The following is a 56530-nucleotide window of genomic DNA, read 5'->3' as shown; positions in this document are numbered from 1 at the left end:
GCCGGAGGATCGCCTGCGCATGGGGCTCGTGCCTGCATTCCCCGCCTTCGAGAGCGCCATCCTCGGCTTCAGTGACGAGCCGCAGCTGGGGAAGGGACCGATCCTCGATCACGACCGCCTCGTCGCGGATCTGGCGAAGAAGATGGAGCAATACGATGTGCGCCCGCCCGCGCCGCGTCTGAAGACATCGAACTTCTCCGGCGGCAACCAGCAAAAGATTGTTCTGGCACGCGAGATCGAGCGCAATCCGAAAGTGCTTCTCGTCGGCCAGCCCACGCGCGGCGTCGATATCGGCGCCATCGAGTTCATCCATCGCCGTCTCATCGCGCTGCGTGATGCGGGTGTCGGCATCCTGCTGGTATCGGTAGAGCTCGACGAGATCATGCATCTGTCCGACCGCATCCTCACCATGTGCGGCGGCAAGATCACCGGCGAGCGCAAGGCATCGCAGACCAACGAGCAGGAACTCGGCCTGCTCATGGCCGGCGTGACGGACGAGGCCGCCTGATGCAACCGCGTTTGACCCTCGTTACGCTGGGTGTCGCCGACCTGGCAAAATCCCGCGCCTTCTACGAAGCTTGGGGCTGGACTGCATCGTCTGCAAGCCAGCCGAGCGTCGTATTCTTCCAAGCGAACGGATTGGCGCTGGGTTTGTTCGGGCGTTCCGCTCTCGCCGAAGACGCGCATGTGGAAGACAAGCCCACCGGCTTTGCCGCCATCACGCTCGCTTACAACGCGCGCTCCAAGCAGGAAGCCGACGAGGTTTATGCCCTCGCGATCGCAGCCGGCGCGCGCGCCGTGAAGCCGCTGCAGGACGTGTTCTGGGGCGGCTATTCAGGCTATTTCGCCGATCCCGACGGGCACCTCTGGGAGGTGGCCTGGAATCCCTTCTTCCCACTCGACGAACAGGGTCACCTGTTCCTGCCGGATAGTTCGACGTGAGTGCTCCTATCGAAATGCCCAAATGGGCCGACACGATTCTCGTGCCCGCAATCTCCGTCGTGGCGGCGTTCCTGATCGCAGGCCTCGTGGTGCTCAGCATCGGCGAGAACCCGCTGACAGCCACGCGCTATCTGCTGCAGGGCAGCCTCGGAACGGGCGAGGGCTTAGGCTTCACCCTGTTCTACGCCACCGACTTCATCTTCGTCGGATTGGCCGTGGCGGTGGCCTATCACGCGGGCCTGTTCAACATCGGTGGTGAAGGTCAGGCGACGCTCGCTGGCCTCGGCACCGCGCTCGCGCTCAACAATCTCACCTTCCTGCCGGGCTTTCTGCTCATTCCCGTCGGCATTCTCGCAGCCGCCGCCTTCGGCGCCGCATGGGCCGCGATCCCTGGCTACCTGCAGGCCAAGCGCGGCAGCCATATCGTGATCACCACGATCATGTTCAACTGGCTTGCGAGCGTTCTCATCGTCTACCTGCTGGTGAACGTGCTGCGCGAGCCGCAATCCATGAATCCGGAAACGCGTGCCTTCCCCGAGGCTGCGCAAATCCCCTTCATGCACGATGTGTTCGCCTGGTTCGGCATCACGATCCCGTCGTCGCAGCTCAACCTCACCTTCGTGCTGGCGCTGATCTCGTCCTATCTGATCTGGCTCCTCATCTACCGCTCGCGTCTCGGCTATGCGATCCGCGTCGTCGGCTCCAACCCGACTGCTGCGGTCTATGCGGGCATCTCGCCTGCGCGCATCATTATCATCGCCATGGTGCTGTCCGGCGCGCTCGCGGGCGGCCTCGCGGTGAACGAGCTGATGGGCTACCAGCACCGCCTGCTTTTGGAGTTCACGGCGGGTTACGGCTTCGTCGGCATCGCGGTCGCGCTCATGGGGCGCGCGCATCCCGTCGGCATCATCCTCGCCTCGCTCCTGTTCGGCATTCTCTATCAGGGCGGCGCGGAGCTTGCCTTTGAACAACCCGCCATCACCCGCGACATGGTGGTGGTGATCGGCGGCATCATCATTCTGTTTGCTGGCGCTCTCGACGGCCTCTTCCGCCGTCTCGTGGCGCATCTGTTGTCGCGTCCTAAGCTGGCGGGAGCATGAGCATGGATCTCGGTATTCTCGTCACGGTTTTCGACTCGGCGCTGCGTCTCTCCATTCCGCTGCTGGCCGCGTGTCTTGCGGGCCTCTGGTCCGAGCGCTCAGGCGTTGTCGATATCGGTCTCGAAGGCAAGATGCTGGTGGCGGCGTTTGCCGGAGCTGCCGGCGCTTATGTGTTCGGCTCCGCATGGATCGGGCTTGGCTTCGGCATTTTCGCTTCCGTGGCGTTCGCGCTCATTCACGGCTTCGCCTCCATCAGCCAGCGCGGCAACCAGATCGTGTCGGGTGTTGCCATCAACATGCTGGCGGCGGGCCTTACCGCCATCGTCGGCAATGCCTGGTACGGGCAGGGCGGACGCACGCCGCCGCTGGAAGGCGATCAGCGTTTCGACGATTTCCTGTTCGGTCATTCGGCGCTTGTCTTCGTGGTGCTCCTGGCCGTGCCGCTGACTTGGTTCATTCTCGGCCGCACGCGCTTCGGCCTTCGCCTGCGCGCCGTCGGCGAGAACCCGGCAGCTGTCGATACAGCGGGCATCTCGGTGACGGGCCTGCGCTATTCCGCCGTCATCATCGGCGGCGTTCTTTGCGGCCTTGGCGGCGTTTATCTCTCCGTCGCACAGGCCGCGGGCTTCCTGCCCAATATGACGACGGGGCGCGGCTTCATCGCGCTCGCAGCACTCATCTTCGCCAAGTGGCGCGCATGGCCCGCGCTCGGCGCCTGCTTCCTCTTCGGCCTTCTCGATGCCATCGCCAACCAGCTGCAGGGCTTCTCGTTCCCCGGCATCGGCGAGGTTCCGGTGCAGGCCATTCAGGCGCTGCCCTATCTCATGACGGTGATCCTGCTCGCCGGCGTCATCGGCAAGGCCATTCCGCCACGCGCGGCCGGCGTGCCCTATGTGAAGGAGCGTTGAGATGGCTTCTCTCGATACGTTGTTCGAAGCGGCCAAGACGATTCAGGCCAAGGCCTATGCGCCTTATTCGCGCTTCAAGGTCGGTGCCGCCATCGCGGCGCCCGATGGGCGCATCTTCACCGGATGCAATGTGGAGAACGCGGCTTATCCCGTTGGCGCCTGCGCGGAAGGGGGAGCGATCTCCGCCATGATCGCAGGCGGCGCAAATCGCATCACAGAAATCGTGGTGATGGGCGAGGGCGATCTGCTCTGCACGCCCTGCGGCGGTTGCCGTCAGCGCATCCGCGAATTCGCCTCGCCCGATACCAAAATTCACGTCGCGGGCCCTGAAGGCATCCGCAAGAGCTTTACCCTAGAAGAGTTGCTGCCCTTCTCGTTTGGGCCGGACAACCTGACGGACAGATAAGAGACGAACATGCAACAGAACGTTCAACAGGCCGCCGAATTCGTGCGCGCTCGCGGCTTCGATGGCCGCTTCGATGCCGCCTTCGTGCTCGGTACCGGCCTCGGCACTCTAGTCGATGAGCTGAGCGATGCGGTGAGCCTCGCTTACGCCGACATCCCGCATTTCCCGAAGAGCGGCGTCTCCGGCCATGCGGGCAAGCTCGTTGCGGGCACCCTTGAAGGAAAGCGCGTACTGCTGTTCCAGGGCCGCGCGCATTATTATGAGACAGGCGATGCGGGCGCGATGCGCCTGCCCGTCGCCTTTGTGAAGGAGCTCGGCATTCCGGTGCTGGTGGCCACCAATGCGGCAGGTTCCGTGCGCGCCTCGATCCGCCCCGGCAGCCTTGTGGCGATCAACGATCACCTCAATCTTTCCGGCGCGAACCCGCTGTTGCGCGATCACACTGAAGGCCGGTTCGTCTCTCTCACCGATGCCTACGATCCCGCCTTGCGCGAGGTATTGCAGCGCGCGGCAAAGAAGAGTGGCATCGATCTGCCTGAAGGCGTCTATGCCTGGCTCTCGGGCCCGAGCTTCGAAACGCCCGCCGAAATCAAGATGGTGCAGGTGCTCGGCGGTGATCTCGTGGGCATGTCCACCGTGCCGGAGGTGATCCTCGCGCGCTATTACGGGCTGCGGGTTGCTGCAATCTCGGTGGTGACCAACCTCGCTGCGGGCATCGAAGGCGCTTCGCCCTCGCACCAGGAAACCAAGGACACGGCGGCGGAAGCCTCCGAGAAGTTCAAGCGTCTTATCCGTTCCTTCGTCGCGGAGCTTTGATACCATGTCTGACGCATCAATCGCCCAGCGGGCGCTGCGCTGCCTCGATCTCACCGACCTCAACGACAACTGCACCGATCAGGCCATCGATGCGCTGTGCAAGAAAGCGCTCGATCCGCGCGGTCCCGTGGCTGCTGTCTGCGTGTGGCCGCAATTCGTGAAGCGCGCGCAGGAAAACCTGAAGGGCTCGCCTGTTCGCATCGCAACGGTGGTGAACTTCCCCGCTGGCGGTGAAGATGTGGATCGCGTGGTCGACGACACGAAGGAAGCGCTTTCCGACGGTGCGAACGAGATCGATCTCGTGCTGCCCTATAGCGCCGTTCGTCGTGGCGACCTGACTATCGCAATCGAGATGGTGGAAGCCGTGCGCGACCTCGTCGATCATGGCCGGCTTCTGAAAGTCATTCTCGAGACCGGCGAACTGAAGGACGCGCAACTGATCGCGGCGGCAAGCCGCCTGTCGATCGAAGCAGGCGCTGACTTCATCAAGACATCGACCGGCAAGTCTCCTGTTTCCGCCACGCCGGAAGCAGCCGAGATCATGCTCAACGCCATCAAGGCCTCCGGACGCAATCTGGGTCTCAAGCCTTCGGGCGGCATCCGCACGGTGGCTGATGCAAAACTCTATCTTGAACTCGCAGACCGCATCATGGGTGCAGGCTGGGCCACGCCACAGACCTTTCGCATCGGCGCGAGCAGCGTCTACGACACGCTGATCGCCGCCATCGAAGGACGGGAAGGCCAAGCGGCCACCGGAGCATATTGAACAATGACGCTTCTTCCTCAGGAAATCATCCGCCGCAAGCGCGACGGCGCAACGCTCAACGCTGAAGAGATCCACCACTTCATCCAAGGCCTCACCTCGGGCCATGTCTCCGAAGGTCAGGCGGCATCATTCGCCATGGCGATCTTCTTTCGCGGTCTCTCCGTGCCGGAGCGCGTGGCGCTGACGCAGGCCATGATGAACTCGGGCGAAGTGCTGAAATGGGATCTGCCGGGCCCCGTGCTCGACAAGCACTCCACCGGCGGCGTGGGCGATACGGTGAGCCTCGCGCTCGGCCCGGCAGTCGCAGCCTGCGGTGGCTACGTGCCGATGATTTCCGGTCGCGGCCTCGGCCATACGGGCGGCACGCTCGACAAGTTCGATTCCATTCCGGGCTATGTCACGCAGCCCGATATCGATACCTTCCGCTGTGTGACGCGCGACGTCGGCTGCGCCATTATCGGCCAGACGGCGGATCTCGCTCCTGCCGACAAGCGCCTTTACGCCATCCGTGACGTGACGGCGACGGTGGAATCCATCGATCTCATCACAGCCTCCATTCTCTCGAAGAAACTGTCCGCAGGCCTCCATGGCCTCGTGATGGACGTGAAGTTCGGCTCCGGCGCATTCATGGACAACGCGAAGGATGCGCGCGCTCTCGCTGAGAGCCTTGTGCTCGTCGCCAATGGCGCGGGCCTGCCGACGAGCGCATTGCTCACCGACATGAACCAGTCGCTCGCCTCCGCTGCGGGCAACGCCGTCGAGATGGCCTATGCGGTGGATTACCTGACAGGCCGCAAGCGCGAGAAGCGCTTCCACGAGGTGACGGTGGAACTGTCTGCCGAGATGCTTGTGCTCGGCAGGATCGCCGCCGACATCAAGGACGCGCGCGAAAAAATCGAGAACGCGATTTCTTCGGGCAAGGCAGCGGAAGTCTTCCAGCGCATGGTGAGCGCACTCGGCGGGCCTTCCGACTTCCTGGAGAACCACGGCAAGCATCTGCAGGCGGCCCCGGTGGTTCGTGCGATCCATGCGGAGCGCTCCGGCATCGTGCAGAGCGTCGCCACGCGCGATGTGGGCGTTGCTGTCGTGGCGCTTGGCGGCGGCCGCACGCGTCCGCAGGATCCCATCGATCACGCGGTCGGTCTCACGCAGCTTGCCGAGATCGGCGAGACGGTCGATGCCAACCGCCCGCTCGCCATCGTCCACGCACGCAGCGAAGAGGCTGCGCAGGCAGCCGAGCGTATGGTGCGCGCGGCTTATGCGCTCGGCGACGCCAAGGCGACGTCCGGTGCGATGATCCTCGAACGCATCGGAGCGAAATCGTGAGTCTTCTCGTCGCCGTTACCTGGGAAACGCAGCCCTGGGTGGAACGCTTCACGCGTCATCTGCCGGGCCGCGAGATCGTGGTGCTCGGCGAGGAATTCGACAGAAGCAAAATCCGCTACGTGGCGACCTGGGGCCCGAAGCCGGGGAGCCTCGACAACCTGCCGAACCTGCAGGCGATCTTCTCGCTCGGCGCAGGTGTCGATCATCTGATGGGCTATCCCGATCTTCCCGCTGCGCCCATCGTGCGCGTGGCGCAGGACGATCTCACCCACCGCATGAGCGAATACATGGTGATGCATTCACTCATGTATCTGCGCGATCATGCGCGCTTCTCGGAAGCGCAACGCGCCAAGCGTTGGGAGCCGGATCGCTCGCCGCCGATCGCCTCTGACGTGCGCGTCGGCATCATGGGCTTCGGCGTACTGGGGCAGGATGCTGCCGCAAAACTCAAGATGATGGGCTTCGATGTAGCAGGCTGGAGCCGCACGTCGAAGAGCGTGGAAGGCTTCAAGGTTTATTCCGGCGACAACGGGCTTGATGAGTTTCTTGCCCGCACGGACATTCTCATCGCACTTATCCCGCTCACGCCCGATACGCGCGGCATTCTCAACCGCAGTTTGTTCAAGAAGCTCGCGCAGGACGGCAGGCTGGGCGGCCCGGTGCTGATCAATGCGGGTCGCGGAGGCTTGCAGGTGGAGAGCGATATTCTCACCTGCCTCGACGATGGAACGCTGAAGGCCGCAACTCTCGACGTGTTCGAGAAGGAGCCGCTGCCGGAATCCTCTCCGCTCTGGGCGCATCCGCGCGTCACCATCACGCCGCACAATGCAGCCGTGAGCGAGCCGGAGGCGACGGCGCGCTACATCGCGCAGCAGATCCTCCGCCACGAGGCGGGAGAGTCGTTCGAGAACATGGTGGATCGGGCGCGGGGCTATTAACCGAAGCGCTTGATCGAACTGATCGGGCCGTAGCTCGTGCGGCGGATGCGCTCTTCCGCAACCGAGAGCGGCTCGATCATCACGGTCATGCTGTGGCCGGTGGCGTGGATGAAGTTCGTTGCATCCATCATCAGGCCCACATGGCCTTTCCAGAACACCAGATCGCCGCGCTTGAGGCCGCTGAGATCTGGCTTCACCTCAATGACGGTGCCGAGCTCGCGTTCCTGCATGTCGCTGTCGCGCGGCGCCTTGATGCCCGCTGCATTCAGCACGGTTTGCGCCAAACCTGAACAGTCGATGCCAAGGCTCGTCTTGCCGCCCCAGAGATAGGGCGTGTGCAGGAAGCGCTCGGCAACGCTCACGTAATCCGTCTCGCGCGCATCGATGCTTGCCAGATGCGGGGCATAGAGCCAGCCGCCATCCGCCATCTTTGCGTAATCGCCTTCGGTGCCGATGATCGCGACCTTCGAGTTCATGGTCAGAAGGTCGATGTGCGGGAGCTTCAGGTTGGGGCCGGGATAGATGAAGGTGCGGATCGCCGCGACCTTGTGCGTCGCCTTCGGTCCTGGGTCGCCCAGAACGACGCTCGGCAGGTAGCCTACATAGCCGTCGTCCTGCAACTGCACCCAGGCCCAGCCCTCGTGCTCGTCATAGACGGTGACAGATTCGCCGAAGATCGCCTGCGTATCCACGGGCGCCTCCCGGGAAGGATGACGGTGCAGGGGAGAGAAGGTGGCGATGACGCGCTTCACCGTCCCAGTCGTAAAGCGCTCGGCCTCGACTTGCCCGCGAAGCTTCTCGTCCGCCAGATCGGCACGGACGGGGGTGATGCGGCGGTCGAAACTCATCGGGGCAGCTCCTTGGCACGGGCGGTAATGGTGTCTCCTAGCCGTTCCACGGCCAAAGCGCCAGCGACCGTACGCTGGATGATCACATTGCGCCGATCCGCCTCATCGCGGCGGCGGGAGACGAGGTCGAGCTTGCCCAGCGTGTCGAGGGCGCGGGTGATGACGGGCTTCGTCACCTTGAGCTTGGCGGCGAGCCCGCGCACCGTATGAGGCGGCGGCTCCAGATAGATCGTGAGCAGAATGGCGATCTGCCGGGAGGAGAGGTCTCCGCCTTGATGCACGAGCTCGAGATGGACATCGTGCCAAAGCGTGAGGGATTGCAGAGCGCGCAGCTCGATGGACATGAGGCATCCGTTCGTTACGGACCCGGATTATTCGGGCCCACAACGAACGATGCAACCTGTCTTTGCCGCTATCCTTTACGAAGCGTAGCGCTTCTTCAGGAGGGCATACATCAGGCGCGCGGCCTGCACTTCGCCACCTTCCGGACGGCCGGGGCGGGTGGAGTTGTTCCAGGCGAAGATGTCGAAATGCACATAGGCCTTGGCGTCGGAGACGAAGCGGCGCAGGAACAGAGCTGCGGTGACGGAGCCAGCCATCGGCCCGCCCGTGTTGTTCATGTCCGCATATTTCGAGTCAAGCTGGCTCATATAGGGAGACCAAAGCGGCATGCGCCACACGGGGTCGTTCACCTCCATGCCGGTGCGGGCGATGTCGAGGGCGAGCTCGTCATCATCCGTGAAGAAGGGCGGCAGCTCCGGGCCGAGAGCCACGCGGGCGGCGCCGGTGAGCGTGGCGAAATCGACGATGAGATCCGGCTTCTCCTCGTCCGCGAGCGCCAGTGCGTCGCCGAGGATGAGGCGGCCTTCCGCATCCGTGTTGCCGATCTCCACCGTGATGCCTTTGCGGCTGTTGAGAATGTCGCCAGGGCGGAAGGCGTTGCTCGAGATCGAGTTCTCGACGGCGGGGATGAGCACGCGCAGGCGCACGGGAAGCTTCGCACCCATAATCATGTCGGCGAGCGCGAGTGTTGCGGCGGCGCCGCCCATGTCCTTGCGCATCATCAGCATGGAGGAAGCAGGCTTGATGTCGAGGCCACCGGTGTCGAAGGCGACACCCTTACCGACGAGCGTGATGCGCGGAGCATTGGCATTGCCCCAGGTGAAGTCGATGAGGCGCGGCGGCGTGGCGGAGGCGCGACCGACCGCATGGATCATCGGAAAATTCTGCTTCAGCAGATCGTCGCCGACGATGCTGGTGAACTTCGCGCCATGCGCCTCGGCGACCTGGCGCGCAGCCGCCTCGATGCCGTCGGGGCCGAGATCGCTCGTCGGAATGTTGACGAGATCGCGGCTGCGGAAAACCGCATTAGCGATGCGCGTCACTTCCTCCGCATCGACGCCTTTTGGCGTGACGAGGCGGACGGATTTCTCAGCGCGTTTGCGATAGCGGGTGAAGCCATAAGAAGCGAGAATCCAGGAGAGCGTTGCAAGCGCTGCATCGGGCACATCGTTTTCGAAACGATAAATGCCATCGGGCAGGATCGTTGCGAGCTTGCCGACGGCGAAGGGATCACGCTGCTTGGCATTCTCGTCCGCAAGGCCGAAGGCGACGCCGAAGAGATTGCCGTCCGCATCGGGCAGCAGGCAATGGCTGCCCACCTTGCCTTCGAAGCCTTGCGCCCTCGCAAAGCCTTGAGCCGTCTTCGGCAGCTTTTCGGAAATGCTGCTCCAGGTGCTCTCCGTCACGAGCCAGATCGGAAGCGAGTTTTCGGAGGACGTGGCGAGAAGCGCATGAGGCATTGATTTTGACCTGAGTGGAGAGTGAGCGTTCAGCTCTGGGAATGTTGGCGCACGATCCGCGCCAGCCCGGCAAGCAGGGCTTGCTGAGGAATTTTCAGTTCCGTCTTGATGCCGTGTCGTGCAAGCGCGTGAACATAAAGATCCGCGCGTTCCTGACTGGCGAGAATGGTGACGGTGTCCGGGCGTCCGAATTGCGCGAGCGCGCCGTTGATCTCGTCGCCCGTGAGAAGGCCTGAGAGATAGGGTGCGAGCAGATTGCTCGCCATGCGTCCGGACACGACGGCGGCGCGTGCGCAGAAGAGCAGATGCAGCAAGCCCACGCGAGCCTCACCCGCATTGCGCTCCGCCGCATCGAGCCCCAAGTCGAAACCCTTCTGATCGGCGGGCTCCGTTGCAGGACGTCCGATCATGGAATGCTCGCGCAACAGCGCATACATCTCGCCCGTCATGTAAGTGGCGAAACGCTCGATGCGTCCATCGCGCATCAAAATCCATTTGGGATGCGTGCCTGCGGAACAGATGAGGCCGTTCTCGACGCCGGTGCCGAGCACCAGCGTTTCCTCGCCGCGCATCACATCGGCAGCGCCAGGTGCAGGCTCGCAGAAAAGGCCTGGAATGATGTGAGCCTTGCGGCCGTTCTCGAGATCCACCGGCACAAGGGCCTGTGCGATTTCTGCAGGGCCTGCTGGGCAGATGGCATAAGGCGCTTCGCGCCATCCCTCGCGGCTTCCGACCATGCCGACAAGCAGCACAGGCGCATTCGGTTCCGCATCGAGCCATTGCTTGCAATGCTTGAGGAACACGTCGCGATGCTGACCCTTTTGCAAGGCCGAAACGCCCTCGTCCGACGAGACCTGATCGAGAATGGTTTCGTTCTCGATCAGATAGCCACGGAAGCGGGTCGTTCCCCAATCGGCGACGATGAAGCGCAAGGTGCTAATCCATGTTGCGGCGTGTCACAGCGCTAACAATATCAGGCTTTAGCGCGTTCCATACATGCGGTCGCCCGCGTCACCCAGGCCCGGCACGATATAGCCGTGGTCGTTGAGCTTCTCGTCGATCGATGCGGTCCAGATATGCACGTCGGGATGGGCGCTGCGCAGGCGCTCGATACCTTCGGGCGCTGCGAGCAGGCAGACGAAGCGAAGATCTTTCGCGCCGCGCTCCTTCAGACGCTCGATGGCGGCGACGGCCGAGTTTGCGGTGGCGAGCATCGGGTCGAGCACGAGCACCATGCGGTCGGCAAGATCGGACGGAGCCTTGAAATAATATTCGACAGCCTGCAGCGATTCCGGATCGCGGTAGAGGCCGATATGGGCCACGCGGGCTGCGGGAACGAGGGTGAGCATGCCGTCGAGGAAGCCGACGCCCGCGCGCAGGATGGGGGCGAAGACGAGCTTCTTGCCGGCGATCTGCGCGCCTTCCATCTTGGTCATCGGCGTTTCGATCTCGATGCGCTCCATGGGCAGGTCGCGGGTGACCTCGTAGCAGAGGAGCATGCCGATTTCGTTGAGCAGCTGGCGGAAACCCTTCGTGGAGCGCTCCTTGTCGCGCATCAGTGTCAGCTTGTGCTGAACCAGCGGATGATCGACCACCGTTACGCCTTGCATGCTTTTTTCTCCCTTGGTCGTCATAGGCTCAATCCTCAAAACACTGTTCCGTCACTGATGACGCTGAGAGGCGGCGAGCCGTCGCCGCGCTTCTCCTTGGCCAATCTGCGCCCTGTCGCCCAGGTGCCGCCTTCGAGGGCTTTCGCGAGGGGAAACTCCTCGGCGGTGAACTTGAGCTTGGCGCGTATGGGATCGGCAATGCGGTCCAAAAGGGCAACCGTCAAGGCCCGCCACTCCACCACGAGGGGGGAATCCACCGCATGTGCCTTTTTGGCGTCTTCCGGATCTTTGAGGGCGATGACGCCAGTATCAAGAAAAAGCCCACCATTGCGATATTCCGGCAGGCCTGTAAGGCCGTTGACGTCGGTCACGGTATAGCCGGCCCATTCCAGAGGCTCGATCAGCGAATAGGAGAGCCATTGGGAGAGCTTGTGGAAGGGGATGAGCCCCTTGGTGGCGTCAGCCGCCTCCACCAGCGGGTGGCGCCAGGTATCGCCGAGATCGATGCCGCCCAAGGTGATGCGGCCGGGCCAGATCGGTCCGAGATAGGTGAGCAGCGCCTCCAGGATCGAAGTCGCCTTCACGGCTTCGCCCTCGGCGGTGGCCACGATCACGTCCACGAGGCCGCCGGGGCGGGGATCGTCTACCTGCCCAAAAATGTCAGGGTTCGTGGCCACCACGCGGCCCAGGCGGTTGAGAAGCGCTGCGCGGCCCTCCAGACCCACGAGCGGGTTCTGCTCGGAAACCTGGAAGCCTTCGGCAAGATCCTCGGCGGTGAGCGCCATCAGCACATCCGCATCGACACGGAAGGGATCCTCTGGCCTTGATGAGAAAGCGCCGCTCACGAACATGTCGAAGCTCGCGACCGCTAGTCCCTCGGAGCGGGTATACGTTTCGTCCGTGCGGCCTTCCACATAGCGCCATTGCGGGCCCGCGCCCGCATCGAGCAGCACCGAGACGATGGCGAGGTCGAAAGCCGCGCGGGCCATGTCGCCGGCGCTTTGCCATGTGGCGCCATGCATTACCGCATCCCAGCGGTCATGGCCGCCGGCCGCGAAATGCCGCCAGCGGGCATGGAAGGGGATGTCGAGAGACGGATAGGCCTGGCGGATCGTGGCCACCACCTCATCGGCGCAAGCCTCCAGACGGCTCAGATCCACGGTGAAATGCCCCAGGCGGCCTTCGAGGCCTGCCTTGAGAAGCTGATGCGACCGCTCGCGCACGGCTGCCGCCGTCAGGAGCGAACGGGCGGCAAGAGTCTCTTGAGTCTCGGGAGAAGAATTCGGCTGGTCCGTCACGCAGGGCTCCGCTGCTCTTTGATGAAGAGCGATAGCATAGTCTTCGGCTGGCCCGCACTCTCATGCGAGGCCGGTTGTGGAGAACATCAGAAGCGCTCGAGATCGCGGCCCTTCACCTTGTCCAGTTCCGACGCGTCGGGCGCGCCGTCCGGCGTGTAATAGCCGGCAGCCTTCTTGGCTTCGAGTTCCACCTGCGCGTCGGGCGGCACGAGTTCCGCCGGAATCGGCACGCGCTCCACCACTTCGATGCCGGAGCCGGTGATGGCGTCGTATTTCATGTTCGACATGGACATGAGCCGGTCGATGCGGCGAATGCCGAGCCAGTGCAGCACATCGGGCATGAGCTGCTGGAAGCGCGCATCCTGCACGCCCGCCACGCATTCCGTGCGCTCGAAATAGGTGGATGCGGAATCGCCGCCTTCCTGGCGCTTGCGCGCATTGTAGACCAGGAACTTGGTGACCTCGCCCAATGCGCGGCCTTCCTTGCGGTTATAGGCGATCACGCCGACGCCGCCTTGTTGCGCTTCCCGCACGCATTCCTCGATGCCGTGCACGAGGTAAGGCCTGCAGGTGCAGATGTCGGAGCCGAACACGTCGGAACCGTTGCACTCGTCATGCACGCGGCAGGCAATGCGCGTTTTCGGATCGCTCAGACGCGACACCTCGCCCACCACATAAACGGTGATATTGCCGATGGGCGGCAGGAACACGCTCATGTCGGGGCGCGTCACGAGTTCGGGGAACATGCCGCCGGTCTGCTCGAACAGCGTGCGGCGTAATTCGCCTTCCGTGCAGCCGAAGCGTTCCGCGATACCGGGCAGATACCATACGGGATCGACAGCGATCTTCGTGACGGAAATATCGCCGGATTCATGCAGGAAACCGCCATCGGCCTTCAGCCGCTTCGCGCCCATGGCCGAGAGAATTTCCGGCATGTTGAGGCGCGCTTTCGTCACCGCGATGGAGGGGCGCACATCGAGCCCGCTCGCGATGTCGTCCGCAAAAACCTCGCCGACGAGATGGCCCCATGGGTCGAGGGATACGATCTTGCCGGGCTCGAACCATTGCGGATGCGGACCGATCTCGGCGGTGGGGTGCGTGTTGTGCAGGTCCGGCCGCGTGAGAGGGTTGAGCGCGCGGGCGGAAATCGCGAGAGCGCGATAGAGCGAATAGGAACCGCCATGGGCGCCGATCACGTTGCGGTCGGCTGGGTTCGTCACGGTGCCGATGATCGGCCCGCGCTCCTTCGGGTCTTTCGCGGCCCAATGGATCGGATGCTTGATGGTGCCGGCATTCGGCTCGGGATGAGAGGTGAGCCGGATATGGGTCGAGCGGTTAGGCGTGCTCATGAATGATCTTCCACGCGAGAACGGGAAGACTCCCCCAACGATCGTCAGGAAAGTCTCCTTACGATCTATGGAAGACTGAGCCAAAGTTGCGTTGCCGTCAACGTTTAAGGCCAAAGCGTCATCCCGGGCGGCGAAAGCCGAGCCGGGATCGCGAGCAGGATTTGGCTCTGATCACCTCTCCCACCCGGGAGAGGGGAGAACTAGCGCCACTCTCGTCACGCGATCCCGGATCTGCGCTGCGCTTCGTCCGGGATGACGGCAGTTTAAATCCAGGATTGTCCCTTGCCGGAATTGGCGACATCCAAATGGGCCATAACGCTCGCCCCGATATCGGCAAAGCTTTCCCGCCGCCCCACGCTGCCGGGCTTCACGCCGGGGCCGAAGCACAGGATCGGCACATGCTCGCGGGTATGGTCGGTGCCGCGCCAGGAGGGGTCGTTGCCGTGATCGGCGGTGATGATGACGAGATCGCCCGGCTGCAGGGCGGCCTCGATCTCCGGCACGCGCCTGTCGAAAGCCTCGAGCGCAGCCGCATAGCCGGGGATGTCGCGGCGGTGGCCGAACTCGCTGTCGAAATCGACGAGGTTCGCGAACACGAAGCCGCCCTCGGGCAGCGTCTTCATCGCATCGATGGCGGCTGACAGGCACGCATCGTTGCCGTTCGGCTTCACTTCCTTGCCGGTACCGCGATGGGCGAAGATGTCGCCGATCTTGCCGACGGTCACGACGTCGCGTCCGGCCTTGGTGAGCCTATCGAGAATGGTGTCCGACGGTGGAGGTGTCGCGAAATCCTTGCGGTTGCCCGTGCGCTTGAAGCCGGTTTCCGGCGTTCCTTGGAAGGGACGCGCGATCACGCGGCCGATCTTGTATTCGTCGCAGAGTTCGCGTCCGATGCGGCAAAGTTCGTAGAGCCTGTCTAGCCCGAAGCTTTCCTCATGCGCCGCGATCTGCAGCACGCTGTCCACGGAGGTGTAGCAGATCGGCTTGCCGGTGCGCATGTGCTCGACGGCGAATTCGTCGATGATGGCGGTGCCCGATGCATGCTTGTTGCCGAGGATCCCAGGCAGGCCCGCGCGCTCGATCAGCGCGTTCGTGAGCTTTTCCGGAAAGGTGGGAACCGTGTCGGGGAAGTAGCCCCAATCGAAGGTGACCGGAACGCCCGCGATCTCCCAATGGCCCGACGGCGTATCCTTGCCCTTGGACGTTTCCACGCCGTAGCCCCAGGCGCCTTTCAGGGCGCCCTGATGGCCCAGGTTCGGCGGCAGGCGGCCGGTGGAGGCCTCGCAGGCCAACCCTAAGCCCAGCGCCGTCATATGCGGCAGGTGAAGCGGGCCCTGGCGCAGGCCCGCCCGGTCGCCACGCCCCTCGGCGCAGGCTTCGGCGATATGGCCGACCGTGTCGGAGCCAACATCGCCATAGGCATCCGCATCCTCGGCGCCGCCGATGCCGACGGAATCGAGCACGATGAGAAGAGCGCGAGCCATGTGTCCAAAGTCCTTCAAGTCGTTCGAATCACGACTGATACGGCATTACGGGGAAAGATGCGATTCCCCATGCCCATGAGGGTGTCCCTCATGGCTGTGGTCCTCATGGGCATGGTCGAGGGGGCATTCGCCGCCATGATCGTGGTGGCCCGGCGCATGGATCTCGATCTGCAGCGTCGTATGATCGATGCCGAAACGCTCCTTCAACTCGTGCTGGGTCTCGGCGAGGAAGTGATCGCCCGGATGCCCGCCCGGCATGACCAGATGAGCGGTCAGCGCGGTCTGCGTGGTGCTGATGGCCCAGACATGCACATGGTGGACACGGGCAACGCCAGCACGCCTGGCCAGCATCTCCTTTACCTCGGCAATAGTGATCCCGCTCGGAACGCCATGGAGCGAGAGACGCAGCGATTGCTTCAGCAGGCCCCACGTGCCCCAGACGATGACGGCGGCGATGACGAGGCTCAGCACCGGATCGATCCAGGTGGCACCGGTCCAGAGAATGGCGAGACCACCGAGCACGACGCCGAGCGACACGGCGGCATCGGCCACCATGTGCAGGAACGCACCACGGATATTGAGGTCGTGATGGCCGCTCATGAAGAGGAGAGCGGTGAAGCCGTTCACCACGATGCCGATGCCCGCGACGACCATTATGGTTCCTGCCATCACGGGTGCAGGCTCGATGAGACGCTGCACGGATTCCCACACGATGCCGCCGACGGCGACCATCAGCAGAAGCGCGTTGAGAAACGCGGCCAGAATGGAGCTGGAGCGCAGACCATAGGTGTAGCGCTCGTTCGGCGCGCGCTTGGCGAGGATTGCCGCGCCCCAGGCGATGGCAAGGCCCAACACGTCGCTCAGGTTATGGCCCGCATCCGACAAGAGCGCCATGGAACCGGCCCAGAAGCCGTAACCGGCTTCGATGATGACGAAGCCGAGGTTCAGCGCGATGCCGATGGCGAAGGCACGGCCATGGCCGACCTCATGGGAATGTCCATGATGATGGCCGTGATGGGAATGGCCTTCCGAATGATGATGAGAATGCATGATGTTACTGACGCACCGTGCCGGTGCCGATTGTTTCGAGATTGAACGCCGCCGCGAACAGGGCGCGGGTATACTCGGTTTTCGGGCTTTCGAAAATGCTCTCGGCCGAGCCTTCCTCGACCACCTTTCCGTTCTGCATCACCACCACGTGGTTCGCAAGCGCGCGCACCACCTTCAGGTCGTGGCTGATGAACATATAGGCGAGATCGCGCTTCTTCTGCAGGTCGCGCAGAAGCTCGACGATCTGCGCCTGCACCGACATGTCGAGGGCGGAGGTGGGCTCGTCGAGCATGATGAATTGCGGCTCCAGCGCCATGGCGCGGGCAATGGCGATGCGCTGGCGCTGGCCGCCGGAGAATTCGTGCGGATAACGATCCATGGTCGCGGGATCGAGGCCGACATCGTGCAGCGCGCGCGCCACCACGTCGCGGCGCTGCTGGTAAGTGAGGCCCTTGTCCTGCACCAGCAGGCCCTCCTCGACGATCTCCGCCACCGACATGCGCGGAGAGAGGGAGCCGTAAGGGTCCTGGAAGACTACCTGCAGGTCCTTGCGCATGGGGCGGATCTCCCGCGAACGCAGGCCGTCGATGCGGTTGCCGAGGAAGACGATGGGGCCTTCCGATTGCACGAGGCGCAGGATCGCGAGACCGAGCGTCGTCTTGCCAGAGCCGGATTCGCCCACCACGCCGATCGTCTCGCCTTTGCGCACGCGAACGGACACGCCGTCCACCGCCTTCACATGGCCGACGGTCTTCTGGAAGAAGCCGCGCTTGATCGGGAACCACACCTTGATCGGGCCCGCTTCCACGACAACCGGCGCGTCAGCCGGCACGGGATTGGCGCGGCCCTTCGGCTCGGCAGCGAGAAGCTTCTGCGTGTAGGCATGCTGCGGATTGCCGAACACTTCCCCAACCGTGCCATGCTCGACGATCTTGCCGTTCAGCATCACGCAGACACGATCTGCGATCTTCCGCACGATGCCGAGATCGTGCGTGATGAAGAGCATGGACATGTTGAGACGGGATTTCAGCTCGGCGAGCAGCTTCAGGATCTGCGCCTGCACCGTCACGTCGAGCGCCGTCGTCGGTTCGTCGGCAATGAAGAGGTCGGGCTCGTTGGCGAGCGCCATGGCAATCATCACGCGCTGGCGCTGGCCGCCGGAGAGCTGGTGCGGATAGGCATTCAGGCGGCTCTCCGCATCGCGGATGCCCACGAGGTTCAGAAGCTCCAGCGTGCGGGCGCGCGCCTCGCTGTCGGAGAGGCCCTTATGCAGTTTGAGGATCTCGCCGATCTGCCGGTCGATGGTGTGGAGCGGATTGAGCGATGTCATCGGCTCCTGGAACACCATGGTGATGTCGTTGCCGCGTACGCGGCGCATCTCGTCCTCGGTTGCCCCTATCAGGTCCTGGCCCTTGAAAAGGATCTTTCCCGACGGGTGATGCGCGGACGGATAGGGCAGGAGCTTGAAGATTGAGAGCGCCGAGACGGACTTGCCAGAGCCCGACTCGCCCACCAGCGCCACCGTCTCGCCCGGCATGATGTCGAACGACACGCGGTCCACGGCCAACATGTCGCGCTCGCCCTGGCGGAAGGCGACGGAGAGATCCTGGACGGAGAGAAGGGGCTCTGTCATCGAAACGTCTTTCTCGGGTCGAAGGCGTCACGCACGGCTTCGCCGATGAAGATGAGAAGGCTCAGCATGATCGCGATCACGAAGAAGCCCGCAAGGCCGAGCCAAGGCGCCTGAAGGTTCGCCTTGCCCTGCGCCAAAAGCTCACCGAGGGAGGGCGAGCCGGGCGGCAGGCCGAAGCCGAGGAAGTCGAGGGAGGTGAGGGTCGTGATAGAGCCGTTGACGATGAAGGGCATGAAGGTGAGCGTCGCCACCATCGCATTCGGCAGCAGGTGCTTGAACATGATGGTCGCGTTCGACAGGCCCAAGGCGCGGGCGGCGCGCACATATTCGAAGTTTCTGGCGCGCAAAAATTCCGCGCGCACCACGCCCACCAGCGTCACCCACGAGAAGAGCAGCAGGATGCCGAGAAGCACGAAGAAGCTCGGTGTGATGATCGCCGAGATGATGATGAGCAGGTAGAGCGAGGGAATGGCGGTCCAGATCTCGATGAAGCGCTGGAAGACCAGATCGACCCAGCCGCCGTAATAGCCCTGCACGGCACCTGCGAGAATGCCGATGACGGAGGAGATGCCCGCGAGGATCAGGCCGAACAGAACCGAGATGCGGAAGCCGTAGATGAGGCGCGCGACCACGTCGCGGCCCTGATCGTCCGTGCCGAGCCAGTTCCACTCGATGTCTTTGCAGCCCGTTCCGCCGTTGCGCTCCGCGATGGGGCGACATTGTTCATCAGTCAGCGTCCATGTGGGCGGCGCGGGAGCAGGGACGGGGAGATCGAGGTTGTGCGTGGAATAGGAGAAACGGATCGGTGCCCAGAGCAGCCATCCGTTGTCACGGATTTCTTTCGAGATCACCGGATCGCGGTAATCGGTCTGCGCGAGAAAGCCGCCGAATTTCTCTTCCGGATAATCCACGAAAGCGGGATAGAGAATTTCGCCCTTGTAGGAGGCGAGGATCGGCTTGTCGTTTGCGATGAGCTCCGCGAAGAGGCTCAGCACGAAGAGGATCATGAAGATCCAGAACGACCAATAGCCACGGCGGTTCGCCTTGAAGTTCAGCAGCCGCCTTCTGTTGAGCGGCGAGAGACGGATGAAGCCTTCTTTCGGAAGCGGTGGCGCGACCGGTGAGGAGGCGGGAGAGACGACGGGAACATTCTCGTTCATCGCGTGCTCCCCTCGATATCATCCGAGGTAGACTGTCCTCTCACCTCATCCTGAGGAGCCGCTTCAGCGGCGTCTCGAAGGAGGTTCCAGAGGGCACTGGAGACGCCTCGCCCTTCGAGACGGACCTGACGGCCCTCCTCAGGGTGAGGCTGTGTGATGAAACTGAAAGGGTGGGGACGTTTTATCATCTCACGTCTCCCGCGTCTCGAAGTCGATCCGGGGATCGATCTGCGTATAGGTGAGGTCGGAGATCAGGTTCACCACCAATCCGAGAAGAGAGAAGATATAGAGATTGGCAAACACCACCGGGTAATCGCGGTTCAGGATGGATTCAAAAGAGAGGAGGCCCAAGCCATCGAGGGAGAAGATCGTCTCGATGAGCAGCGATCCCGTGAAGAATGCGCCGATGAAGGCGCCCGGAAAGCCTGCGATCACGATCAGCATCGCGTTGCGGAAAACGTGGCCGTAGAGAACCTGCCGCTCGGACAGGCCCTTCATGCGCGCGGTGAGCACGTATTGCTTGCGGATCTCGTCAAGAAACGAGTTCTTGGTAAGAAGCGTCGAGGTCGCGAAAGCGCCGAGCGCCATGGCGAGGATGGGAAGCACCAGATGCCAGAAGTAATCGGCGATCTGCATATACCAGGGCATGATGGCCCAGCCCTCGGAGGTGAGGCCTCTCAGCGGGAAGATCTGCCAGAACGAGCCGCCGGCGAAGAGAACGATCAGCAGGATCGCGAAGAGGAAGCCTGGAATCGCATAGCCAATGATGACCACGGCGGAAGTCCAGATATCGAAGGCCGAGCCGTCCTTGACGGCTTTCTTGATGCCGAGCGGAATCGAGATGGCGTAGGACAGAAGCGTCATCCACAAGCCGAGACTGATCGAAACCGGCAGTTTCTCCTTGATCAGTTCCAGCACCGAGATATCGCGGAAATAGCTCTTGCCGAAATCGAAGCGTGCGTAATCCCACAGCATCTTGAAGAAACGCTCATGGGCCGGCTTGTCGAAGCCGAACTGCGCTTCGAGCTGCTTGATGAATTGCGGATCGAGACCCTGCGCGCCGCGATAGCGCGAGGACGATGAATCGGCTCCGCCTCCGCCCTGCGTCTGGTTTGCTCCACCCACATCGCTGCCGCCGCCGGAAATGCGCGCGGTCGCGTTCGAATCTTGGCCTTGGAGCTGCGCGATGATGCGCTCCACCGGTCCGCCGGGCGCGAACTGAATGATGACGAAGGAGATGAGCATGATCCCGAGAATGGTCGGGATCATCAGAAGAAGACGACGCGCGATATAAGCCAGCATCAGACGCCTGCGGGATTGCGGCCGATGCGGCCTTCGTTGGGGATGGTGGCGTCTATCACATCAGGTCTCAAACTCTATCCTCGTCCGATCCGCTTGGCCTTCTCGGCATCATACCACCAGGTTCCCGGCGCGCCCGAGCTGAAGCGCGGCTTCGTCTGGGGGCGGGAGAACTCGTCCCAATAGGCAATCCAGTCGCTAGCCTTGAACCACATGGGCACCCAATAATGGCCTGCCCGAAGCACCCGGTCCAGGGCCCGGCTGGCGATGTTCAACTCCTCACGCGTCTTGGCGTTGCCGATCTTTTCCACGAGAGCATCGACTGCCGGATGCGCGATCCCGGCGATATTGCGCGTTCCCGGCGTCTTGGCGGCTTCCGAGGCATAGACCGCACGCAGATCATCGCCCGGAGTTGTCGTGCCGACGAGCGCGCGGGTCGTCATGTCGAAATCGTAGTCGTTCATGCGCTGCTGGTATTGCGCGGCATCAACGATACGTGAGCGAGCCTCGATCCCCAATCGCTTCAGATTGGCCTGGAAGGGCTGCGTATGTGGCTGAAGGGAGTTCTGGAAGTCGATGAACTCGATGGTGAGAGGCTGGCCGTTCGGAAGCTTGAGAGTGCCGCCTTCGCGCTTACAGCCTGCCTGGCGCAGGAGTTCGTCCGCACGGCGGAGCAATTGCCTGTCCTGTCCGGAGCCGTCCGAGACTGGCGGTGTATAAGGCTCCGCAAACACGGCAGCGGGGAGCTGCGCGCGGAAGGGTTCGAGTAGAGCGATCTCCTCAGGAGAGGGAAGGCCCATCGCCTTCATGTCGGAATTTTCGAAATAGGATGTGGTGCGGCGATAGGCGCCGAACATGATGTTGGCGTTCGTCCATTCGAAATCGAAGGCAAGCCCGATGGCCTCGCGGATGCGCGGATCCTTGAAAGCCTCGCGTCGCGTGTTGAAGTACCAGCCTTGAATGGGCGCCGGTGAATCGTTCGGCAGTTCCTCACGCTTGACGCGGCCATCCTTGAGTGCCGGGAAATCGTAGTTCGTTGCCCAGATGCGCGAGGTGAATTCCTCGTGGTAATTGATCGAGCCGCTTTTGAAAGCCTCGAAGGCAACGGTGCGGTCGCGGTAATATTCGTAGCGCACGCGATCGAAATTGTTCTGCCCCACATTCACGGGCAGATCCTTCGCCCAGTAATCGGCGACGCGCTCGAACTCGATATAACGCCCTTGTTCGAAACGGCTCACCTTGTAGGGGCCCGAGCCGAGCGGCGCTTCCAATGTCGAGGCCTCGAAATCCTTTCCCTGCCAGTAGCGCTCGGAAAAGATCGGCATGGAGGCGACGACGAGATGCAGGTCACGGCTGCGCTGGGGCGAGAGCTGGACGTGCAGCACATTGTCGCCTTCAGCCTCGGCGGAGGTCATCTGTGCGAGGATGGAGCGATAAACCGGGTGGCCCTTCTCCTTCAGGATCATCAGGGAAAAGGCAGCATCACGCGCCGTCAGCTTCGATCCGTCATGGAAGCGCGCCTCCGGGCGCAGGATGAAGCGATAGGTGAGCTTGTCGTCCGAGATGCGAACGCTCTTGGCGACGAGCCCATACATGGTGTTCGGCTCGTCGCCCGAGCCCACCAACAGCGTGTCGAAGGTGCTGCCCATCCCGGCTGCACCATCGCCGCGCAGCACATAGATGTTGAGCGTGTTGAACGTATCGAAATTCTGGTTACCACCAGCCTGCCTGATCTGCAGCACGAGCGTGCCGCCCTTGGGGGCAGCAGGATTGACGTAATCGAAATGCTTGAAATCGGGACCGAGCTTCATCTCGCCGAAGCTGGAGATGCCATGCGTCTCGGTTTCACTGCCCTGCGCGAAGGCATGGCGCGGCAGAAATGACAGGGCGGTTGCGGCCGCGCCGCTTTTGAGGATCGTTCTGCGGCTCACATCCTTCATCGCGGCGCTCCGGTCTTCGCAGCCTTAGCCTCGTCGTACCACCACACGGTCGGGAAAGCGGAGGCGCCGTAGCGCGGCATGTTTTCCGGATGACTGTAGCGATTCCAGCGGGCGGTGCGCTGCTTCAACGACGTCCATTGCGGCACGACGTAGTTGTGGGCGAGCAGAACGCGGTCGAGGGCCTTCGTGGCCGCGACGAGCTCCTCGCGGTCTTTGGCGAAGATCACTTTGTCGATCAAGGCGTCGATGCCGGGATCGGCGATGCCGGCATAGTTTTGAGAACCTTCGTTCTTCGCGGCGGCGGAGCCCCAGAATTCGCGCTGCTCGTTGCCGGGAGACAGGGTCTGCGGCCAGACATGGCCGACCATGTCGAAGTCGAACGAGCGCGTGCGATTGATGTACTGCGCTTCGTCGACGATGCGCACGTTGACATCGATGCCGAGACGCTTGAGCGCTTCCCTGTAAGGGAGAGCATAGCGCTCGTCGGTTGCGGAATCGCCGAGGAATTCGATGGTGAAAGCCTCACCCTTCGCATTGACTCGGCGACCGCCCTTCGACTCCCATCCTGCTTCGCGCAACAGGCGGTCGGCCTCGCGCAGGTTATTGCGTACGGCCTCCGGAGTGTCGCTCACGGGGTTCTTGTAGGGTGTCGTGAAAACGCTCGCCGGAATCTTGTCGCGCACGGATTCCAGGATCGCCAACTCCTGGCCCTCGGGCAATCCGGAGGATGCCAGGTCGAGACCATGGAAATAGCTTGCAGTGCGCTCGTATTGCCCTGAGAAGATGGCCTTGTTGATCTCCTCGAAGGGGAAGGCGAGGTTGAGAGCGCGGCGCACGCGCTCGTCCTTGAACTTGTCGCGCCTGAGATTGAGCACGAAAGCCTGCATCAATCCTGTCGCGCGCTGCTGGAATTCCTCAAGGATGACGCGGCCTTCTTGGCGCGCGGGGAAGTCGTAACCGGTTGCCCAGTTGCGGGCGATGTTCTCCGTTCGGAAATCAAGGCGGTCGCTCTTGAAGGCTTCGAGCAGCACCGTCGCGTCGCGGTAATACTCAAAACGGATCTCGTCGAAGTTGTTCTGGCCGACATTCACGTTGAGGTTCGCGCCCCAGTAATCCTTCACCCGCTCATAGGCGATCGTACGCCCCGCCTCGAAGCTCTTGATACGGTAAGGGCCTGAGCCCAGCGGCGGTTCCAGGGTGGTCTGCGTCACGTCGCGCTTGCGTCCGTCGGGCGCGGTTCCCTCCCACCAATGTTTCGGCAGGATTGTGAGCTGCCCCATGATCTGCGGCAATTCGCGATTGCCCTTCTGGTCGAAGGTGAACTTCACCTCGCGCTCCGCGATCTTCTCCGCCTTGGCGACGTTGGCGTAATAGGACGAGAAAAGCGGGCTGTTCTTCTTCAGGGCCTCGAAGGAGAAGATTACGTCCTCGACCGTGACGGGCTTGCCGTCGTGCCAGCGCGCCTCGGGGCGCAGGCGGAAGGTGACGGTGGAAAAGTCTTCCGGATAGCTGAACGATTCCGCCAGCAGCCCATAAGCGGCGCTCGCCTCGTCGAGGGATCCCGTCGTGAGGCTCTCGTAGATCAAGGTGATGCCGAGGGCCGGCGTGCCCTTCACGCCCGCGACCACGAAGTTGAAGCTATCGAAGGTGCCCTGGCCCCCGAGCCTGACCAGGCCGCCCTTGGGCGCGTCCGGGTTCACGTAGTCGAACTGCTTGAAGCCCGCCGGGTATTTCGGCTCTCCGAGGAGGGCCGCGCCGTGCCGCCACTGGGCTTCCTGCGCTGCGAGAGGGGTAAGGCTAAGGCAGGCAGCCAGGAAGCTAAGCAGAAGGGTACGGATCACAAGGCGTCTCCTGAAGGGGTGAGGCGTCTGTCGTCACCGTACATTTTTGTGCGCCCGAGGGCGAGCGCAAGGGAGAAGGGCTAAAACAAAAGCCGGGCTTGGGGCCCGGCTTCGGTCAAATTCGCGAGAGAATGCTGAGGCTTACTGAGCCGGGAAGGCAACCGGGCTGTCGGACAGGGTCCGCAGATAGGCCAGCAGGTCGGCGCGTTCCTTGTCGGCCGCGATACCGGCGAAGGCCATGATCGTGCCGGGGGTGGCCTTCTTCGGGTTGTGAACGAAATCGTTCAGGGCCTCATAGGTCCAGTTGCCGCCATGAGCCTTCATGGCGCTCGAGTAGTTGAAGCCCTCATGCGAGGCCACGGGGCGGCCCACGACGCCGTAGAGGTTCGGGCCGACCTTGTTCGGGCCGCCCTTCTCGAAGGTGTGGCAGGAGGCGCACTTCTTGGCCGCAGCCTGGCCCTTGGCCGGGTCGGCGCTGGCCAAGAGGACGGGGAGGGGCTGGGCCGGAGCGGCCGGAGCGCCGCCACCTGCAGCAGCCTCTTCGGCGGCCGGAAGATCATAGCCCGCAACGGCAGGGGCGTGAGCCGAGAAAAGACCTTCGGCGACGACCTTGACGCCAACCACGAAGAGAAGCGTGCCGAAAACGGCGCCCAGGATCTTATTGGTCTCGATATTCATAAATCAGGCTCTCCTCGCCTTGGTCACGGCGAACCCAGCGCAAACAGAACGGCTCCACGGGCGGGCGCCCGCGAGATACGGGGCGTTGCTTAGCCGTAGAGAAGGGGTTTTGACAATGGGGTTCTTTAGATCTCTTCGAGATTTTCGCCGTTCCTGTGGTCGCAGCTCAGGTTTGCAAACGCCTGATTTGCACCAAGGGTCCCGGCTCCGTCCGGCCCCAGCCCATGACAAATGGTCCCTGCCTTGGTAAGGACCCGCAGTTTCAATTCCCCGAGAATCCATGTCCGACCCTCTCGTCCTCATCCCCGCCCGCCTTGCGGCGACCCGCCTTCCGAACAAGCCCCTGGCCGATATCGCGGGCGAGCCCATGATCGTCCATGTGTGGCGCCGTGCGGTCGAGGCCGGAATCGGGCCGGTGGCCATCGCGACCGATGCCCCCGAAATCGCCGAGGCGGTGGAAAAGGCCGGTGGCCGGGCCGTCATGACCCGCGCCGACCACGCCTCCGGCTCGGACCGCATCTTCGAGGCTGTGGAAAAGCTCGACCCGGAAGGGCGCCATGACGTTGTCGTGAACGTCCAGGGCGATTTGCCGACCGTTGACCCGGCGGCCATTGCCACCTCCATCGCGCCTCTCGCGGATCCGTCCGTCGATCTCGCCACCCTCGTGGCGGTGATCGAGCGTGAGGAGGAGAAGACCAATCCCAACGTGGTGAAGATGGTGGGATCGGAAGTATCCCCCGGCCGCTTCAGGGCGCTCTATTTCACCCGCGCCACCGCTCCTTATGGAGATGGCCCGCTTTATCATCACATTGGCCTTTACGCCTATCGCCGCAAAGCCCTGCAGCGTTTCGTCGGCATGAAGCCATCACCGCTGGAGCTGCGCGAGAAGCTGGAGCAGCTGCGCGCGCTCGAAGCAGGCATGCGCATCGATGCCATCGTCGTGAACAATGTGCCGCTCGGCGTCGACACCCCTCACGATCTGGACAGAGCGCGCGAGATCATCGCGGCCCGGAGGACAGCATGAAACAGGTTATCTCGTTCCAGGGCGAACCCGGAGCCAACTCGCACATCATCTGCTCGCAGATGTATCCCGATTGGGAAGTGCTGCCGTGCCCGACCTTCGAGGACGCCTTCGCCGCCGTGACAGAGGGACAGGCCAGCCTTGCGATGATCCCCATCGAGAACTCGATCGCGGGCCGCGTGGCGGACATTCATCATCTGTTGCCGACTTCGGGCCTTCACATCATCGGCGAGGGCTTCCTGCCGATTCATTTCCAGCTCATGGCGCTGCCCGAGGCCGATCTCGGCACGATCAAAAGTGTCTACAGCCACGTGCATGCGCTCGGCCAATGCCGCAAGATCATCCGCAAGCTCGGATTGAAGGCGCATGTGGCGGGCGACACCGCAGGCTCCGCGCGCCAGGTCGCCGAGTGGAAGGATCCGACCCGCGCCTCGCTCTCGCCGCGCATGGCCGCCGACCTCTACGGCCTGAAGATCATCGCCGAGGATGTGGAGGACGAGGCGCACAACACCACGCGCTTCGTGGTTCTCTCCAAGACACCGAAATGGACGCCCGCAGGCAACGGCCCGACGGTGACGTCCTTCGTGTTCCGCGTGCGCAACCTGCCGGCCGCCCTCTACAAGGCGCTCGGCGGTTTCGCCACCAATGGCATCAACATGACGAAGCTCGAAAGCTACATGCTGGAAGGCGAGTTCCTGGCGACGCAGTTCTATGCGGAAGTCGATGGCCATCCCGAGGACATCAACCTCAAGCGCGCGCTGGAAGAGCTCGAGTTCTTCTCCCGTGAGTTGCGCATCCTCGGCGTCTATTCCGCTGATCCGTTCCGCGAGAAGATCAAGGAAGCCGCGGAGTGATCATCCGCGACGGCAACGAGAGCGATGTCGATGGAATCGCCCGCGTGCATGTGCAGGGCTGGCGTGAATCCTACAAAGATTTCATGACGCCGGAGGCCCTCGCAGGTCTTTCCGTCGATGAGCGGAAAAACATGTGGCGTGGCGCTCTCGCGAAGCCCGATCCGCAGGCAAAGCTCGTCGTGGCAGTGCAGGCGGATGGCGAGATCGTCGGCTTCGCGCGCGGTGGACCCATCCGCAACAAAGGCGCTGATCTTCTCGCAACGGATGCGGAGATTTTCGCGATCTATCTTCTCGACAAGGCGAAGCGGCAAGGCCTCGGGCGCAGGATGATGATTGCCGTGTTCGATCACCTCGCTGCGCAGGGCTTCGGTTCTGTCGGTCTGTGGGTTTTGAAAGAGAACCTCGCTGCGCGTCGCTTTTACGAGATGCTCGGCGGACGGGCAGGACGTGAGCAGAGCTTCGACGTACGCGGCCAGATGCTCACGGAAGTGGCTTATCGGTTCGCGCCGATTCCGAAAATTTGAGCCATCTCATCCGTCATCCCGGACGGCGTAAGCCGATCCGGGATCGCGAGCAGAATAGAGCGCCATTCTCGTGATGCGATCCCGGGTTCTGCTGTGCAGCCCCGGGATGACGCTAAACGAGCTTACCTCTTCACCCATTCCCGCAGCAGGTGATTGGCGATCGCAATCGGGGAGGGCGCTGCAAATTCCTCGTGCGTGCCGTCCAGCATGCGCCGCACGTCGTCCTTCGTGAACCAGCGTGCGTCTTCGAGTTCTTCCCTGTCGAAGTTGATCTCGTCGCTGATCGCTTCGCCCACGCAGCCGATCATGATGTTCGACGGGAAGGGCCAGGGCTGTGACGTGAGATAGCGAACCTCGCCCACGCGGATGCCCGCTTCCTCGAAGGTTTCGCGGCGCACCGCATCCTCGACTGTCTCGCCCGGCTCCAGGAAGCCTGCGAGGCACGAATACATCTTGTCCGCAAAGCGCGCCTGGCGGCCCATGAGGCATTTGTCGCCGCGCGTGATCAGCATGATCACCACCGGATCGGTGCGCGGGAAATGCTGCGTGCCGCAGGCTGCGCAATCGCGGCGGAAGCCCGCTTGCGCTGCTTGTGTCGGCGCGCCGCAATTGGCGCAGAAACGGTGCCGGTTGTGCCAGTCGAGCATGGTCTTGGCCATGGCGAGAATGCCGAGCTCTTCCTGTGGCACGAGCCCGCGCACAGCGATGGCGCGCAAATCCGTGACCGTGTAGGCCGGGTCGTTCTGGAACAGCTCCGCCGCCTCGGGCGCAGCGAGCGTCGCGATCACCGGGCGGTCATGCAGCGTGCCGAGATAAACCTGTTCCTTGTGCGCGGGCAGGCGGCTCAAGGTGGAGACGGGCAGAAGGCCCGTTCCGGGTTCTCCGGCCTGAAGGATCGGCAGGTCGCCCGCGAGCAGCACAAGGGCCGTCTTCGGGTCCTGCGAGGCCTTGGGCAGCGCCTCGGGATCGCGCTCCGCGCTGTGGCGGACGAGAGGGTTCGTGATGTAGCCGATGGGGCGCGCCATGGTCAGGCTTTCGCAAAGAGGGTTGCGGCCCGCTCGATGAGAGCAGTCACCGCATGATCGGGATAGGGAGTGCGGGTGCCGTGGCCCCAGACCGGACCGGGCCAGGCGGGATCGGAGCGGAAGCGGCCGATCACATGCACATGGAGCTGCGTCACGATATTGCCGAGCGCGCCCACATTCACCTTGTCGGGTTGCGACAGCTCCAGCATGACCTTGGTCGCGATGCGGATTTCCTGCGCGAGCTGCGCATATTGCTCGTCCGAGAGATCGGTGATCTCGCTCACGTTCGGGATGCGCGGCACCAGCACGAACCAGGGAAAACGGGCATCGTTCAGGAGAAGAACCGAGGAGAGAGCAAGGTCGCCGATGGGGATCGTGTCGGCCTCGAGCCGGGAATCGAGCTGGAATGTCATGGCGCTTATCTAGCCGAGGTCGCGGGTGCGTGTCAGCCGTTCTTGCTCGGTTGGGATTGCCGGGGAATGACATTCCCTCCGTCATCACCGGCCTTGTGCCGGTAATGCCTTGTGTCGGTAATGACGTGAGACGACTGGCGTCATCCCGGACGGCGGAAGCCGATCCGGGATCGTCGGACAAGAATGGTGCTGGTTTCCCCTCTCCCGGGTGGGAGAGGGGCAGGGGTGAGGGAATGCCATATCCGGAAAGGGCACAACCCTCACCCGGAGCTGCGCTCCGACCTCTCCCGCCCGGGAGAGGTGATCAGCGCTTCATCCTGCTCGCGATCCCGGCTCGGCTGACGCCGTCCGGAATGACGCCCTGTGAGATATGTTCCGCTTTTGTTCTTGACAATATCCCTAACCTTGGCTATAGGTGTTGGTGTCCTGGCTCGATGAGGGGCGCGCTCGCGAGGCGTCGCATGTGTCGGAGCCGGGAACGGTCCTGGTTCGGTCTCGCAAGCCGGGCCGGGAGGCCCATCGTTGCAAGACACGGTGTACGCCTAAAAGAACCGTGCGCGAGGGGCCGTCAGGTTCTTCTCCCTCTCACAAGCGAACCGGACGACCTCTCGCGTCTCCCTCACCCCACAACCTCGGGCGATCCACGCCGCGAGGCCATTCCCCATGCCCATTCCATTCTCACGCTCACCTCACGGAGGCCCTGAAGCCATGGCCAAGCCATTCTCGTCAGGCTAGTTACCCGCCAGGCCTGTGCAAAGCCGGGATGGCTCTCGGCATAGCGGTTTCCAACTTGCGTTCCCGTCCCGAAACGCCCATATAGCCATTGGGAGGTTGGCGAGGGACGTCTCACTCGCCAACCGGGTCAGGTCCGGAAGGAAGCAGCCCTAACGAGACCGAACGGGTCTTCGTCCAGCCTCCCACCCCAAAGCATTTTTCGGCGAAGTGGAATCCGGTTCGACGCCAAAAAATGCGGCCAACACAGAGAGATGATTCCGCGTAAGCGGAAGCAGCTCTAGAGTTTTCCAAAGCCTTGCAGCCCATGGACGATACCACAGCCGGCACGCCCCTGAACGACGAGCCGGCCCTGCCGGGCTTCCCCGCTGCGCCCGCTCCCGAGGCGCAGGCTTCGCCTTACCGCGTTCTCGCCCGCAAATACCGCCCCCGCACCTTCGATGACCTGATCGGTCAGGAGGCAATGGTGCGCACCCTCTCAAATGCCTTCGAGACGGGGCGCATTCCGCAGGCCTGGATGCTCACCGGCGTCCGCGGCGTCGGCAAGACCACTACCGCCCGCATTCTCGCCCGCGGCCTCAATTACCAGAAGGAAGACGGCACCGGCGCGCCCACCATCCACATGCCGGAACTCGGCGTGCATTGTCAGGCGATCATGGAATCGCGGCATGTCGACGTGCTGGAGATGGACGCCGCGTCCCATACCGGCATCGACGATGTGCGCCAGATCATCGACGGCATCCGCTATTCGCCGGTTTCTGCCCGCTACAAAGTCTACATCATCGACGAGGTTCACATGCTCTCGGAGAAGGCGTTCAACGCCTTCCTGAAGACGCTTGAGGAGCCGCCGCCGCACGCGAAGTTCATCTTCGCCACCACCGAAATCCGTAAAGTCCCCGTCACCATCCTGTCGCGCTGCCAGCGCTTCGATCTGCGTCGCATCGAGGCCGACAAGCTCGTCGCCCATCTCGGCCGCATCTGCCAGGCCGAAGGCGTGCAGGCCGATCAGGAAGCACTCGCGGCGATTGCCCGCGCGGCGGAAGGTTCTGCGCGCGACTCGCTCTCGCTCATGGATCAGGCCATCGCGCATGGCGCAGGCGTTGTCACGCCCGACACCGTGCGCGACATGCTGGGATTGGCCGACCGCACGCAGGTGCTCGATCTGTTCGAAGCCGTGATGAAGGGCGACGTTCCCGCCGCTTTCGCAGGCCTTCGCTCGCAATACGATGCGGGTGCCGACCCGGCGGTGATCCTGTCCGATCTCGCCGCCTTCTCGCATGTGGTCACGCGCCTGAAGCTCATTCCCGAAGCGGCGAAGGATCCGGCTCTGTCCGAGATCGAACGCACGCGCGGTCTCGATTACGCACAGAAGCTTTCCGTGCGCACGCTCTCGCGCGCCTGGCAGATGCTGCTGAAGGGCATCCCAGAGGTGCAATCCTCCAGCCGTCCGATCTCGGCGGCGGAGATGGTGCTCGTGCGTCTCGCCTATGCCGCCGATCTGCCGACGCCTGATGAAGCTCTGCGCGCGCTGAAAGATGGCGCACCGGTTCCTTCAGGTGGCCCCGCTCTGTCTAGGCCATCTGGCGGTCCTAGCGGTCCGTCGGTGTCCGGCAACATGGCGCTTGCGACTTCGCAGCCTCAGCCGCAGCCGCGTCCCCAAGCAGCGCAGACTGAGCCGACCATGCGCCTGCGTCGTTTCGAGGATGTGGTGGCGCTCGCCGGCGAGAAGCGCGAGATCGTGCTGAAAGCCGCGCTCGAACGCGATGTGCGTCTCGTGCGCTTCGAGGAAGGCCATATCGAGCTCAGCCTCACTGACAGCGGCAACCGCACCATCGCCAACGATCTGTCCCGCGCGTTGCAGCAATGGACCGGTCAGCGCTGGATGGTGTCGCTCTCCTCCGAGGAGGGCGCACCCACCTTGCGCGAGCAGGCGATCACCGCCGAGCGTGAACGCAAGGAAGGTGCTGCGAACCATCCGCTCGTGCAGGCGGTGCTTTCCAAATTTCCCGGCGCGCAGATCGTCAACGTGATCGAGCGCGCAGACAAGGCCGGCGAAGAGGCCGAGACCGAATTGAGCGAAGCCGATGTGCTGGCGGCGCATCAGGCCGAAGCCGATGACGACGAAATTTTCTAATCGAGGAGCGAGGTCATGAAAGACATCATGGGGCTGATGAAGCAGGCTCAGGCGATGCAGCAGAAGCTGCAGGATGCCCAGGCCGAGCTCGACAATCTCGAAGTGGAAGGCAGTGCCGGCGGCGGTGTCGTGACAGTGAAGATTTCCGGCAAGGGCAATCTCAAGGCGATCAGCATCGATCCGTCGCTCATGAATCCGGACGAGAAGGAAATCCTCGAAGATCTCATCGTCGCCGCCATGAACGATGCACGCGGCAAGGCCGACCGCGCCGCGCAGGAGCACATGCAGAGCATCACCAAGGGTCTTCCGCTGCCTCCGGGCTTCAAGTTCTGAGGCTGTCGATGGCCCAGCACGTTGCCGGTCCCGAGATCGAGCGCCTGATCCAGCTGCTCGCGCGCCTGCCGGGCTTGGGTCCGCGCTCGGCGCGTCGCGCCGCGCTGCATCTCATCAAGAAGCGGGACACGCTGCTCAATCCGCTGAGCGATGCCATGCGCGTTGCCAATGAGCGCATCGTGGTGTGCTCGTCCTGCGGCAACGTCGATACCTCCGAGCCCTGCACCATCTGCCGCGATGCCAAGCGCGATCCGTCGATTCTCGTGGTGGTGGAGGACGTGTCCGACCTCTGGGCGCTGGAGCGCTCCGGCGCGGTCAATGCTAAATACCACGTGCTCGGCGGCGTACTCTCGCCGCTCGACGGCGTGCGCCCGGAGCATCTCAATCTCGACCGGCTCGTCGCGCGCGCCTCCGAGCCCGGCGTGACGGAGATCATCCTCGCGCTCAACGCCACGGTCGATGGCCAGACGACGGCGCATTACATCACCGAGCTGCTCGAGCATCTTCCCGTGAAGGTGACGAAGCTCGCCCACGGCGTGCCTGTCGGTGGCGAGCTTGATTATCTGGATGAGGGAACACTCTCCGCCGCCATTCGCCAGCGGACATCCTTCTGATCGTCAGGCGGGAAACGCGAGTCTGACGATCGTCCCATCTGCATTCTCGATCGTGAACGTGCCGTTGAGCTGCATGGCGAAGGCGCGGATGAGCTTCATGCCCAGGGAACCATTGTTCTCGCTGGCATCCGAGCATCCCTTCCCATTGTCCTTCACGCAGATTTCGATTTGCGATCCGGAGCGCTGGGCGATCACCTGAATTCGCCCGCCTTGTCCCGGATCGAAAGCATGCTTGAAGGCATTCGTGATGGCCTCCGTCACCGCAAGCGCGAGCGGAACGGCGCGTCCCAGATCGATGAGGATCGGCTCGGCCTGGAGATCGACAGCAATATGGCGTGCGGTTGCGCCATAGGTCGCCGAGATCTCGTCGATAAGGCGCATCAGGTAATCCTGCAGATTGATCGTGTCGCCGGTCTCCTTGCGATAGAGCAGGTCATGGATGAGCCCGACTGACTGAAGACGATCCTGCGTTTCCTGGAATGCAGCCTTCACGCTCTCATCGGAGAAGCGTCGTGCCTGCATCTGGAGAAGGCTCGATGTCACGGCCAAGTTGTTCTTCACCCTGTGATGAATTTCCTGAAGCAGCATGACCTTGTCGGTAACCGCCTGAGCAAGCTCGCCATTGACCGTCTGGAGTTGCTTCTGCGTCTGCTCCATTTCCCTGGTGAGCGTGATGCCGAACCAGGTCACTCCTCCGAAGGCGATGACGATGAAGGCGGCGATCGCGACGCTCCAGTAAAGACCCTTTGTCCACGATGCCAAGGCTATGGCCTTAGGGATGCTGGCCGTCACTGTGACAGGCCAGCGCTCAAGCCGGCGGAACGAAATGATCCGGGTGATCCCGTCGACGGAATCCTTCTCGTAATACGTGCCTGTCTCTCGCGTCTCCTGTTCGTTGAAAAGAGCCGTGTGGCCAACGCCCGCATCGATCTGCTCCTGCGTCAGGCTGGTACGGGCGATGACACGTCCGTCCCTCCCCCATATGCCGAGGGTCACATTCTCAGTATCGGCATCCGCGCGGGAAAAATTCTCCAGGAAATCGGGGCGCAGCCCGATATGGGCCACACCTTCAAACTCTCCGTTCGCATCGGAGATGCGTCGGGAATAGGTATAAAGAAGCTCACGGTTGATGCGCCCAATGATCGCGCCGCCGACAAACTTCTCGGCACCTGCACGATGAGCCTTGAACCAGGTTCTGTCGGCGAAGGATATGGAGCCTTCAACCTGTGGCGCAGAACTCGTTACCAGTTGTCCGTCCCGGTCGACGAGAAGAAAGATGTAGCTTGCCGTGGAGCGGCGTATCAGGTCGCTCAGAAAATTCCTGGTCTCCTGCGCTTCGCCCAATGCATCAATGCCGCCCTTGCTATGCACGTAGCTGATGATCTCCTCCAGGAGCAGGTCGTTCGTCTCGAGCGTGCGCTTGGTATATTCCTCCATGAGGAGGGAGAGATCCTGCGTATCGGCCTCGGCCCGGGTAAGAGCGGTCCGGTACTCGATCCAGAGAAAGGCCCCGCGCAAGACCAGCACCGCGATGGCGAACAAGATCGCCGTGGCATAGAACACACTTCGTATATTGCGAACACGGATCATGAGCGGCAGCATTGGCTTCGGGTCATAGAGTGTAGTGCAATAGAGGAACTCTGGTAGGTGTTTCTCGCGTGTCCAGGTGACAGGGTCCAATCCCGTTGCTAAGCAAGGCCCGGTTAATCCTTATTCTCCGAGTGAACCCATGTCCCTGACTGATCTCGCCCGTACCATCGATGCTGCCTGGGAAGACCGCGCCAATGTGAGCGCCGCCACGAAGGGGGGCGTCCGCGAGGCTGTGGAGCAATCCATGGAACTCCTCGATTCCGGCAAGGCCCGGGTGGCGGAGAAGGCAGGAAGCGACTGGCAGGTGCATCAATGGCTGAAGAAAGCGGTACTCCTCTCCTTCCGCCTCAACGACATGGAAATCATCAAGGGGGGGCCTGGCGAGGCCACTTGGTGGGACAAGGTTCCCTCCAAGTTCGCCGGATGGGGGGAGAACCGATTCAAGGATGCGGGCTTCCGCGCCGTTCCTAACTGCACCGTGCGCCGTGGCGCCTATATCGCCCCCGGTGTGGTGCTGATGCCGTCCTTCGTCAATCTCGGCGCTTATGTGGGCGAGAATACGATGGTCGATACCTGGGCCACCGTGGGCTCCTGCGCACAGATCGGCAAGAACGTGCATCTGTCCGGCGGCGTCGGCATCGGCGGCGTGCTGGAGCCGCTCCAGGCCAATCCCACCATCATCGAGGACAATTGCTTCATCGGCGCCCGTTCCGAGGTGGTGGAGGGCGTGATTGTCGGCGAAGGTTCAGTGCTTTCCATGGGCGTGTTCATCTCCGCCTCTACGAAGATCATCGACCGCAACACCGGCGAGGTCTTCGTCGGCCGCGTGCCGCCATATTCGGTGGTCGTGCCCGGTTCGCTGCCCGGCAAGCCCCTGCCTGACGGTACGCCCGGCCCGTCGCTCTACTGCGCCGTCATCGTGAAGCGCGTGGATGCGCAAACCCGCGCCAAGACCGGCATCAACGAGTTGTTGCGGGACTGATACTTAGTATCGTATCAGCCACGTCCAGATCCTTATCTCGGGCGTGGCTGATATGCTGGCGATCTTCAAATTTCTTTTTAGCTTTCGCGGCCGCATCGGACGGCGTCAATTTCTCTATGGAATAGCGTTCTGGGCTGCTGTTCTGACCATCGGGTTTGCACTTTATCTCAAGACCTTCTGGATCAACCTCTCCCCTCTGACTCTCCTGATTCTGATCGCTGCCATGTCCTGCACGGCCCTTCAGGTGAAGCGTTTCCACGACCGCAATCGGACCGGCTGGCGCGTGACCGTTTTTTGCATCCTCTTTCTCACTAGTGCCATTTCTCCTATCGCCTTCGCGCCCTTGCTGCTGGTTTCTATCGAACACTTCGTCGAATTGCTGATTATGGCTGGCACAAAGGGGCCAAACCATTATGGTCCTGATCGGAAGCAATCATTCGAAACTGTGCCTGCATGACCAACTCGCTGCCCCTCGCTCTAGCCCAATCGCTTCTTCGCTGCCCTTCGGTGACGCCGGAGGAGGGTGGGGCGCTTTCCTTCATTGAAAGCGTGCTGAAGCAGGCGGGCTTCGAGGTGCATCGCCCGGTCTTCTCGGAACCCGGCACGCCGGATGTCGAGAACCTCTATGCGCGGTACGGCACAGGCAAGCCGTATCTGCTCTTCGCCGGTCACACGGATGTCGTGCCGCCGGGCGATGTCAGCCGCTGGCGCCACGATCCCTTCAGCGGTGAGATCGAAGCGGGCGAGCTCTATGGGCGCGGCGCGGTCGACATGAAGGGCGGCATTGCCTGCATGATGGCAGCGGCGCTCGAGTTCATTCGCGAGAATCCGGATTTTTCAGGCTCTATCGGTTTCCTTATCACGGGAGATGAGGAGGGACCTGCCATCAACGGCACGGTCAAGCTTCTTGAATGGGCGAAGGGGCGTGGCGAACGCTTCGATCATTGCATTCTTGGTGAACCGACCAATCCCAACCAGCTCGGCGACATGATCAAGATCGGCCGACGTGGCTCGCTCACCGGCAAGGTCGTGGTGGAAGGCAAGCAGGGACACGTGGCGTATCCGCATCTCGCCGACAATCCGATCCCCGGTATGCTGCGCCTGCTCGAAAGCCTCCTGCGCACCCCGCTCGATCACGGTACGGATCATTTCGATGCGTCGAATCTCGAGGTGACGACGGTAGATGTGGGCAATCCCGCTTCCAATGTGATCCCGGCCGAGGCGCGGGCTACCTTCAACATCCGCTTCAATGATCTCTGGACGCCCGAGAGCCTGGAGGCGGAGGTTGACCGTCGCCTGAGCGAGGCGGCTGGCAACAGCATTCGCTACACGCTCAAGATGGAGCCGACGAACGCGATTGCCTTCCTCACGCCGCCGAACAAGTTCGTTGGTTTCATCGCCGATGCTATCGAGGCAGAGACGGGGTTCAAGCCGAAGCTCTCGACTACGGGCGGCACATCGGATGCCCGCTTCATCGTGAAGGATTGCCCGGTGGTCGAGTTCGGCCTCGTTGGCCAGACCATGCATCAGATCGACGAGAGGGTTGCGGTCGAGGACCTGGATCGCTTGGCGTCGATCTATCGCAAAGTGTTGAACGCCTACTTCGTGCCGGCCTCCTAGGGAGAGGCGCGGCAATATTGGACTAAAGTCGGATTTGGGCCGGAACGTTTTACGAGTCCCGCCTGTTTCCCGTGAGCATTCCGTCAAGTGCGAGGCTGCTCATGATCGTCACGGCAGATGAGGTCAATCGCTCGTTCAAAGGAACACTTGACCTGCTTCACAGCAGGACTGAGGGATTGAAATCCTTCGATATGAGCGAGCGAGGTTTCTGGCGCTCCTTTGCCGCGATCTGGCTGACGCTTCCGGCTTACATCGTTTCGCTGGCCTTCGAACGACTGCGCTTGGGGATTCTGCTGCCGGACCGCTCACTGCTCGACAGCGTGTGGATCGATGTAGTGGTCGCTCTCGGCCATCTGGCGAGCTTCGTGGCGCTGCCGCTCGCCATGATCTGGATTGCCCGCCGCTTCGGTCTCGCAAAGGCCTATGTACCGTTCGTGATCGTGACGAACTGGATCACGGCCATGGGGCTACTTATTCTCTCGGTACCGGCGATGCTGCTGCTGATTGGCTGGGCGACACCCTCGCTCGCTAGCATCTTCAGCTTGGCCTTCGCCGTGATCATCGTGCGCATGCAATGGTTCGCCACCAAGGCGACGCTGGGCCTTTCAAGCTTGGCAGCTCTTGGCATCGTGCTGCTCGGAATCGTGCTCAATTCCTGCATCGGCGGAATCACCCGCACTCTAATCGGTTAGTCCGGGTAATCGACGCCGATCAGGTACAATCCATCCGGCGGCGCCATGGGGCCACAGCGTGAGCGCTCGCGCGCCTCAAGTGCCGCACGTACATCCGCCACCGACCAACGCCCGGCACCTGCGCGTTCAAGCGTGCCTGTCATCGAGCGCACCTGATGATGCAGGAACGAGCGGGCAGAGGCGTAGATGCGGATTTCGTCGCCGACACGCTCCACATCGAGCCGGTCGAGTGTACGGATCGGGCTGTTCGCTTGGCACTCGGCGGCACGGAAGGTAGTGAAGTCGTGCTTGCCGATCAGCATCTGCGCGGCCTCGTGCATCACAGCCGCATCCAACTGCCATGCTACATGCCAGACGCGCGAGGCGTCCAGCGTCGGTGGAGAGCGGCGATTGAGGATGCGATAGACGTAATGCCGCTTGATGGCGGAGATGCGCGCGTTGAATGTGTCCGGCATGAGCTGTGCCGAGAGAATGGCGACAGGTGCCGGCTTTAAATGCGCATTCGTGGCGTCGCGCACCGTATCGGGCCGCCAATCCTTCGCGAGATCCACATGCACCACTTGATGCGTGGCATGGACGCCGGAATCCGTGCGCCCGGCGCAATGGATGCGCACCGTCTCTCCGGCAAAGCGCGCGATGGCATCCTCCACCGCCTGCTGGACGGAGAGACCGTTCGTCTGGTGCTGCCAGCCTGTGAAGGGAGTGCCGTCGTATTCAACGACGAGCTTGTAGCGGGGCATGTCTCACGTCAATTCTGAGAAGGCTCGGGCGTAGGAGACCGGACCATGAGCCTCTTTTCCTTTTTCGGAAAGGGCGAGGGCTTGGAGATAAGGCCCGTCATAGGGCGTTTTCAATTGGCTTGCCAGTTGGGCTGTGAATCCGAAGCGGGCGTAATAGTTCGGGTCGCCGAGAACGACGGCCATGTCGTATCCGTCGGCTCTAAGCTTGTCGAGGCCACGCCGAACGAGGTCCGAGCCGATCCCTTGCTTCTGAAACGCAGGCGTAACCGCCAGAGGAGCCAGGGCGCTGCATCTGACTTGAGGGCTCTCGTGGAGTGTGAGGTGCGAGAAAGCGATATGGCCAGCGGGCGTGTCATCGTAAGCCATGAGAGAGAGAATGAGATCTCCATCCTCTTGCAGTTGCCGCACGAGTTCCGCTTCTGCCCGCTGCCCGAAGGCCGCTTCGTAGATGGCGTAGATTCCAGTCCAATCGACGGCTTCTTCGATACGGATGCTCATCGGCATGCTCTCAGGAAAAGCGGGCGCCCAGATCGATCCTCACGCCTCGCAGGAATTCATCAAAGGCGACGGGTCCCTTGCCGGCGCGCTGAACCTGGATCAAGCGCACGGATCCATCGCCGCAGGCTACCGTACCATCGGTGCCAAGCAGTATCCCTGCATCGCCGCCGCTTTTTCCCAAGGCGGCCTTGATCACCTTTACCCGCTCCTCGCCCTTGCCGAAATCGGCGGTGAAGAAGGCGCCGGGGAAGGGGGAGAGGCCACGGATGTGGTCGTGCACGGCCTGGGCGGGTTTCGCCCAATCGATGCGCGCATCCTCGTTCTTCAGCTTGTGGGCGTAAGTCACGCCTTCTTCCGGCTGCGGCGTGAAGCCCAAGCCGCCACGGGACAGGGCGGCGAGTGCGCGCACCATCAGGTCGGCGCCGAGAAACATGAGCTTGTCATGAAGTTCGCCGGCATTCATGTCGGAGGTGATCGCCACCTTCTCGACCATGGCGACGGGGCCCGTATCGAGGCCCTCTTCCATCTTCATGACGGCAGCAGCCGTTTCCTTGTCGCCTGCCATGATCGCGCGCTGGATCGGAGCAGCGCCGCGCCAGCGGGGAAGGAGGGAGGCGTGAAGGTTGAGGCAGCCGAGTTCCGGCGCTTCCAGGATCGCCTTGGGCAGGATCATGCCATAAGCCACCACGACGGCTACATCAGCATCAAAGCTGCGGAATTGCTCCACTGCTTCTTCGGTCCGCAGGGTCTTCGGGGTGAAGACCGGGATGCCAAACCGCTCCGCCATCTTGTGAACGGGCGAGGGTTTCAGCTCCATGCCGCGCCCAGCGGCGGCGGGCTCGCGGGTATAGACCGCGACGACCTCATGACCCTGGCCGACGATCTCCGCGAGCGTGGGCACCGCGAAATCGGGCGTGCCCATGAAGACGACGCGCAGGCTCATGCTCCGGCCTCGCGCTTGGCGGCCTTCTTGAACTTGGTCATCACCCGGTCCCGCTTGAGCTTGGAAAGATAGTCGATGAACAGCACGCCGTTCAGATGGTCGATCTCGTGCTGCACGCAGGTGGCCATCAACCCGTCCGCGTCCTGCTCGATCATCTCTCCGTTGATGTTCATGTAGCGGAAGCGCACCCGGTCCGGCCGCTCGACCTCCTCGTAATATTCGGGGATCGAGAGGCAGCCTTCCTCGTAGACCCGCTTCTCCTCCGAGGCCCAGATGATCTCCGGATTGATCAGCACCAAGGGCTGACGCTCGTCCTCGGATTTCGACACGTCCATGGTCACCATACGGATCGGCTCACCGATCTGGATCGCGGCCAGGCCTACGCCGGGGGCGTCGTACATGGTTTCCAGCATGTCGTCGGCCAGCTGGCGGATATCCTTCGTGATTTCCTTAATGGGCTCGGAAACCAGACGGAGCTTGGAGTCGGGGATGATAACGAGGGGTCTGATGGTCATGATCGCGGGAGATAAGGGCTTCCAGAAGGATGGTCAAATCGTTCGTGATATGTTCGGATGCTGCCGTCAACTGGAAGCTTGGCCATGAGCGATATCGTCCTCATTCTCGGCAATCATGCCCTTACCTGGGGCCATATCGTCACCGGCATGGCTGGGCTGGGCCTGCTGCTCCTTGTCCTCGTGACCATGCTCCTGCTTAAAACGCGCCGGGAGAAGGCTTTGGAGGCCGCGCTCGCCGAGGAGCGCGCCAGGGAGATGGACGACAAGATGGCCGAGTTCACCCGCATCCAGGCGGAGATGACCGGGCGCATGCAGACCATGGCCGAGGTCTTCGGTTCTCGCCAGAGCGATTTCGTGCGCATGATCTCCGAGCGGATCGATGGGCTCCAGCATCGGGTCGGGCAGGGGCTTGAGGCCTCGACGCGCCATCAGAGCGAAAACCTGTCGAAGCTCAATGAGCGGCTCGCCGTCATTGACGCCGCGCAGCAGAACCTCAGCAATCTCACCGGTGAGCTCGTCGGGCTGAAGGACATTCTCGCCAACAAGCAGAGCCGGGGCGCCTATGGCCAGGGCCGCATGGAGGCGATCATCCGTGATGGGCTGCCTCCGAGCGCCTTCGAATTCCAGGCGACGCTTTCCAACCGTACACGGCCCGATTGCCTCGTGCGTCTGCCCGGCGATACGCGCGGCCTCGTGATCGATGCCAAGTTCCCATTGGAGGGGTTTACCTCGTTCCGTGAAGCGAAGGGCGAGGAGGCCCGCACCCGCGCAGCGAGCAGGGTGCGCAGCGACATGCTGGTGCATGTGAAGGACATCGCGGAGAAATATCTCATTCCTGGTGAGACACAGGATATCGCCATACTCTTCGTGCCGGCAGAGTCGATCTATGCGGATCTCGCCGAACATTTCGATGACGTAGTGCAGAAGGCGCATCGGGCGCGGATTGTCATCGTTTCACCCTCGCTTCTTACATTGGCGATTCAGGTTCTTCAGGCGCTCGTACGCGATGCCCGCATTCGGGAGGAGGCCCGCGTGATCCAGGTCGAGGTGCAAAAACTCCTCGAGGATGTCACACGGCTCGATAGCCGCGTGGCCAAGCTCGATGCGCATTTCCGTCAGGCGCAGGATGATGTTGCTCAGATCCGCGTCTCGACAGAGAAAATCGTCAAGCGCGGCGAGCGGATCGAAAGTCTCGAATTCGAGGATGGCGATGCTGATGCGCGCGCCGAGATGCTGCGGCTGCAAGGGCGGGATCTTCGGGTCGTCGAATAGGCTCGGAACCGCTTCTCCTTCACGACGTTCTTCCCAGGCTAGCCGACGCTTAAGCGAATTTTGGCGCTCGCCTTTGGACGATATCAAACATCGGGAAGGATTTAGGCTATGGGCCTCCTGTCGAAAGACATCAAATCTCTGGACGATCTTTTTGTTCACACTCTGCAGGACATCTATTACGCCGAGCAGCAGATCACGAAGGCGCTGCCGCAGATGATCGAGAAGGCTTCCGATCCTCAGCTGAAGCAAGCCTTCCAGACGCATCTGGGCGAGACCCAGCAGCAGATTCAGATGGTCGAGCAGGTCTTCCGTATGCACGGCCACGATCCGAAGGGCGTGACCTGCCCGGCCATCGACGGCATTATCGATGAAGCGCAGGACATTGCCGGCGATATTGCCGATCCGCAGGTTCTCGATGCCGCGCTGCTTGCTGCCGCACAGGCCGTCGAGCATTACGAAATCACCCGCTACGGCACGCTGGTCGCTTGGGCCAAGCAGCTCGGTCGCGAGGATTGCGCCGGCGTGCTGCACCAGATTCTCGATCAGGAAAAAGCCACTGATCAGAAGCTGAACCGCATTGCCGAGAGCAAGATCAACACGAAGGCTGCTTAAAGAGTAGGCGTCCTAAAAAGAAACGGCGGCCTCTCGGCCGCCGTTTCCGTTCTTGCCCCCAGTCTCTATCAAACGAGGAAGAAGTCCTTGTTCGTCAGGGACAGATGTGCGCCAACGGTCGCAAAATGAATTGCTGCGCCTTTGCCGGATCCATCCGCATCGTAATAAAGCTTACCGGTCGCGCGATTGTAGAGAATGTGATCATTCCCATCGAGCGCCTTCGTGCCGATGCGGAATTCGCTTGCCGACAAGGTGCCCATCTTCTTGATGGTCTTGAAGACGCCATGCGCGAGGGAGATGCTGTCGTCTCTCACGCTGAAGTCGCGAATGCTGTCCACATTCAGCTTTTTGTCGAGCTTCGTATTGAAGGCGAACGTATCCTTGCCTCTGCCGCCCATCAGCACATCGTTGCCGAGACCGCCGGCGATCTTGTCGTTGCCGATCGTCCCTTTGATGGTTTCCTTCTTGGTGCCGCCCTGGAACGTGAACTTCCCGCTCGAGCCCGTGACGGAGACGCTTCCGCCCGTATTGCCGATGGCTGCGCCGACGAGGACAACGCTCTCGATGTTCTTGAGCCGGGTGACATCGTAGTTCGCGACCGAAACCACAGCGGTATCGTTGCCGCTGCCGATGCTTTCCACTGCCCAATCATTGAGATTGTCGATGATGTAACGGTCGTTCCCCGCACCGCCCTGCATCGTATCGGCACCACCAGCACCGTTCAGGGTGTCATGGCCCATGCCGCCGATGATCAAGTTGGCGAAGGCATTGCCGGTCAACGCCAAGCCGGTCTGAACACTTTCCGCCGCGCGCAGGACTTCGATGCCGGCATTCGGACCCAGTGCATAATTGGCTGTGGTGACAATCGTGTCGAAGCCGCCGTCAGCGGTTTCAACAGCCTTGTCACCGCTGTTGTCGACGATATAGACATCGTCCCCCGAGCCACCAATCATCACATCCGCGCCAACGCCGCCATTGAGCGTATCATGGCCGTTGCTGCCGACGATCAGATTATCGAGGCCGTTGCCGACCAGCACGAGTGAGTCGCTGCCTTCGGCAGCGATCAGTGCTTCAATGCCGTTGTTGGGCCCAATATTGTAGTTCACGGATGCGATGACGGTGTCATAACCTTCGTCCGCCTGCTCGACGACCTTGTCGGAGGAATTGTCGACAATGTAAGTGTCGTCACCGATACCGCCGCTCAGCACATCAGCGCCGCTGCCGCCGTCGAGCGTATCGTCGCCATTGCTGCCGGAAATGATGTTGGCAAGTGCGTTGCCGATCACCTTCAGGGGAGTGTCGTCCTGATTGGCGGGAGTGAAAACTTCTTCGCCTTCTTCAAGAAGATAGGCATTCAAATCAGCATTATAGATAGCCATTGGGGCCTCTGCCTAATAATCGATATGAGATAACGTATCACAAATATGACTCTAAGCAATTGCAAAGAATATTTGCATAAATAAGCTTGACAGTAAGAAGTACGACTAGAGAACTTGTTGCCTGCTGCGCCTTTCAGGCAGGTTTCGCGCTAGGCCTTGCTAGGACTTTATGCAGGAAATCCGCTAGGTCGTTCGTGATGTAATCAATCTCGGGTGTCTTCACCGCTTCCTGCTCGAAGCTTTCGCGGAACGGATCGAATGTCTTCGGCACGATGAGGGTAGTCGTCATGCCGAGTTCGTGCGGAACGGTAAGGTTTTTGGCGATATCCTCGAACATGGCTGCACGCGACGGATCGACCCCATGCCTATCGAGGAACACTTCGTAAGCGCGCCGCTCGGGTTTGGGGACGAAGTTGGAGGACGCAATGTCAAAGACGTCCTCGAAATGATCGAGAATACCGATCTTCCTTGCAACATTCTCGGCGTGTTTGCGTGAGCCGTTGGTCAGAATGAGCTTGCGGCCCGGCAGCTTCTCGATCGCCTGTCCAAGGCTGGCGTTCAGCTCGATATCCGTGTGGTCGATGTCATGCGCGAAATCGAGAAAATCGGTCGGATCGATATCGTATTGATCGATCAGTGCTCGCAGGGTCGTACCATACTTGTGATAGAAAAATTTCTGCAGGGCTTTGGATGATATTCCATCTAAGCCGAACAGGTTCGCAACATACAGGGTGATGCGTTCGTCAATCTGCGGCCAGACCCGCGAGGTATGCGGATAGAGCGTATTGTCGAGATCGAAGACCCAGGTGTCCACGTGCGAGAAGACTCGGGAATCCGGGGCGGAAAGATGGTTTTCGACAGGCGGCTTGGCGTTCATGAAACCCTAGAGACGACAATGGGGCCGTGTGGCCCCACTGACTTCAATATAGTCGTTGTTCCGGCAGCCGGGAAGGGGCTGCTCAACCCCGCCGTATCAGAGTGCCGGCGCCGTGATCCGTGAACAGTTCCAGAAGCACCGCGTGAGGCACCTTGCCGTCGAGGATGACCACGGCCTCCACGCCCCGTTCCAGGGCGTAGATGCAGGTTTCGATCTTCGGGATCATGCCGTCGGTGATGGTGCCGTCGGCGATGAGGCGGCGGCAATCCTCGATGGTCATCTCGGGGATCAGGTTCTTGTTCTTGTCCAGGACGCCGGGAACGTCGGTCAGCAGCAGGAGGCGCTTGGCCGTCATGGCGCCGGCAATGGCGCCGGCGAAGGTATCCGCATTGACGTTGTAGGTCTGGCCGTCCTGGCCGATGGCGACGGGGGCAAGAACCGGGATCAGCTCGGCGCTGAGAACCTGGTCCAGAACCTCGCGGTTCACCTTTTCCGGCTCACCGACGAAGCCGAGATCCACCACCTTCTCGATGTTGGAATCCGGGTCCACGGCAGTCCGGGTCGCCTTGCGGGCCACCACCATGTTGCCGTCCTTGCCGGATAGGCCCACGGCCTTGCCGCCCTCGGTGCCGATCCAGCCCACGATCTGCTTGTTGATGGAACCCGCGAGCACCATCTCCACGACCTCGACCGTAGCCTGGTCCGTCACCCGCAGACCGCCCTTGAACTCGGACTTGATGCCGAGCTTTTCCAGCATCTTGCCGATCTGCGGCCCGCCGCCATGAACGACGATGGGCTTGATGCCCGATTGTTCGAGCAACACCACGTCCTCGGCAAAGTCCTCGGCTGCCGCACGGTCACCCATGGCATGGCCGCCATACTTGATCACCACGACCTGCTGGTCATAGCGCTGCATGTGCGGCAGGGCCTGAACGAGCACCTCGGCCTGCACATGGACGTCGGGGAGCTGTTTGGGGTCGGTCATAGGCGGCTCCAGCGGGTGGAAGAAGAACGAAACGGCCTGCGTTCTAGCTGAACAGGGGCCTCATGCAAACAAGGACTTCAGCCCCGCAGGCGAAGAAGGGCCGACACACCCACCAGAACCCAGCCGAGCATCAGGAGGATACCTCCCATAGGTGCTGCTCTGGGAAAGAGCGCAACGCCGGCAAAAGCACGCCTGGAGAGGTCGCCGCAGAACAGGGCAAGGCCCAGTACCAGCACATAACCTGCCACCTGCGCCAAAGTCGGATGAACTGCGCCTGCCGTGATCAGGGCCGCGAGCGCCAGCAGGCTCGGGGCGTGGAACAGCAGGAACTGCGCCGCCGTGGTGAGGTTGCCGCCGGTGATATGGGCGGCAGCCGCGGAGAGGCCGACGCCCAGGGCGCCGGAGAGCCCCGCCAGGGCAATCAGCAGGCGGGTCGCCAGATTCACAGGGCGCCCCGCTCGCTGAGAAGCCGCGCGATCTCGGCGCGCAGTTCGGGGATGCCCAGGCTCGAGCGGCTCGATGTATGCAGGATCACCGGGAAAGCTGCGGCGCGTTTTGCGATCTTCTGCTGCGTATCGGCGATCCGTTTCTCCAACTCGCCCGGCTTCAGCTCGTCGGCCTTCGTCAGGACGATCTGGTAGGAAACGGCTGCGGTTCCCAATGTTTCGAGAACAGCCTCGTCCACCGGCTTGATGCCATGGCGCGCATCGATCAGCACATAGACGCGGGCAAGGCTCGCGCGGCCGCGCAGGTAATCGTGGATCAGCTGCGTCCAGGATTCCACCTTCTGCTTGTCCACCGCCGCATAGCCGTAGCCGGGCATGTCCACCAAGTGAAACCGGTCGTTGATGTTGAAGAAGTTGAGCTGCTGCGTACGGCCCGGCGTATGCGAGGTGCGCGCGAGCGTATTGCGCCCGGTGAGGGCGTTCACGAGGCTCGACTTGCCCACGTTGGAGCGCCCCGCGAAGGCGATTTCCACCTTGCTCATGGGGGGCAGGTTCTTCAGGGAGTTCGAAGCCCAGATGAAATCGGCCTCGCCCGCAAAGAGCTTGCGGCCAATCTCGATGAAGGGGTCTGTGTCAGGTGCCATGTCGGTCATGGCATCCCTTATCGGCGCTTGGAGGACAATCTTCAAGCCGTGGAGCGAAGCCGTCCCATGCCGTGACGGGGATCTCAGACCCAGAAGGGGTCCGATTTGCGTAAGGTCCGGGCTGACGCTTCGGCCTGGGACAGCAGCTTCTTCTTGCGGCGTCTGGCCCGCTCCGGGTCCGATTGGGCCAAGGCCGGCAGGATGCTGGAGCCGACGACGATATCGTTCAGCTCGCCTAAAATGTCCTGAAGGCGCTTGAAGGTCGTCAGCCAGGAGCGGTCAGGCTTCTTCGAAAGGTCCAAGAAAAGCCCTTCAAGGAACTCGGAAATGTAGCGCAGCTTCTTGATGCGCAGGCGAAGAGCATGCCTATCCTCGGCCTCCAATATGGCGACCTGCTTCAGGCGCTTGCGAATGGGTTTCCAGCGTCGTGCAAGCTCTCCCGGTGCATAATCCCTGATCAGACGTTCACGCATCTGCGAGACGCCGCGCTTGTCGCGCGTCCGCCAACGACCCGCTTCGATCCAGGCAGCGGTTCGCAGTATGGTGCGCATGAAGCGTGGGGATGAAAGCGTGTTGAGCAGCGTGTCATAGGCTTTGGCGCGCTTCTTCTCGGCTCTCCGCAACTCTGCGGCATGGGCTCCTACATCGGCAGGCTTGTGCACACTGCCGATCAGCACATCGAGATCACGCGCGGGGCCGAGTTGCCTGCCTGCCCATCGAAGACGATCCTTCACATTCCGGCTCTCCCGATCCAGCAACATCGGTTTGAAGAGGGAAGTGGCGGCCTGGAGACGGCGGAAGCCGATGCGCAGCTGATGCAGGGCTTCCGCATCCTTCGTTCGGCGAAACAGGGCCTCGTTCCTGACGATCTGGCTGAGGCAGGAGCGGGCGATGATCGCGAAAGCCTCGGCACATGATGTACTGGACGGCAAGTCGATCGCCTCTGCCGTGACGGGCCGTGCGGTCATGTCATCGATCAGATCGTATCCACGGTCCGACTTCGTGAACGGTGACAGTCGAAGGGGAATGGTTTCGGCAAGCTCGCAGGCGACAGCGAACAGGTGAGAAGGATCGCCTTTCTTCAGTTCGAGCTCCACCTCGCAGAAGGAGTGATGACGGGACGCCGCTGAAATTTTTGCCTGATCGAGCGCGATCTCGATCACAGCTTCGTCACGAACGATCAGGAAGGCTCGCCTGTCGGTTTCGATGGTGAAGACGGGAGCGATTCTTTCACGCGTTCCATCCTCCGTGAGAATGGGAGCAAGAGGCGTGCCTGTCGCTGCTGCGAGATCGATGCCGTTTTCGACCGGGCGCTCCCATTCTCCGCGATCGAGGGCGAGCCCGCGCGGGCCGCTTTCCGCTTTGATGGTCTGGATCAGACGCGCATTCTTGCGGCGAATGCGCAGCGTCAAACCTGCCCGCCGCAGGATATGATCGGGCGTGTCGAAATACGTGGCATGAAGGTTTCCGCTCTCCTCCGGCAATGGTCGCGCCAGAGCAAGCAAGGGATGCGCGAGCAACGCATCGGCATGGCCGGAGGCTATCTCGAGCTTCAGCTCGATTTCGCGCGGGTGCGGGTATCGTAGAAGTGTGTCCATGCGCCAGAGCTGCAAAAGTTTTCACTTCCGCATGTAGGGCATGGGCCGAAGGGCGCAACGGAAATCCGAGAAGCGAAGCGCGATGCCCAAAAGAAAATCCCCGGGACTTGCCCGGGGATGATCATGTCGGAAGGTTGCAACCTCAGCTCTGGGTCGCGCTCTTGCGCGCGAACGTCTTGCGCAGATTGTCCCACAGTTCGATCTTCACACCGTTGCGCTTCATGATGAAGGCCTGCTGCGAGACCGAGAGAAGGTTGTTCCAGGCCCAGTAGATCACGAGGCCGGCGGGGAACGAGCCGAGCATGAAGGTGAAGATCACCGGCATCCAGGCGAAGACCTGCTTCTGAACCGGGTCCGGCGGCTCCGGATTCATCTTCATCTGCAGCCACATGGTGATGCCCATGAGGATCGGCCATACGCCGAGCATGAGGAAATGGCCGACCACCGGCACTGCGCCCGGATTGTAGGGCAGGAGACCGAAGAGGTTGAAGATGGTTGTCGGATCGGGAGCCGCGAGATCGCGAATCCAGCCGAAGAACGGCGCATGGCGCATTTCGATGGTGACGAAGAGCACCTTGTAGAGCGCGAAGAACACCGGGATCTGGATCAGCACCGGCCAGCAGCCCGCAACCGGATTGATCTTCTCCTTGCGGTAAAGCTCCATCAGCGCCTGCTGCTGCTTCATCTTGTCGTCGGCATAGCGCTCGCGGATCGAGGCCATTTCCGGCTGCACCGCTTTCATCTTCGCCATGGAGGCATAGGACTTGTTAGCGAGCGGGAAGAAGAGGATCTTCAGGATCACGGTCACGAGCAGGATCGCGATGCCGAAATTGCCGAACAGGTGATAGAAGAAGTCCAGCACCTTAAAGAGCGGCTTGGTGATGAAGTAGAACCAGCCCCAATCGATCATGAGATCGAAGTTCTTGATGCCGAGAGAGGCTTGATACGCATCGACGGTCGCCGTTTCCTTCGCGCCGGCGAAGAAGCGCTGCGTGGATTCCACCGTGTTGCCCGGCTGGATCGTCTGCGCCGCGCCCTGCATGAACGCGTTATAGGTGCGGCCCGCCTGGCTCTGCTGCGAGGTGAAGGCGCCCTGATAGGTAATTGCCTGATCGGGAATGACGGTGGCAGCCCAGTACTTGTCCGTGATGCCGAGGAAGCCGCCCTGCAGGCCGTCCCAAGCCTTCTGCGAGACATTGGTGCCAGCGACCGGCGTTTCCTTGTCGAGGCTGTCGTACTTGACCTCCTGCAGACCATTGTCGCCCATGACGCCGATCATGCCTTCGTGGAGAACGTAATAGCCCAGCGTCACCGGTTTGCCGTGACGGGACACGAGACCATAAGGCTGCAGGGCCACAGCGGCGGAGCCGCGATTCTCGACCGTGCTCTTGACCGTGAACATGAACTTGTCGTCGACGGAGATCGTGCGGCGGAAGACGAGGCCCTGGCCGTTATCCCAGGAGAGGGTTACGGGGGTCGAGGGGGTCAGACGATCGCGGTCGGCGGTCCATTCGGTCGCGGCGTTGGGCAGGGGGCCCGCCTGAGCGCCGAGCCAGCCGAATTCCGCATAATAGGGGTTCTGCGTGCCTTCCGGAGACAGGAGCACGATATTTGCGCTCTTGGGATCCACCGTCTCGCGGTAGTTTTTCAGCGCCACGTCGTCGATGCGGCCGCCGCGCAGGTTGATCGAGCCTGCGATGGCAGGCGTATCGATGGCGACGCGCTTCGTGGCGGCGAGGGCCGCCTCACGAGGCAGGATCGCGGGCGCAACCGGCGTGGCCGGCACCGTTCCAGGAACCGTAGGAGCGGCTCCGCCAGCCTGGCTCGGGCTTGCAGGCTGGTTGGGTGCGTTGGGATTCACCTGCGTGGATTGCTGCTGCGCCGCTTGGCGCTGCTTTTCAGCCTGGGGAGCGGCAAAGAAATATTGCCAGCCCAGCAGGACCGCCAGCGACATGGCGATGGCGAGGATCAGATTTCTGTTGTCTTCACGCATGGGAATGTCCGCGACGCTCGCCTTTGAGGGGAGGTGAGGAGGGGAGGGGTCGATCCGAGAGGTGGGCGCTTTTCGGCTTGGTTACAACCCGCAGAGCACGTCGGAGATCGTCGATGAGCACGTTGTAATCCGCCGTCAAGATCTCGCGTCGTCCGATGATGACGACGTCCGCATCGATGGTTGCGAAGTCCAGCCCTGCCGTGGGAACGGCGGTCCGGAGTCGACGCTTGATCCGGTTGCGCTCGGTGGCGTGCCCGACACGCTTCGTGACGGTCAGGCCGACCCGAAGGCCGGTGCCTAAGGTGCCTGTGTCGGAAGGATCGCGCAGGCGTGCCTGCACTGTCATCCGCTCCGTATGAAAGCGGCGGCCGGAGGCCGCCGCGACGAAGTCAGGTCTTTTCGTCAGACGCCCGATGGTCAAATCTGCGCGAGGCTCGCGCATCGGGGGTCCTAAGGCTGCTTACGCCGAAAGGCGCTTGCGGCCATGGGCGCGGCGAGCAGCAATGACCTTACGGCCGCCCTTGGTCGCCATGCGCGCACGGAAGCCGTGGCGGCGCTTGCGAACCAGCTTGCTCGGTTGATACGTCCTCTTCACGGCACATCTCCGGTCGATAGGGGCAGCGGTGCTCGAAGGCTCGCGCCCGTCTGGTTAGAAGGGGTTGCCCCCGAAACTGTCTCGAAAAAACGATCAGCGCCCACGAAGAGCGCTGTCAGCTTGCGCGGCTTATGACGGAATGGAGGGGCAAAGTCAACGCCACTCTGGCCTTTATGCGGCAAAGAGGCTGCTCAAGATTTATGCCGGAGCCGGCCGGTAGGCCCGGGCGACCAAGGCTCTATATAGGCATTCATGAGCCGGAGGAAGCGTGGAAGACCAAGACGACAGGCCTGAGGACGGGTCCAAGGGGCTTAAATTCTGGCAATATTTACCCCTTTTGGTCCTGCTGGCTGCCATGGGAATGGTTTTCGCAACCGGCCTCCACAGGTCCCTGAGGTTTGATGCCTTCATCCAGTATCAGGCTCAGCTTCGGGCGATGGCGACCGGAAACCTTCCGGCCATGCTTGGCCTTTACGTGTTCGTCTACGTTGCCGCCGTCACGCTTTCCCTGCCTGCCTCCGCCTTTCTGAGCGCCATCGGCGGCTACCTTTTCGGCTGGCTTATCGGAGGAGCGGCAGCATCCCTGTCGGCCACTCTGGGGGCGACGAGCCTTTTCCTCATTGCCCGCACCTCTCTGGGGAAACCTCTTCTGAAGCGGGCGGGGCGCAGGCTCCAGGCCTTGGCGGCGGGCTTCCGCATGCAGGCGTTCTCCTACCTTCTTTCCCTGCGCCTGATGCCGGTCATCCCTTTCTGGCTGACCAATCTGGCCGCCGCCTTCTTTGGCATGCCGCTGAAAAGCTATGTGCTGGCGACCTGGCTGGGCATGCTGCCCGCCTGTTTCGCCTTTGCCTTCGCAGGTTCCGGGCTCGACAGGGTCGTGGCGGAGCACGAAAGAGCCCGCCAGCAATGCCAGGCCGTCGGGAGGGCCGATTGTGCCGTCGACTTTTCCGTGGAAAGCCTTCTGACGTCCGAACTGCTGATCGCCCTCTCGGTCTTGGGAATCCTGGCCCTGGCGCCCATTCTCCTCCGATACTGGCGCACAAGGGGCAGCCATGACTGATGGATTGGATGTTTCCGATCTTGCCGGCTTGGTCTATCCCTACCTCACTTTCTCCGAGGCGACGCAGAGCGCGAGGGTGGAGTTTCTGAAGTCCGGGCTTCAGAATTCTGGGATGCGGCGAGCGGTCGGTCCGTCTCACCGCTTGAGGTTAAGGCGGGCATGAACGTCGAACTGCCGCAGACATTGACGGGGCGGATCCTGAGCCAATTCGGGCTCTCCGCGCGCCTTCTGCTGTTGACGATCCTGTTCGTGATGATCGCGGAAGTGCTGATCTATGTGCCTTCCATCGCCAATTTCCGCCAAACTTGGCTGAACGACCGCATCGCCGCGGCTCAGATCGCCGCCATGGTGCTCGATGCCGCGCCCGAGGAAAGCCTGCCCGAGGAGCTCGAACTGCGTCTTCTCCAGGGCGTGGGTGCCCAGGCCATCGCCCTGCAGGGCGCTGGGCGGCGCAGCCTTCTGGCGGCAGGCGATGTTCCACCTGAAGTGGGAAAAACCGTCGATCTGCGCGACGCGAGCTGGGCCATTCTCGTTGCCGATGCCTTCGATGCCCTTTTCAATCCCCAGGACAAGCCGATTCGGGTGATCGGCCACGGCATGGGTGTCGATTTCGTTGAACTCATCATCGACCAGCATCCCCTGCGCGCGGCCATGCTTGTTTTCTCGCGCAACATTCTGCTGCTTTCGCTCTTCATCTCGGTCATCACGGCGAGCCTCGTTTACCTGACCCTGCAATGGGTGATCGTGCGGCCGGTGCGGCGTCTCACCGGCAATATCGCGGAATTCTCCGGCAATCCGGAGGATGCTTCCCGCGTCATCCAGCCGACGGACCGGATCGACGAGATCGGACTGGCCGAGCAGGCCCTGGCGCGGATGGAAACCACTCTCGCGGACGAGCTTCGCCAGAAGAGACGGCTCGCCCAGCTGGGCCTTGCGGTCAGCAAGATCAATCATGAGCTGCGCAACATGCTCACCACGGCCCAGCTTCTGACGGACCGCCTGGAGCGGGTGAACGACGACACGGCGCAGCGTGTGGCGCCGCGTCTCGTGGCCACCCTCGACCGGGCCATCGCCTTCTGCGAAACGACGCTCGCCTATGGCCGCGCGACGGAGCCGCTGCCGCAGCGTCGACTGATTCCCCTCGCTCCCCTGATCGAGGACCTGTCGAATCTGACAGATCTTGCCCCCGAGGTCGGCATCGCCTTCAAGTCCCACGTCCCCGAAGGGCTGATGATCGATGCGGACAAGGACCAACTCTCGCGCGTGCTCGTGAATCTCGTGCGTAATGCGGTGCAGGCCTTGAGCCAGGCCGGCTCTCCCCATGGGCAGCCCTGCATCGACGTCACGGCGCGGCGTGAGGGAAACAGCGTTACCATTCTGATTGAGGACAATGGCCCCGGAATCCCTGAGCGAGTGCGGGCCGATATGTTCACGCCTTTCCAAAGCTCGGCTCGCAAAGGCGGTACGGGTTTGGGACTGACGATCGTGGCGGAGCTGGTCCAGCTCCATGGCGGCACGATCAGCCTGGACGATACGGACGGGCATACCTGTTTCCGGATTACGATCCCCGATCGGACCGTGCTTGCGGAGGCAAAATGAAGCTTGTGTAAAATCTCGCCAGAGGAGGCTTGCCAAGCGCGTCAGAACCCTTTAAGTCACCCGCCTCGGCTGATGTTGCTTCCCGCAACGACCTGCCGACCAAGCGCCCGTAGCTCAGCTGGATAGAGCACCAGACTACGAATCTGGGGGTCAGAGGTTCGAATCCTTTCGGGCGCGCCATTACTTCTCTCAGCCTTTGGGCTTGGTAGAGACACCTTTCCAAAAATCCGTGCACTCAAAGTTACATCCCGTTTTGGGATGCTTTTGCTGCGATCTGCTTTTTCGATGCGGCCTGTTTTTGGGTAGCGATCTTCGAATCGCTCAGGCCCACTCCAGGCAAGACACGTTCACCCGCTGCGCCTCACCAGCCTCACGCAAGGCCTCGCCGCTATTCAGGGCATGACGCAAGCAATGATTGCTTGCAATCCGTCCTATCAGCGAGAGGGATGTGCAATGACTGCCCATTGTCCCGTGAAGATTGATCCCGCCGTCGGCGACAAGGATTTCTATGAGCGTTTCATCGGGCTCCGATTGAAGCTCAAGACGCTCGGGGCGGAGATCATCTCCGTGCATCACGCCAATCACCGGGTGGATGTCGATTGGCTGCCTCAGGGCTCGAACAGAGACGATGAACCTATTCGTTCAACGCTCTTTCGTTTTCTACCCGTGAATGAGTCCGGCAAGACAAGCGAGTTCATATTTGCGTCAGGCGGAACAGGCGGCGCGATGAGCATGGCGATCTAGGCTTATCCCTGTAGGCAGTCCGTAATCTCAGCGAAACGCGTCCAGGAAGGAAATTTCGTTGGGATCGACATGCTTGAGGGTGAAGTGGAACGTGGTTCCCTCACCGGGCGTCGAGTCGGCCCAGATCTTCCCGCCGTGAGATTCGACGATCGTCCTGCAGATCGACAAACCCACACCCATGCCGCTTTTCTTGGTGGTGTTGAATGGTGTGAAGAGTTTGCGCAGAACTTCCGGCGCAATGCCAGATCCGGTATCTTTGATGCTGACCTGGACCATTGGGCCATCCTGCACGATTCTGGCGCTGATTGTCAGAGAACGCTGCTGTATTCCGTGCATGGCTTCCACGGCATTGCGCAGAAGATTGATGAGGACCTGCTGAATTTGGACCCGGTTGACGATGACCTGCGGGCTTGTCGACGGGAAATCGAATTCGACCTGTACGCCCTTTTCCTTCGCGCCGACGAGGCCTAGCGCGCTAGCCTCCTCCACGAGGCGCTGAAGATCCTCGATCCGGTGTTCCGTTTCTCCACGGGCGACGAATTCTCTCAGTTGGCGGATAACTTCGCCGGCGCGCAGGGCTTCCTCCGCCGCTTCATCAACGGCGAGTTTGAGAGTTGCGACTTCGTCTCCCTGCATGCGGTCAAGGATCAGGCGGCATCCCTTGAGATAGCTGGCGATAGCCGTGAGAGGCTGATTGATCTCGTGCGCCAGGGTCGAGCCCATTTCTCCCATTGCCGTGAGACGCGACATGTAGGCCAGCTCTGACTGAAGCTCCTGCATGCGCATCTCGGTATATTGGCGCTCGGTCAAGTCGCGAATGAAGGCGGTGAAGTATCGCTCGCCTTCCCAATCCATCTCGCCGACCTGCACTTCCATGGGAAAGGTCGAGCCGTCCTTGCGCTGCGCCATGGCCACGCGGCCATTGCCGATGATGCGACGCTCGCCCGTGCGGAGATAGCGGTTCATATAGCCGTCATGCTGCTCGCGATAGGGCAGGGGCATGAGGAACTTCACATTGGTGCCTATCACCTCTTCCGGCAGATAGCCGAAGACGTGTTCGGCCGTCGCGCTGAAAGATTTGATGATGCCTTTCGCATCGGAGACGATCATCGCATCGGGAACGGTTTCGAGAATGGAGCGCAGGTGAGCCTCGCTTCGGCTGGAACGCTCTTCACTCGCCCGAAGCGCAATTTCTGCGATCTTTCGGGCTGTGATGTCCTGCGCAGTGCCGATCTTGCGGATCGGCGTGCCGTCCTGGTTCAGGACGGTTCTGCCGACGGCCATGATCCAGCGCTCCTCGCCGGTATCCGCCCTGAAGATGCGGAAAGTATCGCTGTAGGTGAGAGGTCCTTCATGTGGCTGCGCAAAGAATGCGCTCGCCACCCGATCGCGATCTTCCGCGTGGACCAACTGGAGAGCGGTGTCTCTGTTGACCGAGGCGCTCGGCTTGAGACCGAAGATTTCATAAGTTTCCGGCGTCCACTGGCGATGGCCCGTGACGATGTTGTGGTCCCAGATTCCAAGACCCGTGGTCTCAATGGCGAGGCGAAGGCGCTCTTCGCTGTCGCGCAACTTGTCCTCGGCGGCGCGGCGATCATGAATATCCGAAATGGTGCCGGCCCATTCCTGGACCTCTCCCGCATCGTTCAGGAGCGGAACGGCTCTGCAGAAGACCCAGCGGTATTCGCCGTCCAGATTTTGGATCCGGTGCACGATCTTCGCCGGTTCTCTCGTGACGACGGCTTCCTGCCAGGCCAAGTCTGCATGCTCCCGGTCTTCCGGGTGCACAATGTCGAGCCACCCTAAAGGAGCGCCGGTAACGGGATCCTGGCCGCAGAATTCACGCCAGCCCCATCCTTCGAGATAGGTGCCGTCGGCGGCAGCGCGCCAGCCAATCGCGGTGCTGGTCTCGATCAGGGCGCGATGTCTCTGCTCACTCATCCGCAGATGTTCGGCGGCAGCCTTGCGCTCATGAATATCCGTGAGCGAGCCGATCCATTCCAGCACCGTGCCCTGTGAATCGGCCAATGGGATTCCTGTTGCGAGCATCCACCGATACTCTCCATTCGGCATCAGCACACGATATTCCGCCGTTCCGAATTTCTCTGATCGAAAGAGATTGAGCCAGGTTTCGGCGACACGGCCGCGATCATCCGGATGCACGGCAGAGAGCCAGCCGTGGCCTCGTATCTCATCCGCACTTTGTCCGGTGAACTCCTTCCAGCCCCAACTCTCGATCACGTCGCCATTGCTGTTTGCTCGCCAGACAAGGGCCGTGCTGGCCTCGACAAGAGACCGGTAG

At 61.9% G+C, this 56530-nt stretch carries 56 protein-coding genes, 1 tRNA gene and 1 other RNA gene (2 of these 58 only partly in view); 26 read left to right on the top strand and 32 right to left on the bottom strand.

The features are described from left to right. The 9 genes in view from MJ639_RS14805 to MJ639_RS14765 are tightly spaced (at most 14 nt apart) and all read left to right on the top strand, a layout consistent with a single transcriptional unit that may run on beyond the window. Positions 1–508 carry the final stretch of an ABC transporter ATP-binding protein gene (locus tag MJ639_RS14805; RefSeq protein ID WP_243374390.1) on the top strand. The gene continues 1016 nt to the left of window position 1, outside the view, so the window shows 508 of its 1524 coding nt (coding positions 1017–1524); its start codon lies off the left edge, out of view; it ends in the stop codon at positions 506–508. Continuing rightward, complete coding sequence (locus tag MJ639_RS14800; protein ID WP_243374388.1) at positions 508–942, top strand: VOC family protein; 435 nt, start codon at positions 508–510, stop codon at positions 940–942. The genes MJ639_RS14805 and MJ639_RS14800 overlap by 1 nt, the downstream gene beginning before the upstream one ends. Before the next feature lie 14 nt (positions 943–956). Continuing rightward, entirely contained in the window at positions 957–2042 is a 1086-nt protein-coding gene (locus tag MJ639_RS14795) for an ABC transporter permease (protein ID WP_279306656.1), read from the top strand. A 2-nt stretch (positions 2043–2044) separates the two neighbouring features. Next, on the top strand, positions 2045–2950 hold the full coding sequence (locus MJ639_RS14790; protein ID WP_243374384.1) for an ABC transporter permease: 906 nt from the start codon (positions 2045–2047) through the stop codon (positions 2948–2950). A gap of 1 nt (position 2951) precedes the next feature. Then, entirely contained in the window at positions 2952–3356 is a 405-nt protein-coding gene (locus MJ639_RS14785; protein WP_243374372.1) for a cytidine deaminase, read from the top strand. A gap of 9 nt (positions 3357–3365) precedes the next feature. Continuing rightward, on the top strand, positions 3366–4172 hold the full coding sequence (locus MJ639_RS14780; RefSeq protein WP_243374370.1) for a purine-nucleoside phosphorylase: 807 nt from the start codon (positions 3366–3368) through the stop codon (positions 4170–4172). A gap of 4 nt (positions 4173–4176) precedes the next feature. Continuing rightward, positions 4177–4938: a deoxyribose-phosphate aldolase gene (gene deoC, locus MJ639_RS14775; RefSeq protein ID WP_243374359.1), complete on the top strand. Its 762-nt coding sequence runs from the start codon at positions 4177–4179 to the stop codon at positions 4936–4938. Between the two features lie 3 nt (positions 4939–4941). Beyond that, positions 4942–6264: a thymidine phosphorylase gene (gene deoA, locus MJ639_RS14770; RefSeq protein ID WP_243374356.1), complete on the top strand. Its 1323-nt coding sequence runs from the start codon at positions 4942–4944 to the stop codon at positions 6262–6264. Further along, positions 6261–7202 (top strand): 2-hydroxyacid dehydrogenase, encoded by a 942-nt coding sequence (locus tag MJ639_RS14765; protein ID WP_243374354.1) that lies wholly within the window; start codon positions 6261–6263, stop codon positions 7200–7202. The genes deoA and MJ639_RS14765 overlap by 4 nt, the downstream gene beginning before the upstream one ends. Here the strand turns inward: MJ639_RS14765 and MJ639_RS14760 are convergent. The 15 genes from MJ639_RS14760 to MJ639_RS14690 form a co-directional block, all read right to left on the bottom strand. Then, positions 7199–8050 carry a C40 family peptidase gene (locus MJ639_RS14760; RefSeq protein ID WP_243374351.1) on the bottom strand — a complete coding sequence of 284 codons (852 nt, stop codon included), beginning with the start codon at positions 8048–8050 and terminating at the stop codon, positions 7199–7201. The two genes, MJ639_RS14765 and MJ639_RS14760, sit on opposite strands and share 4 nt — an antisense overlap. Continuing rightward, on the bottom strand, positions 8047–8394 hold the full coding sequence (locus MJ639_RS14755) for a MarR family transcriptional regulator (RefSeq protein WP_243374349.1): 348 nt from the start codon (positions 8392–8394) through the stop codon (positions 8047–8049). Before MJ639_RS14755 ends, MJ639_RS14760 begins: the two co-directional genes overlap by 4 nt. A 75-nt stretch (positions 8395–8469) precedes the next feature. Continuing rightward, positions 8470–9852 carry a leucyl aminopeptidase family protein gene (locus tag MJ639_RS14750; RefSeq protein ID WP_243374347.1) on the bottom strand — a complete coding sequence of 461 codons (1383 nt, stop codon included), beginning with the start codon at positions 9850–9852 and terminating at the stop codon, positions 8470–8472. Between the two features lie 29 nt (positions 9853–9881). Then, complete coding sequence (locus tag MJ639_RS14745; protein WP_243374345.1) at positions 9882–10784, bottom strand: 2-dehydro-3-deoxygalactonokinase; 903 nt, start codon at positions 10782–10784, stop codon at positions 9882–9884. Positions 10785–10832: 48 nt separating this feature from the next. Continuing rightward, positions 10833–11462 carry a uracil phosphoribosyltransferase gene (gene upp, locus MJ639_RS14740; RefSeq protein WP_091139039.1) on the bottom strand — a complete coding sequence of 210 codons (630 nt, stop codon included), beginning with the start codon at positions 11460–11462 and terminating at the stop codon, positions 10833–10835. A 35-nt stretch (positions 11463–11497) separates the two neighbouring features. Next, complete coding sequence (locus tag MJ639_RS14735) at positions 11498–12760, bottom strand: URC4/urg3 family protein (RefSeq protein WP_243374343.1); 1263 nt, start codon at positions 12758–12760, stop codon at positions 11498–11500. 86 nt (positions 12761–12846) lie between these two features. Next, positions 12847–14109 carry a GTP cyclohydrolase II gene (locus MJ639_RS14730; RefSeq protein ID WP_243374341.1) on the bottom strand — a complete coding sequence of 421 codons (1263 nt, stop codon included), beginning with the start codon at positions 14107–14109 and terminating at the stop codon, positions 12847–12849. A 263-nt stretch (positions 14110–14372) separates the two neighbouring features. Continuing rightward, positions 14373–15593 (bottom strand): phosphopentomutase, encoded by a 1221-nt coding sequence (locus MJ639_RS14725; protein WP_243374339.1) that lies wholly within the window; start codon positions 15591–15593, stop codon positions 14373–14375. Between the two features lie 45 nt (positions 15594–15638). Further along, positions 15639–16643, bottom strand: coding sequence for a cation diffusion facilitator family transporter (locus tag MJ639_RS14720; protein ID WP_243374337.1), 1005 nt, complete (start codon positions 16641–16643; stop codon positions 15639–15641). Between the two features lie 4 nt (positions 16644–16647). After that, entirely contained in the window at positions 16648–18276 is a 1629-nt protein-coding gene (locus tag MJ639_RS14715; RefSeq protein WP_243374334.1) for an ABC transporter ATP-binding protein, read from the bottom strand. Next, entirely contained in the window at positions 18273–19436 is a 1164-nt protein-coding gene (locus MJ639_RS14710) for an ABC transporter permease (protein WP_243374333.1), read from the bottom strand. Before MJ639_RS14710 ends, MJ639_RS14715 begins: the two co-directional genes overlap by 4 nt. Before the next feature lie 189 nt (positions 19437–19625). Continuing rightward, complete coding sequence (locus MJ639_RS14705) at positions 19626–20738, bottom strand: microcin C ABC transporter permease YejB (RefSeq protein ID WP_243374331.1); 1113 nt, start codon at positions 20736–20738, stop codon at positions 19626–19628. Positions 20739–20812: 74 nt separating this feature from the next. Next, a complete protein-coding gene (locus tag MJ639_RS14700; protein WP_243374329.1) occupies positions 20813–22675 on the bottom strand; it encodes an extracellular solute-binding protein in 1863 nt (620 codons plus the stop codon). Next, positions 22672–24516 carry an extracellular solute-binding protein gene (locus tag MJ639_RS14695; RefSeq protein WP_423790802.1) on the bottom strand — a complete coding sequence of 615 codons (1845 nt, stop codon included), beginning with the start codon at positions 24514–24516 and terminating at the stop codon, positions 22672–22674. The genes MJ639_RS14700 and MJ639_RS14695 overlap by 4 nt, the downstream gene beginning before the upstream one ends. Positions 24517–24657: 141 nt before the next feature. Beyond that, the gene (locus tag MJ639_RS14690; protein ID WP_243374326.1) at positions 24658–25194 is read right to left on the bottom strand and encodes a c-type cytochrome; all 537 of its coding nucleotides are present in this window, start codon (positions 25192–25194) and stop codon (positions 24658–24660) included. 280 nt (positions 25195–25474) lie between these two features. Here MJ639_RS14690 and MJ639_RS14685 point away from each other — a divergent pair, with 280 nt between their 5' ends. Genes MJ639_RS14685 through MJ639_RS14675 form a run of 3 tightly spaced genes read left to right on the top strand, consistent with a single transcriptional unit; the run spans position 25475 to position 27593 of the window. Next, positions 25475–26218, top strand: a complete 744-nt coding sequence (locus tag MJ639_RS14685) for a 3-deoxy-manno-octulosonate cytidylyltransferase (RefSeq protein ID WP_243374323.1) — start codon at positions 25475–25477, stop codon at positions 26216–26218. Then, a complete protein-coding gene (locus tag MJ639_RS14680) occupies positions 26215–27069 on the top strand; it encodes a prephenate dehydratase (RefSeq protein ID WP_243374321.1) in 855 nt (284 codons plus the stop codon). The genes MJ639_RS14685 and MJ639_RS14680 overlap by 4 nt, the downstream gene beginning before the upstream one ends. After that, positions 27066–27593 carry a GNAT family N-acetyltransferase gene (locus MJ639_RS14675; RefSeq protein ID WP_243374318.1) on the top strand — a complete coding sequence of 176 codons (528 nt, stop codon included), beginning with the start codon at positions 27066–27068 and terminating at the stop codon, positions 27591–27593. Before MJ639_RS14680 ends, MJ639_RS14675 begins: the two co-directional genes overlap by 4 nt. Positions 27594–27715: 122 nt before the next feature. On the opposite strand, the gene nudC is transcribed toward MJ639_RS14675, so the two are convergent. Together nudC and MJ639_RS14665 are read right to left on the bottom strand one after the other, a co-directional pair. After that, positions 27716–28618 (bottom strand): NAD(+) diphosphatase, encoded by a 903-nt coding sequence (nudC, locus tag MJ639_RS14670; protein ID WP_243374307.1) that lies wholly within the window; start codon positions 28616–28618, stop codon positions 27716–27718. Positions 28619–28620: 2 nt separating this feature from the next. Continuing rightward, the gene (locus MJ639_RS14665; RefSeq protein ID WP_243374304.1) at positions 28621–29031 is read right to left on the bottom strand and encodes an HIT family protein; all 411 of its coding nucleotides are present in this window, start codon (positions 29029–29031) and stop codon (positions 28621–28623) included. Between the two features lie 825 nt (positions 29032–29856). Here MJ639_RS14665 and ffs point away from each other — a divergent pair. The 4 genes from ffs (at position 29857) to recR (ending at position 32844) form a co-directional block, all read left to right on the top strand. Next, positions 29857–29953: signal recognition particle sRNA small type (gene ffs / locus MJ639_RS14660), an RNA gene on the top strand. Positions 29954–30070: 117 nt separating this feature from the next. Further along, complete coding sequence (locus MJ639_RS14655; RefSeq protein ID WP_243374302.1) at positions 30071–31897, top strand: DNA polymerase III subunit gamma/tau; 1827 nt, start codon at positions 30071–30073, stop codon at positions 31895–31897. Between the two features lie 15 nt (positions 31898–31912). Continuing rightward, the gene (locus MJ639_RS14650; protein ID WP_243374300.1) at positions 31913–32230 is read left to right on the top strand and encodes a YbaB/EbfC family nucleoid-associated protein; all 318 of its coding nucleotides are present in this window, start codon (positions 31913–31915) and stop codon (positions 32228–32230) included. Between the two features lie 8 nt (positions 32231–32238). Further along, on the top strand, positions 32239–32844 hold the full coding sequence (gene recR / locus MJ639_RS14645) for a recombination mediator RecR (RefSeq protein WP_243374298.1): 606 nt from the start codon (positions 32239–32241) through the stop codon (positions 32842–32844). Positions 32845–32847: 3 nt separating this feature from the next. Here recR and MJ639_RS14640 read toward each other — a convergent pair whose 3' ends face one another. Beyond that, positions 32848–34434, bottom strand: coding sequence for a sensor histidine kinase (locus MJ639_RS14640; protein WP_243374296.1), 1587 nt, complete (start codon positions 34432–34434; stop codon positions 32848–32850). 139 nt (positions 34435–34573) lie between these two features. Between MJ639_RS14640 and dapD the strand changes: the two genes are divergently transcribed. The 4 genes from dapD (at position 34574) to MJ639_RS14620 (ending at position 37728) form a co-directional block, all read left to right on the top strand. After that, positions 34574–35416 (top strand): 2,3,4,5-tetrahydropyridine-2,6-dicarboxylate N-succinyltransferase, encoded by an 843-nt coding sequence (dapD, locus tag MJ639_RS14635; RefSeq protein WP_243374291.1) that lies wholly within the window; start codon positions 34574–34576, stop codon positions 35414–35416. 52 nt (positions 35417–35468) lie between these two features. Then, a complete protein-coding gene (locus MJ639_RS14630) occupies positions 35469–35873 on the top strand; it encodes a DUF805 domain-containing protein (protein WP_243374289.1) in 405 nt (134 codons plus the stop codon). Next, on the top strand, positions 35870–37036 hold the full coding sequence (dapE, locus tag MJ639_RS14625) for a succinyl-diaminopimelate desuccinylase (protein WP_243374287.1): 1167 nt from the start codon (positions 35870–35872) through the stop codon (positions 37034–37036). The genes MJ639_RS14630 and dapE overlap by 4 nt, the downstream gene beginning before the upstream one ends. 101 nt (positions 37037–37137) lie before the next feature. Continuing rightward, positions 37138–37728: a hypothetical protein gene (locus MJ639_RS14620; RefSeq protein WP_243374262.1), complete on the top strand. Its 591-nt coding sequence runs from the start codon at positions 37138–37140 to the stop codon at positions 37726–37728. On the opposite strand, the gene truA is transcribed toward MJ639_RS14620, so the two are convergent. From truA to def, 4 genes are read right to left on the bottom strand one after another with little or no spacing between them, the layout of a single operon-like run. Beyond that, positions 37725–38468: a tRNA pseudouridine(38-40) synthase TruA gene (gene truA / locus MJ639_RS14615; protein WP_243374260.1), complete on the bottom strand. Its 744-nt coding sequence runs from the start codon at positions 38466–38468 to the stop codon at positions 37725–37727. The two genes, MJ639_RS14620 and truA, sit on opposite strands and share 4 nt — an antisense overlap. Before the next feature lie 3 nt (positions 38469–38471). Beyond that, the gene (locus MJ639_RS14610) at positions 38472–38966 is read right to left on the bottom strand and encodes a GNAT family N-acetyltransferase (protein WP_243374258.1); all 495 of its coding nucleotides are present in this window, start codon (positions 38964–38966) and stop codon (positions 38472–38474) included. A 10-nt stretch (positions 38967–38976) separates the two neighbouring features. Continuing rightward, entirely contained in the window at positions 38977–39909 is a 933-nt protein-coding gene (fmt, locus tag MJ639_RS14605) for a methionyl-tRNA formyltransferase (RefSeq protein WP_243374254.1), read from the bottom strand. Next, positions 39906–40424: a peptide deformylase gene (gene def / locus MJ639_RS14600; RefSeq protein ID WP_243374252.1), complete on the bottom strand. Its 519-nt coding sequence runs from the start codon at positions 40422–40424 to the stop codon at positions 39906–39908. Before def ends, fmt begins: the two co-directional genes overlap by 4 nt. 84 nt (positions 40425–40508) lie before the next feature. On the opposite strand from def, the gene MJ639_RS14595 reads away from it, so the two are divergent. Further along, positions 40509–41696 (top strand): DNA recombination protein RmuC, encoded by a 1188-nt coding sequence (locus MJ639_RS14595; protein ID WP_243374250.1) that lies wholly within the window; start codon positions 40509–40511, stop codon positions 41694–41696. 108 nt (positions 41697–41804) lie between these two features. Next, positions 41805–42308: a YciE/YciF ferroxidase family protein gene (locus MJ639_RS14590; RefSeq protein ID WP_243374247.1), complete on the top strand. Its 504-nt coding sequence runs from the start codon at positions 41805–41807 to the stop codon at positions 42306–42308. 68 nt (positions 42309–42376) lie between these two features. On the opposite strand, the gene MJ639_RS14585 is transcribed toward MJ639_RS14590, so the two are convergent. The 9 genes from MJ639_RS14585 to rpmH form a co-directional block, all read right to left on the bottom strand. Beyond that, positions 42377–43687 carry a calcium-binding protein gene (locus tag MJ639_RS14585; RefSeq protein WP_243374245.1) on the bottom strand — a complete coding sequence of 437 codons (1311 nt, stop codon included), beginning with the start codon at positions 43685–43687 and terminating at the stop codon, positions 42377–42379. Between the two features lie 133 nt (positions 43688–43820). Further along, a complete protein-coding gene (locus MJ639_RS14580) occupies positions 43821–44564 on the bottom strand; it encodes a pyrimidine 5'-nucleotidase (protein WP_243374243.1) in 744 nt (247 codons plus the stop codon). Positions 44565–44646: 82 nt separating this feature from the next. Beyond that, positions 44647–45549 (bottom strand): acetylglutamate kinase, encoded by a 903-nt coding sequence (gene argB, locus MJ639_RS14575; RefSeq protein WP_243374241.1) that lies wholly within the window; start codon positions 45547–45549, stop codon positions 44647–44649. A gap of 77 nt (positions 45550–45626) precedes the next feature. After that, a complete protein-coding gene (locus tag MJ639_RS14570; protein ID WP_243374239.1) occupies positions 45627–45995 on the bottom strand; it encodes a DUF423 domain-containing protein in 369 nt (122 codons plus the stop codon). After that, positions 45992–46648: a ribosome biogenesis GTP-binding protein YihA/YsxC gene (gene yihA, locus MJ639_RS14565; RefSeq protein ID WP_243374236.1), complete on the bottom strand. Its 657-nt coding sequence runs from the start codon at positions 46646–46648 to the stop codon at positions 45992–45994. Before yihA ends, MJ639_RS14570 begins: the two co-directional genes overlap by 4 nt. A gap of 74 nt (positions 46649–46722) precedes the next feature. Further along, on the bottom strand, positions 46723–48237 hold the full coding sequence (locus tag MJ639_RS14560; protein WP_243374226.1) for a CYTH and CHAD domain-containing protein: 1515 nt from the start codon (positions 48235–48237) through the stop codon (positions 46723–46725). A 142-nt stretch (positions 48238–48379) separates the two neighbouring features. Next, positions 48380–50230, bottom strand: coding sequence for a membrane protein insertase YidC (gene yidC / locus MJ639_RS14555; protein ID WP_243374224.1), 1851 nt, complete (start codon positions 50228–50230; stop codon positions 48380–48382). Continuing rightward, positions 50223–50672: a ribonuclease P protein component gene (gene rnpA / locus MJ639_RS14550; RefSeq protein ID WP_243374222.1), complete on the bottom strand. Its 450-nt coding sequence runs from the start codon at positions 50670–50672 to the stop codon at positions 50223–50225. Before rnpA ends, yidC begins: the two co-directional genes overlap by 8 nt. Positions 50673–50690: 18 nt before the next feature. Then, positions 50691–50825, bottom strand: coding sequence for a 50S ribosomal protein L34 (rpmH, locus tag MJ639_RS14545; RefSeq protein ID WP_027314822.1), 135 nt, complete (start codon positions 50823–50825; stop codon positions 50691–50693). A gap of 268 nt (positions 50826–51093) precedes the next feature. On the opposite strand from rpmH, the gene MJ639_RS14540 reads away from it, so the two are divergent. From MJ639_RS14540 to MJ639_RS14525, 4 genes are all read left to right on the top strand, one after another. Further along, entirely contained in the window at positions 51094–51885 is a 792-nt protein-coding gene (locus MJ639_RS14540; RefSeq protein ID WP_243374220.1) for a TVP38/TMEM64 family protein, read from the top strand. 159 nt (positions 51886–52044) lie between these two features. Continuing rightward, positions 52045–53484 carry a sensor histidine kinase gene (locus MJ639_RS14535; protein ID WP_243374218.1) on the top strand — a complete coding sequence of 480 codons (1440 nt, stop codon included), beginning with the start codon at positions 52045–52047 and terminating at the stop codon, positions 53482–53484. 103 nt (positions 53485–53587) lie between these two features. Further along, positions 53588–53664 (top strand) — tRNA-Arg (locus MJ639_RS14530). 273 nt (positions 53665–53937) lie between these two features. Continuing rightward, entirely contained in the window at positions 53938–54228 is a 291-nt protein-coding gene (locus tag MJ639_RS14525) for a hypothetical protein (protein WP_243374217.1), read from the top strand. A gap of 27 nt (positions 54229–54255) precedes the next feature. On the opposite strand, the gene MJ639_RS17885 is transcribed toward MJ639_RS14525, so the two are convergent. Beyond that, positions 54256–56530, bottom strand: the 3' portion of a protein-coding gene (locus MJ639_RS17885; RefSeq protein ID WP_341482669.1) for a PAS domain S-box protein. Its footprint extends 1085 nt past the window's final position; only the last 2275 of its 3360 coding nucleotides appear in the window; its start codon lies beyond the right edge, outside the window — the gene reads right to left on this strand; it ends in the stop codon at positions 54256–54258.

Origin of the sequence: Microvirga solisilvae, assembly GCF_022808595.1 — a bacterium.
GTDB lineage: Bacteria > Pseudomonadota > Alphaproteobacteria > Rhizobiales > Beijerinckiaceae > Microvirga > Microvirga solisilvae.
The sequence above is the reverse complement of the archived record's forward strand: the minus strand, read 5'-3'. Positions and strand labels throughout refer to the sequence as shown.

Excerpts from the sequence above, each read along its gene's own strand:
- MJ639_RS14800 (WP_243374388.1), top strand. The coding sequence starts at position 508 with ATGCAACCGCGTTTGACCCTCGTTACGCTGGGTGTCGCCGACCTGGCA.
- MJ639_RS14795 (WP_279306656.1), top strand. The coding sequence starts at position 957 with ATGCCCAAATGGGCCGACACGATTCTCGTGCCCGCAATCTCCGTCGTG.
- MJ639_RS14790 (WP_243374384.1), top strand. The coding sequence starts at position 2,045 with ATGGATCTCGGTATTCTCGTCACGGTTTTCGACTCGGCGCTGCGTCTC.
- MJ639_RS14785 (WP_243374372.1), top strand. The coding sequence starts at position 2,952 with ATGGCTTCTCTCGATACGTTGTTCGAAGCGGCCAAGACGATTCAGGCC.
- MJ639_RS14780 (WP_243374370.1), top strand. The coding sequence starts at position 3,366 with ATGCAACAGAACGTTCAACAGGCCGCCGAATTCGTGCGCGCTCGCGGC.
- deoC (WP_243374359.1), top strand. The coding sequence starts at position 4,177 with ATGTCTGACGCATCAATCGCCCAGCGGGCGCTGCGCTGCCTCGATCTC.
- deoA (WP_243374356.1), top strand. The coding sequence starts at position 4,942 with ATGACGCTTCTTCCTCAGGAAATCATCCGCCGCAAGCGCGACGGCGCA.
- MJ639_RS14760 (WP_243374351.1), bottom strand. The coding sequence starts at position 8,050 with ATGAGTTTCGACCGCCGCATCACCCCCGTCCGTGCCGATCTGGCGGAC.
- MJ639_RS14755 (WP_243374349.1), bottom strand. The coding sequence starts at position 8,394 with ATGTCCATCGAGCTGCGCGCTCTGCAATCCCTCACGCTTTGGCACGAT.
- MJ639_RS14750 (WP_243374347.1), bottom strand. The coding sequence starts at position 9,852 with ATGCCTCATGCGCTTCTCGCCACGTCCTCCGAAAACTCGCTTCCGATC.
- upp (WP_091139039.1), bottom strand. The coding sequence starts at position 11,462 with ATGCAAGGCGTAACGGTGGTCGATCATCCGCTGGTTCAGCACAAGCTG.
- MJ639_RS14730 (WP_243374341.1), bottom strand. The coding sequence starts at position 14,109 with ATGAGCACGCCTAACCGCTCGACCCATATCCGGCTCACCTCTCATCCC.
- MJ639_RS14725 (WP_243374339.1), bottom strand. The coding sequence starts at position 15,593 with ATGGCTCGCGCTCTTCTCATCGTGCTCGATTCCGTCGGCATCGGCGGC.
- MJ639_RS14720 (WP_243374337.1), bottom strand. The coding sequence starts at position 16,643 with ATGCATTCTCATCATCATTCGGAAGGCCATTCCCATCACGGCCATCAT.
- MJ639_RS14715 (WP_243374334.1), bottom strand. The coding sequence starts at position 18,276 with ATGACAGAGCCCCTTCTCTCCGTCCAGGATCTCTCCGTCGCCTTCCGC.
- MJ639_RS14710 (WP_243374333.1), bottom strand. The coding sequence starts at position 19,436 with ATGAACGAGAATGTTCCCGTCGTCTCTCCCGCCTCCTCACCGGTCGCG.
- MJ639_RS14705 (WP_243374331.1), bottom strand. The coding sequence starts at position 20,738 with ATGCTGGCTTATATCGCGCGTCGTCTTCTTCTGATGATCCCGACCATT.
- MJ639_RS14700 (WP_243374329.1), bottom strand. The coding sequence starts at position 22,675 with ATGAAGGATGTGAGCCGCAGAACGATCCTCAAAAGCGGCGCGGCCGCA.
- MJ639_RS14690 (WP_243374326.1), bottom strand. The coding sequence starts at position 25,194 with ATGAATATCGAGACCAATAAGATCCTGGGCGCCGTTTTCGGCACGCTT.
- MJ639_RS14685 (WP_243374323.1), top strand. The coding sequence starts at position 25,475 with ATGTCCGACCCTCTCGTCCTCATCCCCGCCCGCCTTGCGGCGACCCGC.
- MJ639_RS14680 (WP_243374321.1), top strand. The coding sequence starts at position 26,215 with ATGAAACAGGTTATCTCGTTCCAGGGCGAACCCGGAGCCAACTCGCAC.
- nudC (WP_243374307.1), bottom strand. The coding sequence starts at position 28,618 with ATGGCGCGCCCCATCGGCTACATCACGAACCCTCTCGTCCGCCACAGC.
- MJ639_RS14665 (WP_243374304.1), bottom strand. The coding sequence starts at position 29,031 with ATGACATTCCAGCTCGATTCCCGGCTCGAGGCCGACACGATCCCCATC.
- MJ639_RS14655 (WP_243374302.1), top strand. The coding sequence starts at position 30,071 with ATGGACGATACCACAGCCGGCACGCCCCTGAACGACGAGCCGGCCCTG.
- MJ639_RS14650 (WP_243374300.1), top strand. The coding sequence starts at position 31,913 with ATGAAAGACATCATGGGGCTGATGAAGCAGGCTCAGGCGATGCAGCAG.
- recR (WP_243374298.1), top strand. The coding sequence starts at position 32,239 with ATGGCCCAGCACGTTGCCGGTCCCGAGATCGAGCGCCTGATCCAGCTG.
- MJ639_RS14640 (WP_243374296.1), bottom strand. The coding sequence starts at position 34,434 with ATGATCCGTGTTCGCAATATACGAAGTGTGTTCTATGCCACGGCGATC.
- dapD (WP_243374291.1), top strand. The coding sequence starts at position 34,574 with ATGTCCCTGACTGATCTCGCCCGTACCATCGATGCTGCCTGGGAAGAC.
- MJ639_RS14630 (WP_243374289.1), top strand. The coding sequence starts at position 35,469 with ATGCTGGCGATCTTCAAATTTCTTTTTAGCTTTCGCGGCCGCATCGGA.
- dapE (WP_243374287.1), top strand. The coding sequence starts at position 35,870 with ATGACCAACTCGCTGCCCCTCGCTCTAGCCCAATCGCTTCTTCGCTGC.
- MJ639_RS14620 (WP_243374262.1), top strand. The coding sequence starts at position 37,138 with ATGATCGTCACGGCAGATGAGGTCAATCGCTCGTTCAAAGGAACACTT.
- truA (WP_243374260.1), bottom strand. The coding sequence starts at position 38,468 with ATGCCCCGCTACAAGCTCGTCGTTGAATACGACGGCACTCCCTTCACA.
- MJ639_RS14610 (WP_243374258.1), bottom strand. The coding sequence starts at position 38,966 with ATGAGCATCCGTATCGAAGAAGCCGTCGATTGGACTGGAATCTACGCC.
- fmt (WP_243374254.1), bottom strand. The coding sequence starts at position 39,909 with ATGAGCCTGCGCGTCGTCTTCATGGGCACGCCCGATTTCGCGGTGCCC.
- def (WP_243374252.1), bottom strand. The coding sequence starts at position 40,424 with ATGACCATCAGACCCCTCGTTATCATCCCCGACTCCAAGCTCCGTCTG.
- MJ639_RS14595 (WP_243374250.1), top strand. The coding sequence starts at position 40,509 with ATGAGCGATATCGTCCTCATTCTCGGCAATCATGCCCTTACCTGGGGC.
- MJ639_RS14590 (WP_243374247.1), top strand. The coding sequence starts at position 41,805 with ATGGGCCTCCTGTCGAAAGACATCAAATCTCTGGACGATCTTTTTGTT.
- MJ639_RS14585 (WP_243374245.1), bottom strand. The coding sequence starts at position 43,687 with ATGGCTATCTATAATGCTGATTTGAATGCCTATCTTCTTGAAGAAGGC.
- MJ639_RS14580 (WP_243374243.1), bottom strand. The coding sequence starts at position 44,564 with ATGAACGCCAAGCCGCCTGTCGAAAACCATCTTTCCGCCCCGGATTCC.
- argB (WP_243374241.1), bottom strand. The coding sequence starts at position 45,549 with ATGACCGACCCCAAACAGCTCCCCGACGTCCATGTGCAGGCCGAGGTG.
- yihA (WP_243374236.1), bottom strand. The coding sequence starts at position 46,648 with ATGACCGACATGGCACCTGACACAGACCCCTTCATCGAGATTGGCCGC.
- MJ639_RS14560 (WP_243374226.1), bottom strand. The coding sequence starts at position 48,237 with ATGGACACACTTCTACGATACCCGCACCCGCGCGAAATCGAGCTGAAG.
- yidC (WP_243374224.1), bottom strand. The coding sequence starts at position 50,230 with ATGCGTGAAGACAACAGAAATCTGATCCTCGCCATCGCCATGTCGCTG.
- rnpA (WP_243374222.1), bottom strand. The coding sequence starts at position 50,672 with ATGCGCGAGCCTCGCGCAGATTTGACCATCGGGCGTCTGACGAAAAGA.
- MJ639_RS14535 (WP_243374218.1), top strand. The coding sequence starts at position 52,045 with ATGAACGTCGAACTGCCGCAGACATTGACGGGGCGGATCCTGAGCCAA.
- MJ639_RS14525 (WP_243374217.1), top strand. The coding sequence starts at position 53,938 with ATGACTGCCCATTGTCCCGTGAAGATTGATCCCGCCGTCGGCGACAAG.